The 50,288-nt window shown below is 64.5% G+C and carries 48 protein-coding genes; 31 read left to right on the plus strand and 17 right to left on the minus strand.

Annotation, left to right across the window (positions count from 1 at the left end):
• Positions 1–247 precede the first annotated feature (247 nt).
• Positions 248–1,024: an enoyl-CoA hydratase gene (locus QCE62_RS13255; RefSeq protein WP_309918617.1), complete on the minus strand. Its 777-nt coding sequence runs from the start codon at positions 1,022–1,024 to the stop codon at positions 248–250.
• Between the two features lie 136 nt (positions 1,025–1,160).
• On the opposite strand from QCE62_RS13255, the gene paaN reads away from it, so the two are divergent.
• From paaN to paaK, 4 genes are all read left to right on the plus strand, one after another.
• A complete protein-coding gene (gene paaN, locus QCE62_RS13260) occupies positions 1,161–2,870 on the plus strand; it encodes a phenylacetic acid degradation protein PaaN (RefSeq protein ID WP_309918620.1) in 1,710 nt (569 codons plus the stop codon).
• A 169-nt stretch (positions 2,871–3,039) separates the two neighbouring features.
• Positions 3,040–3,831 (plus strand): 2-(1,2-epoxy-1,2-dihydrophenyl)acetyl-CoA isomerase PaaG, encoded by a 792-nt coding sequence (paaG, locus tag QCE62_RS13265; RefSeq protein WP_309918623.1) that lies wholly within the window; start codon positions 3,040–3,042, stop codon positions 3,829–3,831.
• Between the two features lie 69 nt (positions 3,832–3,900).
• Positions 3,901–4,287 carry a hydroxyphenylacetyl-CoA thioesterase PaaI gene (gene paaI / locus QCE62_RS13270; protein WP_309919837.1) on the plus strand — a complete coding sequence of 129 codons (387 nt, stop codon included), beginning with the start codon at positions 3,901–3,903 and terminating at the stop codon, positions 4,285–4,287.
• A 69-nt stretch (positions 4,288–4,356) separates the two neighbouring features.
• Positions 4,357–5,658 carry a phenylacetate--CoA ligase PaaK gene (gene paaK / locus QCE62_RS13275; protein ID WP_309918627.1) on the plus strand — a complete coding sequence of 434 codons (1,302 nt, stop codon included), beginning with the start codon at positions 4,357–4,359 and terminating at the stop codon, positions 5,656–5,658.
• 68 nt (positions 5,659–5,726) lie between these two features.
• On the opposite strand, the gene QCE62_RS13280 is transcribed toward paaK, so the two are convergent.
• Both QCE62_RS13280 and apaG read right to left on the minus strand, forming a co-directional pair.
• Positions 5,727–6,980 carry a murein transglycosylase A gene (locus tag QCE62_RS13280; protein ID WP_409017837.1) on the minus strand — a complete coding sequence of 418 codons (1,254 nt, stop codon included), beginning with the start codon at positions 6,978–6,980 and terminating at the stop codon, positions 5,727–5,729.
• Positions 6,981–7,081: 101 nt separating this feature from the next.
• Positions 7,082–7,456, minus strand: coding sequence for a Co2+/Mg2+ efflux protein ApaG (gene apaG / locus QCE62_RS13290; protein WP_309810061.1), 375 nt, complete (start codon positions 7,454–7,456; stop codon positions 7,082–7,084).
• Positions 7,457–7,717: 261 nt separating this feature from the next.
• Here apaG and rpe point away from each other — a divergent pair, with 261 nt between their 5' ends.
• The 8 genes from rpe (at position 7,718) to QCE62_RS13330 (ending at position 14,961) form a co-directional block, all read left to right on the plus strand.
• Positions 7,718–8,407: a ribulose-phosphate 3-epimerase gene (gene rpe / locus QCE62_RS13295; RefSeq protein ID WP_309810063.1), complete on the plus strand. Its 690-nt coding sequence runs from the start codon at positions 7,718–7,720 to the stop codon at positions 8,405–8,407.
• The gene (locus tag QCE62_RS13300) at positions 8,404–9,144 is read left to right on the plus strand and encodes a phosphoglycolate phosphatase (RefSeq protein WP_309918636.1); all 741 of its coding nucleotides are present in this window, start codon (positions 8,404–8,406) and stop codon (positions 9,142–9,144) included. The genes rpe and QCE62_RS13300 overlap by 4 nt, the downstream gene beginning before the upstream one ends.
• Before the next feature lie 392 nt (positions 9,145–9,536).
• Positions 9,537–11,033, plus strand: a complete 1,497-nt coding sequence (gene trpE, locus QCE62_RS13305; RefSeq protein ID WP_309918639.1) for an anthranilate synthase component I — start codon at positions 9,537–9,539, stop codon at positions 11,031–11,033.
• Positions 11,034–11,045: 12 nt separating this feature from the next.
• Positions 11,046–11,633 carry an aminodeoxychorismate/anthranilate synthase component II gene (locus QCE62_RS13310; protein WP_309810071.1) on the plus strand — a complete coding sequence of 196 codons (588 nt, stop codon included), beginning with the start codon at positions 11,046–11,048 and terminating at the stop codon, positions 11,631–11,633.
• Between the two features lie 14 nt (positions 11,634–11,647).
• Positions 11,648–12,679 (plus strand): anthranilate phosphoribosyltransferase, encoded by a 1,032-nt coding sequence (gene trpD / locus QCE62_RS13315; protein WP_309918641.1) that lies wholly within the window; start codon positions 11,648–11,650, stop codon positions 12,677–12,679.
• Positions 12,680–12,693: 14 nt separating this feature from the next.
• Positions 12,694–13,479 carry an indole-3-glycerol phosphate synthase TrpC gene (trpC, locus tag QCE62_RS13320; RefSeq protein WP_309810076.1) on the plus strand — a complete coding sequence of 262 codons (786 nt, stop codon included), beginning with the start codon at positions 12,694–12,696 and terminating at the stop codon, positions 13,477–13,479.
• A 21-nt stretch (positions 13,480–13,500) separates the two neighbouring features.
• Positions 13,501–14,172 (plus strand): CYTH domain-containing protein, encoded by a 672-nt coding sequence (locus QCE62_RS13325; RefSeq protein ID WP_309918644.1) that lies wholly within the window; start codon positions 13,501–13,503, stop codon positions 14,170–14,172.
• A 9-nt stretch (positions 14,173–14,181) separates the two neighbouring features.
• Entirely contained in the window at positions 14,182–14,961 is a 780-nt protein-coding gene (locus tag QCE62_RS13330) for a uracil-DNA glycosylase (RefSeq protein ID WP_309918647.1), read from the plus strand.
• Positions 14,962–15,060: 99 nt separating this feature from the next.
• On the opposite strand, the gene QCE62_RS13335 is transcribed toward QCE62_RS13330, so the two are convergent.
• The 4 genes from QCE62_RS13335 to QCE62_RS13350 all read right to left on the minus strand — a co-directional run bounded on the left by QCE62_RS13335 (position 15,061) and on the right by QCE62_RS13350 (position 19,783).
• Positions 15,061–15,657, minus strand: coding sequence for an NAD(P)H-dependent oxidoreductase (locus QCE62_RS13335; protein ID WP_309918650.1), 597 nt, complete (start codon positions 15,655–15,657; stop codon positions 15,061–15,063).
• A 196-nt stretch (positions 15,658–15,853) separates the two neighbouring features.
• The gene (locus QCE62_RS13340) at positions 15,854–17,653 is read right to left on the minus strand and encodes a PDZ domain-containing protein (protein WP_309919841.1); all 1,800 of its coding nucleotides are present in this window, start codon (positions 17,651–17,653) and stop codon (positions 15,854–15,856) included.
• Positions 17,654–17,810: 157 nt separating this feature from the next.
• Positions 17,811–18,542: a DsbC family protein gene (locus QCE62_RS13345; protein ID WP_309918653.1), complete on the minus strand. Its 732-nt coding sequence runs from the start codon at positions 18,540–18,542 to the stop codon at positions 17,811–17,813.
• 68 nt (positions 18,543–18,610) lie between these two features.
• The gene (locus QCE62_RS13350) at positions 18,611–19,783 is read right to left on the minus strand and encodes a UbiH/UbiF family hydroxylase (RefSeq protein WP_309918654.1); all 1,173 of its coding nucleotides are present in this window, start codon (positions 19,781–19,783) and stop codon (positions 18,611–18,613) included.
• Positions 19,784–20,015: 232 nt separating this feature from the next.
• Here QCE62_RS13350 and ychF point away from each other — a divergent pair, with 232 nt between their 5' ends.
• The 4 genes from ychF to QCE62_RS13370 all read left to right on the plus strand — a co-directional run bounded on the left by ychF (position 20,016) and on the right by QCE62_RS13370 (position 24,699).
• Positions 20,016–21,110: a redox-regulated ATPase YchF gene (gene ychF, locus QCE62_RS13355; protein WP_309918657.1), complete on the plus strand. Its 1,095-nt coding sequence runs from the start codon at positions 20,016–20,018 to the stop codon at positions 21,108–21,110.
• Between the two features lie 175 nt (positions 21,111–21,285).
• Positions 21,286–21,591: a DUF3761 domain-containing protein gene (locus QCE62_RS13360; RefSeq protein WP_309918660.1), complete on the plus strand. Its 306-nt coding sequence runs from the start codon at positions 21,286–21,288 to the stop codon at positions 21,589–21,591.
• 158 nt (positions 21,592–21,749) lie between these two features.
• Positions 21,750–23,417, plus strand: coding sequence for an energy-dependent translational throttle protein EttA (gene ettA / locus QCE62_RS13365; protein ID WP_309810097.1), 1,668 nt, complete (start codon positions 21,750–21,752; stop codon positions 23,415–23,417).
• A gap of 154 nt (positions 23,418–23,571) precedes the next feature.
• Complete coding sequence (locus tag QCE62_RS13370; RefSeq protein ID WP_309918663.1) at positions 23,572–24,699, plus strand: DUF748 domain-containing protein; 1,128 nt, start codon at positions 23,572–23,574, stop codon at positions 24,697–24,699.
• Between the two features lie 19 nt (positions 24,700–24,718).
• On the opposite strand, the gene QCE62_RS13375 is transcribed toward QCE62_RS13370, so the two are convergent.
• The 3 genes from QCE62_RS13375 to QCE62_RS13385 form a co-directional block, all read right to left on the minus strand.
• Positions 24,719–25,342 carry an HAD family phosphatase gene (locus QCE62_RS13375; RefSeq protein ID WP_309918666.1) on the minus strand — a complete coding sequence of 208 codons (624 nt, stop codon included), beginning with the start codon at positions 25,340–25,342 and terminating at the stop codon, positions 24,719–24,721.
• A 19-nt stretch (positions 25,343–25,361) separates the two neighbouring features.
• Entirely contained in the window at positions 25,362–27,191 is a 1,830-nt protein-coding gene (locus tag QCE62_RS13380; RefSeq protein WP_309918668.1) for an aminopeptidase P family protein, read from the minus strand.
• 95 nt (positions 27,192–27,286) lie between these two features.
• Positions 27,287–27,559, minus strand: a complete 273-nt coding sequence (locus QCE62_RS13385; RefSeq protein WP_309918669.1) for a hypothetical protein — start codon at positions 27,557–27,559, stop codon at positions 27,287–27,289.
• 351 nt (positions 27,560–27,910) lie between these two features.
• Between QCE62_RS13385 and hemA the strand changes: the two genes are divergently transcribed.
• The 6 genes from hemA to QCE62_RS13415 all read left to right on the plus strand — a co-directional run bounded on the left by hemA (position 27,911) and on the right by QCE62_RS13415 (position 33,125).
• A complete protein-coding gene (gene hemA / locus QCE62_RS13390) occupies positions 27,911–29,206 on the plus strand; it encodes a glutamyl-tRNA reductase (protein WP_309918672.1) in 1,296 nt (431 codons plus the stop codon).
• Positions 29,207–29,301: 95 nt separating this feature from the next.
• Positions 29,302–30,384, plus strand: coding sequence for a peptide chain release factor 1 (gene prfA, locus QCE62_RS13395; RefSeq protein WP_309918675.1), 1,083 nt, complete (start codon positions 29,302–29,304; stop codon positions 30,382–30,384).
• A complete protein-coding gene (prmC, locus tag QCE62_RS13400) occupies positions 30,381–31,217 on the plus strand; it encodes a peptide chain release factor N(5)-glutamine methyltransferase (protein ID WP_309918678.1) in 837 nt (278 codons plus the stop codon). The genes prfA and prmC overlap by 4 nt, the downstream gene beginning before the upstream one ends.
• Before the next feature lie 84 nt (positions 31,218–31,301).
• Positions 31,302–31,613, plus strand: a complete 312-nt coding sequence (gene grxD / locus QCE62_RS13405) for a Grx4 family monothiol glutaredoxin (RefSeq protein ID WP_309810121.1) — start codon at positions 31,302–31,304, stop codon at positions 31,611–31,613.
• A gap of 17 nt (positions 31,614–31,630) precedes the next feature.
• Entirely contained in the window at positions 31,631–32,233 is a 603-nt protein-coding gene (locus QCE62_RS13410; RefSeq protein ID WP_309918681.1) for a UbiX family flavin prenyltransferase, read from the plus strand.
• A 106-nt stretch (positions 32,234–32,339) separates the two neighbouring features.
• Entirely contained in the window at positions 32,340–33,125 is a 786-nt protein-coding gene (locus QCE62_RS13415) for a class III extradiol ring-cleavage dioxygenase (protein WP_309918684.1), read from the plus strand.
• A 64-nt stretch (positions 33,126–33,189) separates the two neighbouring features.
• Here the strand turns inward: QCE62_RS13415 and QCE62_RS13420 are convergent, their stop codons facing one another.
• On the minus strand, positions 33,190–34,782 hold the full coding sequence (locus tag QCE62_RS13420; protein ID WP_309918687.1) for an APC family permease: 1,593 nt from the start codon (positions 34,780–34,782) through the stop codon (positions 33,190–33,192).
• 469 nt (positions 34,783–35,251) lie between these two features.
• Between QCE62_RS13420 and QCE62_RS13425 the strand changes: the two genes are divergently transcribed.
• On the plus strand, positions 35,252–35,455 hold the full coding sequence (locus QCE62_RS13425) for a cold-shock protein (protein ID WP_309810134.1): 204 nt from the start codon (positions 35,252–35,254) through the stop codon (positions 35,453–35,455).
• Positions 35,456–35,524: 69 nt separating this feature from the next.
• Here the strand turns inward: QCE62_RS13425 and QCE62_RS13430 are convergent, their stop codons facing one another.
• Complete coding sequence (locus QCE62_RS13430; RefSeq protein WP_309918690.1) at positions 35,525–36,775, minus strand: Hsp70 family protein; 1,251 nt, start codon at positions 36,773–36,775, stop codon at positions 35,525–35,527.
• Between QCE62_RS13430 and QCE62_RS13435 the strand changes: the two genes are divergently transcribed.
• A complete protein-coding gene (locus QCE62_RS13435) occupies positions 36,666–36,905 on the plus strand; it encodes a hypothetical protein (RefSeq protein ID WP_309919897.1) in 240 nt (79 codons plus the stop codon). The two genes, QCE62_RS13430 and QCE62_RS13435, sit on opposite strands and share 110 nt — an antisense overlap.
• An 88-nt stretch (positions 36,906–36,993) precedes the next feature.
• Complete coding sequence (locus QCE62_RS13440) at positions 36,994–38,457, plus strand: MFS transporter (RefSeq protein ID WP_309918693.1); 1,464 nt, start codon at positions 36,994–36,996, stop codon at positions 38,455–38,457.
• Positions 38,458–38,470: 13 nt separating this feature from the next.
• Here the strand turns inward: QCE62_RS13440 and QCE62_RS13445 are convergent, their stop codons facing one another.
• Positions 38,471–39,067 carry a nitroreductase family protein gene (locus QCE62_RS13445; RefSeq protein ID WP_309918696.1) on the minus strand — a complete coding sequence of 199 codons (597 nt, stop codon included), beginning with the start codon at positions 39,065–39,067 and terminating at the stop codon, positions 38,471–38,473.
• An 80-nt stretch (positions 39,068–39,147) separates the two neighbouring features.
• Positions 39,148–40,431: an MFS transporter gene (locus QCE62_RS13450; protein WP_309918699.1), complete on the minus strand. Its 1,284-nt coding sequence runs from the start codon at positions 40,429–40,431 to the stop codon at positions 39,148–39,150.
• A 138-nt stretch (positions 40,432–40,569) separates the two neighbouring features.
• Between QCE62_RS13450 and QCE62_RS13455 the strand changes: the two genes are divergently transcribed.
• Positions 40,570–41,217, plus strand: a complete 648-nt coding sequence (locus QCE62_RS13455) for a TetR/AcrR family transcriptional regulator (RefSeq protein ID WP_309918702.1) — start codon at positions 40,570–40,572, stop codon at positions 41,215–41,217.
• Positions 41,214–41,771 (plus strand): DUF1415 domain-containing protein, encoded by a 558-nt coding sequence (locus QCE62_RS13460; protein ID WP_309918705.1) that lies wholly within the window; start codon positions 41,214–41,216, stop codon positions 41,769–41,771. The genes QCE62_RS13455 and QCE62_RS13460 overlap by 4 nt, the downstream gene beginning before the upstream one ends.
• On the opposite strand, the gene QCE62_RS13465 is transcribed toward QCE62_RS13460, so the two are convergent.
• Positions 41,772–42,647 carry an SAM-dependent methyltransferase gene (locus tag QCE62_RS13465; protein WP_309919844.1) on the minus strand — a complete coding sequence of 292 codons (876 nt, stop codon included), beginning with the start codon at positions 42,645–42,647 and terminating at the stop codon, positions 41,772–41,774.
• Positions 42,648–43,034: 387 nt separating this feature from the next.
• Here QCE62_RS13465 and QCE62_RS13470 point away from each other — a divergent pair, with 387 nt between their 5' ends.
• Positions 43,035–43,355, plus strand: coding sequence for a DNA-binding protein (locus QCE62_RS13470; protein WP_309810154.1), 321 nt, complete (start codon positions 43,035–43,037; stop codon positions 43,353–43,355).
• A 60-nt stretch (positions 43,356–43,415) separates the two neighbouring features.
• Here QCE62_RS13470 and QCE62_RS13475 read toward each other — a convergent pair whose 3' ends face one another.
• Complete coding sequence (locus QCE62_RS13475) at positions 43,416–44,114, minus strand: FadR/GntR family transcriptional regulator (RefSeq protein ID WP_309810157.1); 699 nt, start codon at positions 44,112–44,114, stop codon at positions 43,416–43,418.
• Between the two features lie 253 nt (positions 44,115–44,367).
• Here QCE62_RS13475 and QCE62_RS13480 point away from each other — a divergent pair, with 253 nt between their 5' ends.
• The 3 genes from QCE62_RS13480 to QCE62_RS13490 all read left to right on the plus strand — a co-directional run bounded on the left by QCE62_RS13480 (position 44,368) and on the right by QCE62_RS13490 (position 48,429).
• Positions 44,368–45,492, plus strand: coding sequence for a mannitol dehydrogenase family protein (locus QCE62_RS13480; protein ID WP_309918708.1), 1,125 nt, complete (start codon positions 44,368–44,370; stop codon positions 45,490–45,492).
• A 100-nt stretch (positions 45,493–45,592) separates the two neighbouring features.
• The gene (locus QCE62_RS13485) at positions 45,593–46,876 is read left to right on the plus strand and encodes an MFS transporter (RefSeq protein WP_309810161.1); all 1,284 of its coding nucleotides are present in this window, start codon (positions 45,593–45,595) and stop codon (positions 46,874–46,876) included.
• 11 nt (positions 46,877–46,887) lie between these two features.
• A complete protein-coding gene (locus QCE62_RS13490) occupies positions 46,888–48,429 on the plus strand; it encodes an altronate dehydratase family protein (protein ID WP_309918711.1) in 1,542 nt (513 codons plus the stop codon).
• 5 nt (positions 48,430–48,434) lie between these two features.
• Here QCE62_RS13490 and QCE62_RS13495 read toward each other — a convergent pair whose 3' ends face one another.
• Positions 48,435–50,069: an NAD(P)/FAD-dependent oxidoreductase gene (locus QCE62_RS13495; protein ID WP_309918714.1), complete on the minus strand. Its 1,635-nt coding sequence runs from the start codon at positions 50,067–50,069 to the stop codon at positions 48,435–48,437.
• Between the last annotated feature and the right edge of the window lie 219 nt (positions 50,070–50,288).

A 50,288-nucleotide genomic window follows, 5' to 3' on the forward strand; every position in this document is an offset into this window, starting at 1 on the left:
AACCACTGCACTTCCGTCTTGCGTCGCTGCATCAGCAGCAGAGAAACGAGATTATGAACAACGTTTTGAAGTCTGTCAACAAGAAATTCGAACTTCCTTTCTCGCTGAGCGCGCGGTGCATTCAACCACTTGCCCCATAGCGCGACGTCCAACCCGTCTTTCCCGCTCCCTTCGCGTTCATCGAATCGCGAAGGAACGGAATTCTAGTGACCCGGATCGAGAAGCGCAAGCACTTTTCGATGCACCATCACCGATGCTTGAACACAGGTTTCCGCTTCTCGACGAACGCCGCCATGCCCTCTTTCTGGTCTTCAGTCGCGAACAGCGAATGGAACAGGCGCCGCTCGAAATGCACGCCTTCGGAGAGTGTCGTCTCATAGGCGCGATTGACAGCCTCCTTGGCCATCATCACGGCAGGCAGGGAGAAGCCGGCAATGATCGTCGCGGCCTCGATGGCCTCGTCGAGAAGTCGATCAGCACCGACGACGCGCGACACCAGACCTGCACGCTCAGCTTCGGCTGCGTCCATCATGCGCGCGGTGAGGCACATGTCCATCGCCTTGGCCTTCGACACGGCACGCGGCAGACGCTGCGTCCCGCCCGCCCCCGGAATCACGCCGAGCTTGATTTCCGGCTGACCGAACTTCGCGGTGTCCGCAGCGATGACGATGTCGCACATCATCGCGAGTTCGCAACCGCCTCCCAGCGCGAATCCCGCCACCGCCGCAATCACCGGCTTGCGAACGGAGCGGATGGCCTCCCAGTTGCGCGTGATGTAGTCGCCCTTGTAGACGTCCATATACGAATAACTGGCCATCATGCCGATATCCGCGCCCGCAGCGAACGCCTTCTCGCTGCCGGTCAGAACGATCGCGCCAATGTTCTCGTCGGCATCGAATGCCTTCAACGCACTTCCCAACTCGTTCATCAGCGCGTCGTTCAACGCGTTCAGCGCCTTCGGACGGTGCAGCGTAATAAGTCCGACGCGATCGCGCGTCTCGACCAGCAGATTCTCGTATGCCATTCGCTCCTCCTTGCGATCCTCAGGTAAGCCCTAATGAAAACAGTTCGTCACCCCAACCCGATGATGCTAACATTACCAACCAACCGGTCGGTTAATTATTTAACCCGGCGCCTTCCTCCGTTCTCCTCAAGCGACCATGACACATCCGCTATTCACGAAGCACGAAGCGACCCTCGATCGGGCGCTCGCCGCCATTGAAACGCGCGGCTACTGGAGCCCGTTTGCCGAAATGCCGAGCCCCAAAGTGTACGGGGAAACGGCCAATGCCGATGGCGAAGCCGCGTTCAAAGCGTATCTCGGAAAGACGTTCGAACTGGATCAGCCTTCGACGGGTGAAACCGTCGGTAGCGAGCGTTCGCCGTTCGGCATTGATCTCGATGTCCGCTATCCGCAGTCCTTTCCCGACACCCTCATCCAGGCAGCCTCGAAGGCGCAGGCCGCCTGGCGCGCCGCCGGACCGCGTGCATGGGTTGGCGTGAGTCTCGAAATTCTCGCGCGCGTGAATCGCGCGAGCTTCGAGATCGGCTACAGCGTCATGCATACCACCGGCCAGGCATTCATGATGGCCTTCCAGGCAGGCGGCCCGCACGCCCAGGATCGCGCGCTCGAAGCCGTGGTCTATGCCTGGGACCAATTGCGCCGCATTCCGGCCGAAGCACACTGGGAAAAGCCTCAAGGCAAGAACCCGCCGCTGGCGATGCAAAAGCGCTTCGCTATCGTTCCGCGCGGCACCGGTCTCGTGCTCGGCTGCTGCACGTTCCCGACCTGGAACGGCTATCCGGGCATGTTCGCCGATCTCGCAACCGGCAACACCGTCATTGTCAAACCGCATCCGGGTGCGATCCTGCCGCTGGCGATCACCGTGCGCATCGCTCGTGACGTGCTGCGCGAAGCGGGCTTTGATCCGAACGTCGTGACCCTGCTCGCCACCGAACCGAACGACGGTGCGCTGGTCCAGGAACTCGCCGTGCGCCCCGAAATCAAGCTCATCGACTTCACCGGCAGCACGCAGAACGGCACCTGGCTCGAACGCCATGCGCATCAGGCCCAGGTTTATACCGAGAAGGCGGGCGTGAACCAGATCGTCATCGACTCGGTTGACGACATGAAGGCCGCCGCCCGCAATATCGCGTTCTCGCTTGCGCTCTACTCGGGCCAGATGTGCACGGCGCCCCAGAACATCTACGTGCCGCGTGACGGCATTCGCACCGCCGAAGGCCAACTGAGCTTCGACGACGTCGCCCGCACGCTCGCAGGCGCCGTCGAAAAGCTGACTTCCGACCCGGCCCGCGCCGTCGAACTCACGGGCGCGATCCAGAACGAGGGTGTCGTGGAGCGTATTGCCGAGGCACGCAAACTCGGCGACGTGCTGTTCGACAGCCAGTCGCTCACGCACCCGAACTTCCCGCAAGCGCGCGTGCACACACCGCTGATGCTCACGCTCGACGCCCGGACGGACAACGCCAGGTTCACCCGTGAATGGTTCGGTCCGATCTCGTTTGTCGTCGCCACCGATTCGACCGCGCAGTCGCTCGAACTGGCCGGCGCCATCGCGCACGAACACGGCGCGCTAACGCTCTCGGTTTACAGCACCGACGACAAGGTGATCGACGCTGCTCACGAAGCGGCCATCCAGGGCGGCGTGGCGCTCTCGATCAACCTGACCGGCGGAGTGTTCGTCAACCAGACCGCCGCGTTTTCCGACTTTCACGGCACGGGTGCGAACCCGGCAGCCAACGCCGCGCTCTCGGACGCCGCTTTCGTGGCGAACCGCTTCCGCGTGGTGCAAAGCCGGGTCCATGTTGCGCCGAAGGCCGCGCCAGCGGAAGTCGTCCAGACGGCCTAAGCCGCGCGACACAAAACGTGCAATGCCGACTGCACCCGCTGCCGGGTGCAAGCGGCCTATGCCATTCGGCCTAATGGAAAGCGGCGCGGCGCGCGGCTAGTATCGGAACGGTAACGAAACGAACCCGCCACGCGCCGCTGCGGCAAGCATCGGCGACAGAGGAGAATTCATGTCCGAAAAATCCGTGTTGTTCCATGTCGATGGCGAAACGCGCGTCGCAACCGTGACGCTCAATCGTCCCGACAAGCTGAACAGCTTCACGCGCGAGATGCATCGCGAACTGAATCAGGCGCTCACCGAAATCGAAGCAAGCCCTGCGCGCGCGCTCATCATCACCGGCGCGGGCCGGGGATTTTGCGCGGGTCAGGACCTGGCCGACCTCGACTTCACGCCAGGCGCCATGTCCGATCTCGGCGACCTGATCGAGGCTCACTTCAACCCGTTGGTGCGTCGCCTCCAGGCATCGCCGCTGCCGATCATCGCCGCGGTGAACGGCACGGCGGCCGGTGCGGGCGCCAATCTCGCCATGGCTTGCGACCTCGTGATCGCGGCCCGTTCGGCGAGCTTCATCCAGGCGTTCGTGAAGATCGGGCTCGTGCCCGATTCGGGCGGCACCTGGCTCCTGCCGCGCCGCGTCGGCGAAGCCCGTGCGCTCGGCCTCGCGCTCACCGGCGAAAAGCTCGGCGCGGGGAAGGCGGAAGCGTGGGGAATCGTCTGGCGCGTGGTGGAAGACGGCGAGTTGCAGCAGGCGGCCGCCGGCCTCGCCGCTCAGCTCGCCCAGCAGCCTGCCCGCGCCGTGACCGCGATCAAGCAAGCCATGCGGGCCAGCGCCACCCGGACATTCGACCAGCAACTCGACCTCGAACGCGATCTGCAACGCACGCTCGGCGCATCGCACGACTACATCGAAGGCGTCGCCGCATTCAAGGAGAAGCGCTCGCCGCGCTTCGAAGGGCTGTAAGCGCACGCATCCGCAAACACGGAGAACCCTGTGACACCTCAAGAACTCGCCGAAGCCACGGCCGCCGCCATGTACGAAGCCGACGCCTGCTCGCGCGCGCTCGGCATCGAATTGATCGAAGTGCGGCCGGGCTATGCGCGTCTGCAAATGGATGTGCGGACCGACTTCCTCAACGGCCACGCCATCTGCCACGGCGGCCTGATGTTCACGCTGGCGGATTCCGCGTTCGCCTTCGCGTGCAACTCGTACAACCTCAGCACCGTCGCGGCAGGTTGTTCGATCGAGTTCCTGCGTCCCGTCCGAGGCGGCGATCGTCTCACTGCCGAAGCCGTCGAGCAGACGCTGAGCGGGCGCACCGGCATCTACGACATCCGCGTGACGAACCGCGAGGGCGAGCCGGTGGCGTTGTTCCGCGGCAAGTCCGCGCAGATCAAGGGCACCGTCATACCCGTCTGACCGAACTCATTCATGAAAGCGGACGGGGATATCAAGCCGCGCCGCACAGTCAGCTTCAAGGAGACAGCAATGAACGCACCGCTGCCGCTCGAGCCGATCGAGAAGGCGAGCCGCGACGAACTCGTCGCGCTGCAGCTCGAGCGCCTCAAATGGACGCTCAAGCACGCCTACGAGAATTCGCCGGTGTACCGGCGCAAGTTCGATGAAGCCGGAGTGCATCCCGACGAAGTCACGTCGCTGGCTGATCTCGCGCGCTTCCCGTTCACCACGAAGAAAGACCTGCGCGACAACTATCCCTTCGGCATGTTTGCGGTGCCGCAGGAACGCGTGTCGCGCATTCACGCTTCCTCGGGCACGACAGGCAAGCCGACCGTGGTCGGCTACACGGCGCAGGATCTCGACAACTGGGCGAATCTCGTCGCGCGTTCCATTCGCGCGGCCGGCGCGCGGCGCGGCGACAAGGTCCACGTGAGCTACGGCTACGGGCTCTTCACCGGCGGTCTCGGCGCGCACTACGGCGCGGAACGCGCGGGTCTCACCGTCATACCGTTCGGCGGCGGCCAGACCGAAAAGCAGGTCCAGCTGATCCAGGACTTTCGCCCCGACATCATCATGGTCACGCCGAGCTACATGCTGTCGATCGCGGACGAACTCGAACGCCAGGGCATCGAGCCGGCGAACTGCTCGCTGCGCATCGGCATCTTCGGCGCGGAGCCGTGGACGAACGACATGCGCCGCGCCATCGAGACGCGCATGGGCATCGATGCCGTGGATATCTACGGTCTTTCCGAAGTGATGGGACCGGGCGTGGCGTCGGAGTGCGCCGAGACGAAAGATGGCCCGACCATCTGGGAGGACCACTTCTACCCCGAGATCATCGATCCCGATACGGGCGAAGTGCTGCCTGACGGCGAATTCGGCGAACTCGTCTTCACGTCGCTCACGAAGGAAGCGCTGCCGATCATCCGCTATCGCACGCGCGACCTGACGCGGCTGCTGCCCGGCACGGCGCGCACGATGCGCCGCATGGAAAAGATCACCGGCCGCTCGGACGACATGATGATCGTGCGTGGCGTCAACGTCTTCCCCACGCAGATCGAGGAATTGCTGCTGAAGCGTCCCGTGCTCGCGCCCCACTACCAGATCGTGCTGACCAAGGAAGGGCCGCTCGACGTGCTGACCCTGAACGTCGAACCCTGTCCCGAATCGGCGCCGGACCTGGGCGCGCTCGACACGGCAAAAGCCGCGCTCGCCTACGACATCAAGGCGATGATCGGCGTCAGCGCCGTGATCAACGTGCTCGGCGTGAACGGCATCGAACGGTCGGTCGGCAAGGCGCGGCGCGTGGTCGATCGCAGGAACCTGTCTTAAACGCACGAAAAAAAGCTCGCGAACCCAAAGGCCGCGAGCTTTTCATCAACCGCTGCGCCAGGCCGCGATCAGGAGTTCGGCATCAGCAGCCACATGCGGCCGCCCTGCTTCATGCGTCCCGCGAGATCGCCGGCGTCGTCGCCCAGACCCCAGAAGTAGTCAGCGCGCACGCCGCCCTTGATCGCCGAGCCTGTGTCCTGCGCGAATACGAGACGGTTCATCGGCTGATTGCTGAGCGGACGCGTCGTCTGCAGGAACACCGGCGTGCCGAGCGGAATCGCCGAAGGATCCACCGCGATCGAACGTTCCGGCGTCAACGGCACACCCAGCGCGCCGATCGGACCGTCGCCAAGGCTTGCGGCCATTGCCTCGTTCGAAGGCATTTCGCGGAAGAAGACGAAGCGCGGATTCACGTCGAGGAGGGCATCGACCCGCGCCGGATTGGCTTTGGCCCACGCCTTGATGCCCTGCATGGTGGCCTGCGCGGGCGTCAGTTCGCCGCGATCGAGCAACTCCCTGCCGATCGACCGGTACGGCTGATTGTTGGTGCCGCCGAAGCCGACGCGCATCACGCTGCCGTCTTCCATCGTCACACGCCCCGAACCCTGCACTTGCAGGAAGAACGCTTCGATCGGATCGTCGACCCATACCAGTTCGTTGCCGGTCAACACGCCCGAACGTTCGAGCTGCGCGCGCGGCGGCAGCGCCGAGCCCGCCTTGTAGCGATACGGCCAGCGATACAGCGCGTACTGATACGGCCCGTGACGCGTGCGCGAGCCGCGCAGCAAGGGCTCGTAGTAGCCCGTCACGAGGCCGTCGAGCGTGCCGTCGTTATTGGCGAGCTGGAAGGGCGTGAAATAGGCCTCGAAGAAACTGCGCGCCGCCGACATGTCGAGGTCGTCGAGCTGCTGCGCCGCCGCGCAAGCCTTCTGCCAGCCAGCCTGACGCGCAAGCCGGCTGCAGTTCTGACGCAGTGCCGCTGTGGCGCCGATCAGTGAATCGTCCTGCCAGCCTGGCACCTGCTGCCAGCTCACCGGCGTGAGACGCGACGCGGCGCGCTGGCCCGGAACGATGGGCGTGCCCGTCGCCGTGGTGGGACCGGGCTTCACATAACTGCCGCCGCCGCACGAGGCAAGCAGGACGGCGGTTGCGATCGACGCGGCCCAGGCCGCAGCCCATGTGGCTGACTGCGCGGCTGTCCGCGAGAAACCCCTACAATGCTCGTTCTTGATGGGAACCACCATGTCTGATCTGTTCGACGAATACCCAATGCTTATTTTCGCGCTCGAGTCGCTCGTGGCGCTTGGCTTGCTGATCTTCATCGTCGTATGGACGGCGTCAGGCAAGAAAAAGCAGCAGAACCGCAGCAACGATCCGGCAAAACGGCGTTGAACATGCCGCAATGCGACGTCGCGGGCAGTGCTCAATGAAGCGTGCGCGGCATGTGCAGCGCGAATTCCGCCACCGGCGCCTCGAAGCGCTCACCGTCTTCCGCCACGCAGAAATACTCACCGCGCATCGTGCCGACCGGCGTGGCGATCACCGCCCAGCTCGTGTATTCGAACTGCTCGCCCGGCGGCAGCAAGGGCTGGTGTCCGACCACACCGAGCCCCTTCACTTCCTGCACGTGATCGTTGCTGTCGGTGATGATCCAGTGACGCGAGATCAACTGCGCCGCGACCTCGCCGGTATTGCGAATCGTCAGCGTGTAGGCAAAAGCGTACTGCCGGCTATCAGGGTCCGACTGCTCCGGCAGATACCGCGTTTCCACGGATACGCTGAATTCGTACTGAGCCATCGTAATTCCAGTGACAGGTCGATGAAGACATCGACCAAGCGACCGGCCGCAGCGCCGCGGCCAGATCCGGGAAACGGCGCGCAGCCGCGCCGCCATTGGTCTGGCATTCTGCTTGATGCGCGGCGTGCCCGCAACACGCGCGGCGCCGCGACGCCACATCCGTGCATTCCGCGCATTCGTCCTAAGCCGTTCGGACGAAGGACTCGTTTGATCAACGCGAGTTAAAATCACGCTTCCAAGTCGCTACCTCTCTCTACGTCCATGGCGCCATTCCATATCGCTCCCAGCATCCTGTCGGCGGATTTCTCCCGCCTCGGCGAGGAAGTCCGCAACGTCGTCGCCGCCGGCGCCGACTGGATTCACTTCGACGTCATGGATAACCACTTCGTCCCGAACCTGACCATCGGCCCGATGGTGTGCGAGGCCATCCGCCCGCACGTGGACGTGCCCATCGACGTGCATCTGATGGTCGAACCGGTCGACCGCATCGTGCCCGATTTCGCCAAGGCCGGCGCCAACGTCATCAGCTTCCATCCGGAAGGGTCGGTTCACATCGACCGGACGCTCTCGCTGATCCGCGATCACGGCTGCAAGGCCGGCCTCGTGTTCAATCCGGCCACGCCGCTCAACTATCTCGACTACGTGATGGACAAGCTCGACCTCGTGCTCATCATGTCGGTCAACCCGGGCTTCGGCGGCCAGTCGTTCATTCCCGAGGCACTCGTCAAGCTGCGTGAAGCACGCAAGCGCATCGACGCCTATCGCGAACGCACAGGCCGCACGATCCATCTGGAAATCGACGGTGGCGTGAAGATCGACAACATCGCGGAAATCGCCGCGGCCGGCGCGGATACGTTCGTCGCGGGCTCGGCCATCTTCGGCAAGCACGACTACAAGCAGGTCATCGACGCCATGCGCGCCGAACTCGCCAAGGCGGGAGCACAGGCATGAGCGACACAGCAGCGGCGCAGGCGCCCTTCGTGAACCGGCCCATCCGCGCCGCCATCATCGATCTCGACGGCACCATGGTCGACACCGCGGACGACTTCGTCGCCGCGCTGAACGCGATGCTCGCGCGCATCGCGGTGGATCAGCCGGTCACGCGTGCCGAAGTCACGGACTACGTCGGCAAGGGTTCGGAGAACCTGATTCGCAGTGTGCTCGCGGCGCGGCTGCCGCACTCGCAGGCGGTTGCCCAGTTCGACGACGCCCTCGCCATTTATCAGAGCGAATACGCGAAGGTCAACGGCAAGCATTCGACGCTGTTCCCCGAAGTGCGGGAAGGGCTCGATGCCATGCGCGAGCTCGGCATTGCGCTTGCCTGCGTGACCAACAAGCCGCATCGCTTCGCGGTGGAACTGCTCGCGCACTTCGGCATCGCGGATTATTTCAGGGTGATTCTCGGCGGCGACTCGCTGCCCGCGAAGAAGCCCGATCCCCTGCCGATGATCACCGCGTGCGAACGTCTCGACGTGCTGACGCGCGAAACCGTGGCCGTCGGCGACTCCGAGAACGATGCCCTCGCGGGCCGTGCGGCAGGCCTCGCAACCTTGACGGTTCCGTACGGTTACAATCATGGGAAGCCTGTGCAATCGGTGAAGTCCGATGGTATAGTCTCCTCGCTGCGCACGGCAGCACTGGCGATAGCCGCCACCTTGGCGCCGCCGGATACCACCCTGACTGAATAAGTCCATCAATCATGTTTCTCAACAGAAAACGGAGTCTGAGCAGCATCGACCGGGGAGCCTGGCCCTGGCGTCGCTGGTCGCGCTAACCTCGCCCGAGGTACGCTGAAGCCATGTCGCTCTCTGCCGCATCCGCTTCAGCATCCGTTTTTTGTTTCGCTGCGCACTTCCGCGCCGTTTCTGTCGAACCGTATTACGTGCATCTTGCGCACACCGCGCATCGAGCCGAACTTCGTTCGCGCGTCCCGCGTGAATGATTCGCCCGGAGCCGCTTTGCCTCGTCGAAGCGGCAAGGTCGCCGTATGCGATGATCACGGGAACCGACCGCCCGCAGCGCCCGCTTTTCCCCGATGCCGCGCCTCCCGAACCCCGCCCGGCACGCAAAGGATCGCAACATGACCGAACTCGAATTCCAATCGCTGGCGAACGAAGGCTATAACCGCATTCCGCTGATCGCCGAAGCCCTCGCCGACCTCGAAACCCCGCTCTCTCTTTATCTCAAACTCGCGCAGCCCGAGCGCAATGGCGCGAACTCGTTCCTGCTCGAATCCGTCGTGGGCGGCGAGCGCTTCGGACGTTACTCGTTCATCGGCCTGCCGGCGCGCACCATCCTGACCGTACAGAACGGCAAGTCGCAAGTGCTCACGGATGGCAAGGTCGTCGAGACGGATGAAGGCGATCCGCTGGCGTTCATCGAGACCTATCAGAAGCGTTTCAAGGTGGCGACCCGTCCGGGCCTGCCGCGCTTCTGCGGCGGCCTGGCCGGCTATTTCGGTTATGACGCGGTACGCTACATCGAGAAGAAGCTCGCCGACACCGCGCCCCCCGACGATCTCAATCTCCCCGACATCCAGTTGCTGCTGACCGAGGAAGTCGCGGTCATCGACAATCTCGCGGGCAAGCTCTACCTCATCGTCTACGCGGACCCGACCCGCCCCGAAGCCTACGCGCGCGCGAAGCAGCGCCTGCGCGAACTGCGTGCGCGTCTGCGTGCGACGGTGCAGCCGCCGGTGACGTCGGCGAGCGTGCGCACCGAAACCTTCCGCGAGTTCAAGAAGGACGATTACCTGAACGCCGTGCGGCGCGCGAAGGAGTACATCGCGGCGGGCGAACTGATGCAGGTGCAGGTCGGCCAGCGTCTGACCAAGCCGTTCCGGGACAATCCGCTGTCGCTGTATCGCGCGTTGCGCTCGCTGAATCCGTCGCCGTACATGTACTACTACAACTTCGGCGGCGAAGTGCACGTGGTGGGCGCGTCGCCGGAAATCCTGGTGCGCCAGGAAAAGCGCGCCGACGATCACATCGTCACCATCCGCCCGCTCGCCGGCACGCGTCCGCGCGGCAACACGCCCGAGCGCGACGCCGAACTCGCGACCGAACTGCTGAACGATCCGAAAGAAGTCGCCGAGCACGTGATGCTGATCGACCTCGCCCGCAACGACGTCGGCCGGATCGCGCAGACGGGCTCGGTCACGGTGACGGACAAGCTGGTCATCGAAAAGTACTCGCACGTGCAGCACATCGTGAGTTCGGTCGAAGGCAAGCTCAAGCACGGCATGAACAACTTCGACGTGCTGCGCGCCACCTTCCCCGCCGGCACGCTGTCCGGCGCCCCGAAGGTCCGCGCGATGCAACTGATCGACGAACTCGAACCGATCAAGCGCGGGCTGTATGGCGGCGCGGTCGGTTACCTGTCGTTCAGCGGCGAAATGGATCTGGCCATCGCGATCCGCACCGGCGTCATCCACAAGGGCAACCTGTATGTGCAGGCGGCAGCGGGCGTCGTCGCCGATTCGGTGCCCGAATCCGAATGGCAAGAAACGGAGAACAAGGCGCGCGCCGTGCTCCGCGCCGCCGAGCAAGTGCAAGACGGCCTCGACAGCGACTTCTGAGGAGACAAGACCATGCTGCTGATGATCGACAACTACGATTCCTTCACCTACAACCTGGTCCAGTACTTCGGCGAACTCGGCGAAGACGTGCGCACGTTCCGCAACGACGAGATCACGCTCGATGAAATCGCGAAGCTCGCGCCCGAGCGCATCTGCCTCTCGCCGGGACCGAGCAATCCGCAACACGCGGGCATCACGCTCGACGTGCTGCGCGAATTCTCCGGCAAGCTGCCCATTCTCGGCGTCTGCCTCGGTCATCAGGCGATCGGCGAGGCATTCGGCGGACGCGTCGTGCGCGCGCAGACCATCATGCACGGCAAGGTGAGCCAGATCGAGACGGACTGTAAAGGCGTGTTCGCCGACCTGCCCAAACACTTCAACGTGACGCGCTATCACTCGCTGGCGATTGAACGCGAATCCCTGCCCGACTGTCTGGAAGTGTCCGCGTGGACGCCGGACGGCGAGATCATGGGCGTGCGCCACCGTGAACTCGAAGTGGAAGGTGTGCAATTCCATCCGGAATCGATCCTGTCAGAACATGGCCACGCGCTGCTCGAAAATTTCGTAAAGCACACGGCCGTATCCGGACAACGCGCTTGAACAGGCTCGACAACATGACCATTACTGCACAGGAAGCGCTGCAGCGCACGATCGAGCACCGCGAGATCTTTCACGACGAAATGCTGCATCTGATGCGCCAGATCATGCGCGGCGAGATGTCGCCCGTCATGTCCGCCGCCATCATCACCGGCTTGCGCGTGAAGAAGGAAACCATCGGCGAGATTGCCGCGGCCGCCACCGTGATGCGCGAATTCGCGAATCACGTCGAGGTCGAGGACAACTCGAATTTTGTCGACATCGTCGGCACCGGCGGCGACGGTTCGCACACGTTCAACATTTCCACTGCGTCGATGTTCGTGGCCGCGGCCGCCGGCGCGAAGGTCGCGAAGCACGGCAATCGCGGCGTGTCGAGCAAGTCCGGCAGCGCCGACGTGCTCGAGGCGCTGGGCGTGAATATCGACCTGTCGCCGGAACAGGTGGCGGCATCGATTGCCGAGACTGGCATGGGCTTCATGTTCGCGCCGAACCATCATCCGGCGATGAAGAACATCGCGCCGGTGCGGCGCGAACTCGGCGTGCGCACCATCTTCAACATTCTCGGTCCGCTGACCAATCCGGCCGGCGCGCCGAACCAGCTCCAGGGCGTGTTCCATGAAGACCTCGTCGGCATCCAGGTGCGCGTGATGCAGCGCCTGGGCGCGAAGCACGTGCTCGTCGTGTACGGCAAGGACGGCATGGACGAAGTCTCGCTCGGTGCCGCCACGCGCGTCGGCGAGCTGAAGAACGGCGAAGTGACCGAGTACGAGATCCATCCCGAGGACTTCGGCCTGCAGATGGTGTCGAACCGTTCGCTGAAGGTGCAGGACGCGCAGGAATCGAAAGCCATGCTGCTCGGCGCGCTCAACAACAAGGCCGGCGTCGCGCGCGAGATCGTCACGCTGAATGCCGGCACGGCGCTTTATGCGGCCGATGTCGTCGAGTCGATCGAAGCCGGCATGGCCGCCGCGCGCGAGGCCATCGAGAGCGGCGCGGCGCGCGAGAAGATCGACACGCTCGTCAAGTTCACGCAGCAGTTTGCGAAGTAGTAAAGGAAGCCAACATGAGTGACATCCTGGACCGCATCATCGCGGTCAAGCGCGAGGAAGTGCGCGCGGCGGAACTCAGCGCGCCGCTCGAAGAGCTGCGGCTCGAAGCCACGTCGCGTGATCTGCGCGACTTCGTCGGCGCATTGCGCGCGAAGCATGCGGCCAATCAGGCCGCGGTCATCGCCGAAGTGAAGAAGGCGAGTCCGTCGAAAGGCGTGCTGCGCGAGCATTTCGTGCCCGCGGAGATCGCGCGTTCCTACGAGCAAGGCGGCGCCGCGTGCCTCTCCGTGCTCACCGACGTGCAGTTCTTCAAGGGCAGCGTCGCCTACCTGCAGGAAGCGCGCGCCGCGTGCAGCCTGCCGGTGCTGCGCAAGGACTTCATCGTCGACCCGTATCAGGTCATGGAAGCGCGCGCGATGGGCGCCGACTGCATCCTGCTGATCGCCGCCGCGCTCGAACTCTCGCACATGCAGGACCTCGAGGCCTACGCGCACTCGCTCGGTCTCGCCGTGCTGGTCGAAGTGCACGACGCCGACGAACTGCGCGACGCGCTCACGCTGAAGACACCGCTCATCGGCATCAACAACCGCAACCTGCGCACCTTCGAAACGAGCATCGAGACGACCATCGGCATGCTGGAGATGGTGCCGGAGGATCGCATCGTCGTGACGGAGTCGGGCATTCTGTCGCGTGTCGATGTCGACCGCCTGCGCGCGATGCACGTGCATACCTTCCTGGTCGGCGAAGCGTTCATGCGCGCCGACGATCCTGGCGCGGAACTCGCGCGCATGTTTTTTTGAACTCATCGACGGGACCGGACCTTGGGCATCGAACGGGAACTGAAACTCGCGCTTGCGCCGTCGCAGCATGATGACGTCGCACGCTTCTTCGACGAACACACCGGCCCGGGGCGGCCGATCCAACTGACCAACGTCTACTTCGACACCTCCGCCTGCGCGCTGGCGAAAGCCAAGTCCGCGCTGCGCCTGCGCCGCACGCCGGAACAATGGCTGCAGACCTACAAGACGCTGGGCAAGAGCGTCGCGGGCCTGAGCAACCGTCAGGAGTGGGAGCTGCCGGTCGAGCGCGATGCGCTGCAGATCGACGCGCTGCTCGACGCCTGCGACGACGAAGCCGCGCGCGAGACGCTGGAGCGCGCCGCGCCCGAACTGATCGCGCTGTTCAAGACCGATTTCCGGCGCATCGTGTGGGACCTCGAACGCGAGGGCTCGCAGATCGAAGTGGCGCTGGACCTGGGCGACATCACCGCCGATGTCGACGGCGAGACGCGTCGCGCGAAAATCAGCGAACTGGAACTGGAACTGAAATCCGGCGAGGAAAGCGCGCTGTCCTTGCTCGCCGCCGAACTGCGCGGCGCATTTCCGGAACTGACGCCGGAAGATCTCAGCAAGGCGCAGCGTGGCTATCTGTTGCGCAAGCAGCCGGATGAAAAGCATCGCGATGAAAAGCACGAGAAGCATCCCGACGCCTGATTGCCCAGCATGAGCCAACAGTCTTCTCTCTTCGAGGATGCCGGCAACGCGCCGGCGTCGCCCGGCACGACGCTGGAAAGCCAGTTCGAAGCGCTGCCCGCCGACTGGCGCCGCCATCTGCAACCGTTCATCGACAGCAAGCACTATGCAGCGCTGTGCGCGTTCGTCGATGCCGAGCGCACCGCCGGCAAGACCGTCTATCCCGCCGATGTCTTCCGCGCGCTCCGTCTCACGCGCCCCGCCGACGTGAAGGTCGTGATTCTCGGCCAGGATCCGTATCACGGCGAGGACAAGGGCGCGCCGCAGGCCCACGGGCTGGCGTTCTCGGTACCCGCGCCGGTGCGTCCGCCGCCGTCGCTGCGCAACATCTTCAAGGAAATCCACGCGAGCCTGGGCTTCCCCGCGCCCGCGCACGGCTGCCTGGATTCGTGGGCGAAGCAAGGCGTGCTGCTGCTCAACACGTCGCTGACGGTGGAACGCGACCGCGCCGGCAGTCACGCGAAACGCGGCTGGGAGCAATGCACCGACACGCTGATCCACGAAATGGCGCTGCGCCATGACGGACTCGTGTTCATGTTGTGGGGCGCGCACGCGCAGGCGAAGCGCGGCTTGATCGAAGGCACGGGCAAGGCGCATTGCGTGCTGGAGTCGGCGCATCCGTCGCCGTTGTCGGCGTATCGCGGCTTTTTCGGCTGCGGGCATTTCGTGCTCGCCAATGAATACCTGACGAAGCATGGCCGTCCGGCGATCGACTGGCGGCTGCCCGCCGAGCCTGAACTGCTGGCCTGACGCTTCCGTGCAAGCCATGAGACGCAAAACGCCCCGCTGACAAATATCAGCGGGGCGTTTTACTTGATGCCTTGATGCCTTGCTGCCGGAGCGAGACGCTTACAGCGCCGCGATCGCCTCGCGTGCCGACGCCAGCGCCGCGCCCGCCACTTCCGGACCCATGTTCAGGCCTTCGGCGTAGATGAAGTTCACGTCGGTCAGGCCGAGGAAGCCGAGGAAAGTCTTCAGGTAAGGCGTTTGCGAATCGTTCGGCGTGCCCGCGTACTTGCCGCCACGCGCCGACACCACGAACACCTTCTTGCCCGTGACCAGGCCTTCCGGACCGTTCGCGCCGTAGCGGAACGTCATGCCCGAACGGGCGATCCAGTCGAAATAGGTCTTCAGTTGCGACGAGATGCCGAAGTTGTACAGCGGCGCCGCGATCACGACGATGTCCGCTGCCAGCAGTTCGTTGATCAGCGCTTCGCTCTTGGCGTTGATGGCCGCCTGTTCCGCGCTGCGCTGGTCGGCCGGCGTGAAGAAGGCGCCGAGCGTGGCGTCGTCGAGATGCGGCAGCGACGCGCCGAGCAGGTCGCGCACGACAACCTTCGCGCCCGGGTTGCTTTGTTGCAGTTTTGCCGTGAGTTCGTCGGCGAGCAGCGTCGATTGGGCGCCTTGCGAACGAGCGGCGGAATTGATTTGCAGAATCGTCGTCATGATGGCTTCCTGTTCCTTGTCGGGGCACTGCGCGCGCTTGATCGCTCACGGTGTCCCATGCAGAGCTTTCGGGATTCGGGCGCTGTCTGCGCCCGGCTTAGGAAGCATTCTCCCCTTTCGACGATCGATTAAAAGCCATTCGCCCGTGACGGATTGTTGCAGGGGTAGAACAATCCGCCCGCCGGCTTCGGACGCCTCAGCCTTTCAGCCAGCGCTCGCGCCATTGCTTCGACGGGCCGCGTCCGTCGATGGCCGTCAGCAGGTAACGCACGACCTCGGGCCCGTCGAGCTTGAGTTCCGTGCGGCGCAATTCATCGCGGCGAAACGCATGGATCTCCACCTTCGCGCCCGGCAGATAGCGCGACAGCAGGCTGTCGAGATTGGAGCCGGTGACGCGCAGACCGTCGATCGCGACCAGCACGTCGCCCGCCGACAATCCGGCCTTCTGCGCCGCGCCGCCCTCGTGGACGACCGCGAGCGCGCACTCCGCGCCGCCGCGCACGCGCACGCCGAGCGTGGGCTTGCGCGCCGCGCCATTGCCGGGCAGATCCGGCGCGAGCGCGATGCCGAACGGCTCCAGCAAGGCATCCAGCGGCAGGTCGCGGGTGCCGCGCACGCCGTCACGGAACAGCGCGCGCAGGTCCGCGCCGGTGGCTTCGGCGAACAGCGCCTCGACGTCTTCCTCGCGAATGCCGCGCGCCTTGCCGTGATAGAAGTCGCGTCCGTAGCGCTGCCACAGCAGGCGCATGACATCGTCGAGCGACTTGCCGTTGTCGGTCTGCGCGCGGATCGACAGATCAAACGCCAGCGCGACCAGCGAACCTTTCTGGTAATAGCTGACGATCGCGTTCGGCGCGTTTTCATCGGCGCGGTAGTACTTCACCCACGCGTCGAACGAGCTTTGCGCGACCGACTGCTTGAAACGTCCCGCGCCGCGCAGCACGCCGCCGATCGTCTTGCCGAGCAGGCTGAAGTAGTCGCCGGCGGTGATGAGGCCGCTGCGCACGAGCATCAGGTCGTCGTAGTACGACGTGAAGCCTTCGAAGAGCCACAGCAGCGTCGTGTAATTCTCCTGCGACAGATCGTACGGTGCGAAGGTCGCGGGCTTGATGCGCTTCACGTTCCACGTATGGAAGTATTCGTGGCTGCACAGGCCGAGATAGGTGCGATAGCCGTCGCTCAGGTCCGGCCGGCCCTGCACCGGCAGATCCGTGCGATTGCAGATCAACGCTGTCGATGCGCGATGCTCGAGCCCGCCATACCCATCGCCGACGGCCAGCGTCATGAACACGTAGCGGTCCATCGGCGCGCGCTTCGTGCGCGGCTCGAACAGCGCGATCTGCGCTTCGCAGACGCGCTTGAGATCGGCCTGGAGCCGGTTCATGTCGAGATTGACGACGCGCCCCGAGATCACGATGTCGTGCTTCACGCCATGCGCGGTGAAACTGCCGAGCGCGAATTCGCCGAGCGTGACGGGATGGTCGGCGAGTTCGTCGTAGTTGTCGGCCTCGTAGGCCCCGAAGCCGTAGCGCTTCGTGCCGCGCGCTTCGCGCAGCGCCGTGGCGACGCGCCAGTTGCGATACGCCCCGCCCTCGGGCGACTGGATGTCGACCACGCACGGCGCGCCCGACTGCCCTTCCACCGCGAGGAACACGCTCGTCGCGTTGAAGAAGCCGATGCTGTCGTCGAGATGCGCGGCGCGCACCGACAGATCCCACGCGTAGACCTCATAGCGCAGCGTGAGCGGGCCTTCGACGGGCGCCGCCTGCCACGCGTGCTTGTCGATCTTGTCGATCGCGACCTTGCGGCCCGCCGCGTTGAAGGCCTGCAAGGTCACGATGTTGCGCGCGAACTCGCGGATCATGTAGCTGCCCGGAATCCACACCGGCAGCATGAAGCGCTGGCCGGCCGGATCGGTGTCGGCGACGGTCAGCGTGACTTCGAAAAGATGCGCGGCGGGTTTTTTCGGAACGATGCTGTAATGCACCGGTTGCAGGGAAGGTGTCATCGCGTGGTCCTTGTTCTTGTGCCGGGCGCGCCGCTTGTGCCGCTTGCGCGCTTTGCGCCCGTTATGCCCGCGGCCCCGGCCGGCGAACCGGAGCCCGTAAAACAAAGGAGGCGCCAGGCGCCTCCGTGCTCGTGCCGCATCGCGCTCACTGCGCGGCCGACAGTTCCTTCTCCAGCCGGTCGGCGGGCACGGCGCCCGGCAGACGACGGCCATCGGCGAGGAAGACGGTCGGCGTGCCGGTCACGTTCATCGTGCGGCCGAGCTTCAGGTTCTTGTCGATCGCGGTGGTGTCGCAGTTCGCGGCCGTGGCCGGCGCCTTGTGATCCAGCATCCAGCTTTCCCATGAATTGCCGCGATCCTTCGCGCACCAGATCGACTTCGACTTGGCCGTGGAATCCGGCGACAGCACCGGGTACAGGAAGGTGTAGACCGTGACGTTGTCGATGGACTTGAGGGTGGTTTCGAGCTGCTTGCAGTACGGACAGTTCGGATCCGAGAACACGGCGATCTTGCGGCTGCCGTTGCCCTTCACCACCTTCACCGCGTTCTCGAACGGCAGCTTCGCGAAGTCGATCTTGTTGGTTTCCGAGAGCCGCGCCTCGGTCAGGTTCTTGCTGCTGCGGGTGTCGACGAGATCGCCGATCAGCACGTAGTTGCCGGTGGCGTCGCTGTAGATGATCTGCGAGCCGAGATTCACTTCGTAGAGACCGGGAATCGCGGTCTTGTCGATGCTCTTGATGCTGGCGTCGCCCATGCGCGACTCGAGCGTCGACTTGAGTTTGTCGGTGGTGGCGTCGGCGTGGGCCGGACCGGTCACGCCGAGCGTGACGGCGAGCGCCGCAGCCGTCGCGAACGCAGAACGAAGAATGGTTTTCATGCGGTTTCCTGTGAGTCGGCCAGCGTCGCGCGAATGCCGCGCGTCGGAATATCAATCAATGTTTTGTTTCAACCGAGCGCCGCCGACACCAGCCAGCGCTTGACCAGCGGCAGCGCGCCGACGAACGCCATGCCGGTATTGCGCACCGCGCGCGCGAACGTGCCGGGCACGGCGAAGAGCCGCTGCAGGCCGTCCGTGGCGAACATGAGCTTCTGGATGTCTTCGCGGCGCGCGCGTTCGTAGCGGCGCAACAGGGTCGGGTCGCCGAGGTCGCGGAACGACTCCTTGTTGGCGATGACATCCGCGAGCGCGGCGACGTCGCGCAACCCGAGGTTCATGCCCTGGCCGGCGAGCGGGTGAATCAGGTGCGCCGCATCGCCGACGAGCGCCACGCGCGGCGCGATCAGCCGGTCGACGGTCTGCAGCCCGAGCGGAAAACCTTGCGCCGGCGTCACGCAGTCGAGCGTGCCGAGTTGGTTTTGCGTCGCGGTTTCGACCTGGGCGGCGAGTTGCGCGGGATCGAGTGCGAGCAGGTCGTCGGCGTGCTCGGTGCGCGCCGACCAGACGAGCGACACGTGATCGCCCGGCAGCGGCAGCAGCGCGATGATTTCGGAATCGCGGAACCACTGGTAGGCGGTCTCGCCGTGCGGCCGCTCGGCCTTGAAATTGGCGACGACGCCGGTCTGGCGATAATCGCGACGGGTCATCTTCGCGCCCATTTGCGCACGGACCCAGGAATGCGCGCCATCGGCGCCGACGATCAGATCCGCTTCGAGGGACTCGCCGCTTGCGAGCGCGATGTGGGCCGCGTCGGCCTCGACGGTCATGCCTTGCGCGCGCGATTCAAACCAGGACAGGCTCGGCTGGAAGCGCAAGGCGGCGTCGAGCGACTGCTCGATCAGCAACGATTCGACGATCCACGCCAGCTGCGGCACCGATGCCTGGAAGGCGGAGAAGTGCAATTCGGCGTGGGCATCGCCGAACACGCGCATGTCGAACACCGGCCCCAGGCGCGAGCGGTCGAGCGCCTGCCAGACGCGCAGCCGTTCGAGCAGCGCCTGCGAGCTGGACGACAGCGCGTAGATGCGCGAATCGAACGCGGCGCCCGGCGGCAGGCCGGCGGCGCGCGACGCGACGAGCGCGGTGCGCAGCCCGGATTGCGCGAGTGCCAGCGCGGCCGTCTTGCCGACGAGCCCGCCGCCGACGACGATCGCGTGGAATTTCAGTGGGTGCGAAGTCATCCGGGCATTATAGCTGTGGGGGTCGGAGGGGTTTGGGGGCTTGCAGATGCGAGCGCAGGCTCAGGCCCGCCGACCTTCGAGGTCCGGCGCAACGGTACGCAACGGTACAATAGCGGCTTGCCTGGCCGCGGCACGCGGCCGCCGGTCGGAGCGGGCGTCATCGCCCGTCCATCGCGCACCATTTTTGACGAAAACGCGCGACTCGCGCCGTCTCACCAGTTCGAAGGATCCCATGAGCCTCCAATGCGGCATCGTCGGCTTGCCCAACGTCGGCAAGTCCACCCTCTTCAATGCGTTGACCAAGGCGGGCATTGCCGCCGAGAACTATCCGTTCTGCACCATCGAGCCGAACGTCGGCGTGGTCGAAGTGCCGGATGCGCGTCTCCAGGCGCTCGCCGACATCGTCAAGCCCGAGCGCATCCTGCCGGCCGTGGTCGAATTCGTCGATATCGCCGGACTGGTCGCAGGGGCGTCGAAGGGCGAAGGTCTCGGCAACCAGTTTCTCGCCAACATCCGCGAAACCGACGCCATCACGCACGTCGTGCGCTGCTTCGACGATGAGAACGTGATCCACGTCGCGGGCAAGATCGATCCGATCGCGGACATCGAAGTCATCAACACGGAACTCGCGCTCGCGGACCTGTCGACCGTGGAGAAGGCGCAGTCGCGTTATTCGAAGGCCGCCAAATCGGGCAACGACAAGGAAGCGATCAAGCTCGTCGCCGTGCTCGAAAAGGTGCGCGCGCAACTCGACCAGGCGAAGCCCGTGCGCGGCCTCTCGCTGAGCGACGAAGAGTTGCTGCTCATCAAGCCGTTCTGCCTGATCACGTCGAAGCCGACCATGTACGTCGCCAACGTGAAGGACGACGGCTTCGAGAACAACCCGTATCTCGACGCAGTGCGCAAGCACGCCGAGGCCGAGCATGCGCCGGTGGTCGCGGTGTGCGCGGCGATCGAGGCGGAAATCGCCGATCTCGACGACGCCGACAAGACCGACTTCCTCGCCGACATGGGCATGACCGAGCCGGGCCTGAACCGCGTGATCCGCGCCGGCTTCAAGCTGCTCGGCTTGCAGACGTACTTCACGGCAGGCGTGAAGGAAGTGCGCGCGTGGACCATCCATATCGGCGACACGGCGCCGCAGGCGGCGGGCGCGATCCATACGGATTTCGAACGCGGCTTCATCCGCGCCCAGACCATTTCCTTCGATGACTACGTCGCCTTCAAGGGCGAGCAAGGCGCCAAGGAAGCCGGCAAGATGCGCGCGGAAGGCAAGGAATATGTCGTGCATGACGGGGATGTCATGAATTTCCTGTTCAACGTGTAAATCGTCAAAAAGCGTCAAACTACCTTGCTTCACGAAGCGGAGTCCCCGATAAAAGGGACTCCGTTTTTTTTCGACCGCGACGAAGCACGACAGCGAAAAAACGAAGAAACGAACGAGGCAGCCCCAGCCTGCGCCACGCATCTGCGCCACCCACAACAACAAGCAGAGAAAAACAATGAAGAAGAGACACTTCCCCGCCCGCATCTACGCCGCCTGGCTCATCGCCGCCAGCCTCATCTGGACGCCGGCCGCCTTCGCCTACCAGAATCTCCCCTACCCGCAGCAACCCGACGAATCCGATCTCGACAGCCACGGCCACTACACCAACCGCGACGGCGACACCGTTCACGCGCCCGCGCGCTCCCGTTCCGGCAACGTGCCCGCCGGCGCCACCGCCCAGTGCCGCGACGGTTCCGACAGTTTCAGCCGGCATCACAGCGGCACCTGCTCGCGTCACGGCGGCGTCGCGCGCTGGCAATAGCGGATCGCCTCGCGAAGTACAATGACGCTTCAGCCCGCCGCGCACCGCGCGCGGGCGGCGCCACCTTCCCGCGCCGCCGGACAGCAACAGCATCGGCTGCCGCACCGCACGCGCGCGGCAGCCGCACTTCTCACCAGACGACCACCCAAGACATCCACATGGCCCAATACGTCTTCACCATGAACCGCGTCGGCAAGATCGTGCCGCCGAAGCGTCAGATCCTGAAAGACATTTCCCTGTCGTTCTTCCCGGGCGCGAAGATCGGCCTGCTCGGCCTGAACGGTTCCGGCAAGTCCACGCTGATCCGGATCATGGCGGGCGTCGATCGCGACATCGAAGGCGAAGCCACGCCGATGCCCAACCTCAACATCGGCTATCTGCCGCAGGAGCCGCAACTGGATCCGCAGCAGACCGTGCGCGAAGCGGTCGAGGAAGGTCTCGGCGACGTCTTCCAGGCGCAGAAGAAGCTCGATGAAATCTACGCCGCCTACGCCGAACCCGACGCCGACTTCGACCAGCTCGCCGCCGAACAGGCGAAGTACGAAGCCATCCTCTCGACCAGCGACGGCGGCAGCCCCGAGCAGCAGCTCGAAGTCGCCGCCGACGCACTGCGCCTGCCGGCCTGGGACGCGAAGATCGAACATCTGTCGGGCGGCGAGAAGCGCCGCGTCGCGCTCTGCAAGCTGCTGCTGCAAAAGCCCGACATGCTGCTGCTCGACGAACCGACCAACCACCTCGACGCCGAATCCGTCGAATGGCTCGAGCAGTTCCTGACGCGCTATCCCGGCACCGTCGTCGCGGTGACCCACGACCGCTACTTCCTCGACAACGCCGCCGAGTGGATTCTCGAACTCGACCGCGGCCACGGCATCCCGTGGAAGGGCAACTATTCGAGCTGGCTCGACCAGAAGGAAGACCGCCTGAAGCAGGAAGAATCCAGCGAATCCGCGCGTCAGAAGGCCATCAAGAAAGAACTCGAATGGGTGCGCCAGAACCCGAAAGGCCGTCAGGCGAAGTCGAAGGCGCGTATCGCCCGCTTCGAGGAACTCAATAGCCAGGAATACCAGAAGCGCAACGAAACGCAGGAAATCTTCATTCCGGTCGGCGACCGTCTCGGCAATGAAGTCATCGAGTTCAAGAACGTCAGCAAGTCCTATGGCGACCGCCTGCTGATCGACGACCTGAGCATGAAGATTCCGGCGGGCGCGATCGTCGGCATCATCGGGCCGAACGGCGCCGGCAAGTCCACGCTGTTCCGCATGCTGACCGGCAAGGAGCAGCCGGATTCGGGCGAAATCGTCAAGGGTCCGACCGTCAGGCTCGCCTACGTCGACCAGAGCCGCGACGCGCTCGGCGGCGACAAGACCGTGTTCGAGGAAATCTCGGGCGGCGCGGATGTCCTGACCGTCGGCAAGTACGAAACGCCGTCGCGCGCGTATATCGGCCGCTTCAACTTCAAGGGCAGCGACCAGCAGAAGATCGTCGGCAACCTGTCGGGCGGCGAACGCGGACGCCTGCATCTGGCGAAGACGCTGATCGCCGGCGGCAACGTGCTGCTGCTCGACGAACCGTCCAACGATCTCGACGTCGAAACGCTGCGCGCGCTCGAAGACGCGCTGCTCGAATTCGCCGGCTCCGTGATGGTGATCTCGCACGATCGCTGGTTCCTCGACCGCATCGCGACGCATATCCTGGCGTTCGAAGGCGACTCGCACGTCGAGTTCTTCGACGGCAACTATCAGGAATACGAGGCCGACAAGCGCAAGCGTCTCGGCGAGGAAGCCGCCAAGCCGAAACGCCTGCGCTACAAGCCGATCACGCGCTAATCCCGCAGCGCCGCCCGCGCGCTTGTGCGGGCGCGCGCACCGACATCCGGCGCGAAAGTGGCGACTGTGGGGGACGCGGTCGCCAGTCTTTTTTGTCAGACAAGACTACACAGCGCGGCGACTTTTCAGCAGGACTTCCGGGAGACACACGCAGATGGCGGGATCGGGCGCGCGGCGGGGAGCGCTTTGGGCAGTCGGGATCATCGTGGCGCTCGTCGTCGTGGCGATCGGCGGATGGCTGTTCGTCGTGCATCAGATGAAAGAGCGGATTCTCGAGACGCTCGGTCCAAACGGGTCGGTCGAGGAGATCGACGTGGATTTCGGCCACGTGACGCTGTCACGCGTGCGCCTGCGCGGCCCGAAAGACTGGCCCACCGGCGACGCGATGCGCGCCGAACGCATCGTGCTCGACGTCGACATGCGCTCGCTCATCACGCGCCCCATCCACCTGCGCAGTGTGAGCGTCGACAACTACTATCTGTCGATCGTCCGTTCCGCCAATGGCCGCGTGCGCATCCTGCCCGGTCTGAAGGAAACCGCACGTGCCGCCGACGCAAAGTCGGACAACAGTCAGGCCGACGAGCACGCGCAAGAGGAAAAAGTCATCGACCGGGTCTCGTTCGAGCGCGGCTCGATGGAGTTCTTCGACAGCTCCGTGCAGAACCCGCCGTATCGCGTGCTGATCGGCGATGCGCGCGCGACCATCGATCGTCTTCACCTGCCTGCGCTCAACGAGCGCACCGACCTGTCCATGTCCGGCTCGATCAAGGGTCCGCAGCATACCGGCACGGTGTCGTGGGGCGGCTGGATGGTCATTGCGAGCAAGGATTCGCAGACGCGCGCGACACTGCGTTCCGTCGATGTCCAGACGCTCGATCCGTATCTCTTGAAGAAGGCGGGCGCGCGCGCGGCGGTGACGGGCGGCACCATCGACATGACCGTGGACGCCACCGTGAAGGACAACCGCATTCACGCACCCGGCTCGCTGGTGTTGAATCATCTGCAGATCAGCGACTCGGGCAATCCGCTCGACACCTTTCTCTCGATCCCGACCAAGGCCGCCATCGCCGCGCTGAAAGACCGCAAGGAGCAGATCAAGCTCGATTTCGTGCTCGACGGCGATCTGCGCGATCCGAAGTTCTCGCTGAGCGAAAGCCTCTCGAAGAAGCTGACGGCGGGTTTCGCGAAGGCGCTCGGCGTGAGCGTGGAAGGCGTCGCGAAGGGCACGGGTGATACCGTGCGGGGAATCGGCAACGCGCTGAAGAACCTCTTGGGGCAGTAGCGCGCTTCGCTTCGTTCGATCAGAACGCCAGCTTCAACGCCCGCAATTGCGCTTCCGTGCTTGATGCGTCCGTATGGTGAACGCCATGCCAGCCAAGCGCGGTCGCGGCCTGCGCGTTGTGGAGGTTGTCGTCGATGAAGACGAGTTCGGACGGCTGCACGCCCGGCAGATGCTTTTCGATTTCGTCGAACATCAGCGCGAAGATGCGCGGATCGGGCTTCACCAGCCCGACGCGCCCTGACACGACCACTTCGCGAAACCGGCGCAGCACGTCGAAACGCTCCCATGCATAAGGAAAGGTTTCCGCCGACCAGTTGGTGAGCCCGAACAGCGGCACGTCCGCGCGCTCCAGCCGCTCCATCAGCGCGACGCCCTCGTCCAGCACGCCCGCCACCATCTCGGGCCAACGCGCGTAAAAGGCGCGAATCAACGCTTCATGTCCGGGATGAAGCGCGATCAGCTCGGCCGTGCCCGCTTCAATGGTCTGGCCGCCGTCCTGCTGCACGACCCATTCCATCTTGCAGACGTTGTCGAGAAACCAGCGGCGCTCACTTTCGTCGGGGATCAGCTGCTGGTACAGATAATCCCGATCCCAGTCGATCAGCACGCCGCCGAAATCGAACACGACTGCCTGGATGGCCATGGTCCGACGCTCCCTTTGGTCATATGGCTTGAGTGCGGGCCTCGAGCCACGCCAGCGCCGCGCCCGACACATGCGGCGACACGCGCCTGCGCACCGTCTCGTGATAGGCATTGAGCCACGCGCGTTCATCCTCGCGCAGCAAGGACAGGTCGATACAGCGCGTATCGATCGGACACAGGGTCAGCGTCTCGAACTCGAGGAAATCGCCGAACTCGGTCCTCCCGGCGGCGCGGTTCATCGCGAGATTCTCGATGCGGATGCCCCACTTGCCCGGCCGGTAAAGCCCCGGCTCGATCGAGGTGATCATGCCCTCTTCCATCGCCGTCCACGGTTCGGCGGGCGCGTAGTGGGAAATGACCTGCGGACCTTCGTGCACGTTCAGGAAGTAGCCGACGCCGTGGCCCGTCCCATGGCCGTAGTCCGCGCCCGCTTCCCAGATCGGCGCGCGCGCGATCGAATCGAGCATCGGCGAGCGGATGCCGCGCGGAAAGCGTGCGCGCGAAAGCGCCATCGTGCCCTTCAGCACGACCGTGAAGTCGCGCTTGTGTTCCGCCGTGATCTCGCCGACCGGCACGACCCGCGTGATATCGGTCGTGCCGCTCAGGTACTGGCCGCCCGAATCGATCAGCAACAGCCCGTTGCCCTCGATCACCGCGTGCGAGGCCTCGGTTGCGCGGTAATGCGGCATGGCGCCGTTGGCATTGAAGCCCGCGATCGTGCCGAACGACAGCGTGACGAAGCCCGGCCGGCGCGCGCGCGCCGCCGTCAGCTTTTCGTCGATGGTGAGTTCCGTGATGCGCTCGCGGCCCAGCGCGCCCTCGAACCATGCGAAGAATTCGGCGAGTGCGGCGCCGTCCTGCTCCATCGTCGCGCGGACGTGCTCGGCTTCGGCCGCGGTCTTGCGCGACTTCGCGAAGGTCGACGGATTCACCGCCTCGACAATCGTGACCGTCGACGGCGCCTTCTCCAGCAAGCCATGCGTGATGCGGCGCGGATCGATCAGCAGCGTCGCGCCCGCGGGCAACGCGCCCAGCGCGCCGGGCGCGTCCGCATACGGCGCGACGCGCACGTGGTCGCGCGCGAGCGATTGCTGCAACGCTTCCGGCACTTTGCCGTCGGCGACGAAGAGCGTCGCGTCATCGGCGCCGATCAGCGCATGCGCGACGAACACCGGGTTGTAGCTCACATCGCCGCCGCGCAGGTTGAAGATCCAGGCGAGATCGTCGAGCGTGGACACGAAATGCCACTGAGCGCCTTTCGCGCGCATCGACTCGCGCAATTGCGCCAGCTTGTCGGCGCGCGCGACGCTCGCATGCGGCGCCGCGTGTTCGTAGACGGGTGCATCGGGCAGGCCCGGACGCGCGGGCCAGACGGCCTCGAGCAGATCGAGATCCGTGTGCAGCACGATGCCGCGTGCGTCGAGCGCATCGGCCAGCGCGCGCGCCGCCGCGACGCCGAGCACGGTTCCGTCCACCGCCACGGTCTCGCCCTCCGGCACGTGCTCCGCGAGCCATTCGACATGCGGCGCGCTCTGCTGACCGGCCATCATCTTCATCAGCACGATGCCGGTTCCGGCCAGTTGGGCTTCGGCCTGCGTCCAGTAGCGGCTGTCGACCCAGACGCCCGCGAAATCCGCGGTCACGACCAGCGTGCCGACCGAACCCGTAAAGCCGGAAAGCCACTGACGTCCCTGCCAGCGTTCCGGCAGATATTCGGAGAGATGCGGATCGGCGGACGGAATGAGTACGGCGGCGAGATGGTCGAGCGCCATCTGGCGGCGCAGCGCGTCGATGCGGCGCGCAAACGTGGACGGCTCGGGAATGGCGGAATCTGCAATGCGATCGTTCATGGGGTCACCTGCTTCGAAACGTGCTTGAAAGCCCTTTGGCGCTTCAGAGGGCGCGACGGGCAGCGAGGATCGCCCGCTGTCCGCCGGGAAAGAAATCAGCGGCGCGCCGCCAGTCCGACGGTGAACGTCACGACGAGCAACGCGAAGACCGCGCACGCGAGCCATTCGAGCGTGTCGCCGTCGTGATAAAGATCGACGATGTTGCCGAGCATGCGCGCCACGATGCTCGCCAGTATGCCAGCCGCAACCGCCGTCCAGATCCGTCCCGCCGGTCCGCGGCCGACGCGTCCCGCGCGCCGCAGCGGATGCAGCCACCAGCTCGCGGCGCCGATCACCGCACCCAGGAAGATCAGTCCGAGCCAGCCCATCAGCGGCCGTGCTCCATTGCAAGCGCCGGGCGGCCGCGTGAGACAGGGGGAGAGTCGAACATGCGCGATCCGGGGTCTTCGAAAGTGGAAGGCTGAGTTTAGGGGCCGGATTTGGCGAAGGCAAGACTACGGACTGACGGGCAAAAAGCGGGAAAAGACCGTTCGTGCGTCGATCAGCCGCGTCGGGCCGCACATGCCTCTCAGACCGCGCCAGCCAATACCCGCAAGGCTTTCAGCCGGTTTGGACCGCGTGCGCGTCAAATAGCCCCTATAAATGAAGATTCACGCGAAACGCTATAATATTGGGCTATTGAAAGGCCATCGGCTTAGGCCAAGAGCATCGTTAAAACAATGCATCTCCTCACGATCGGAATCAATCATCACACTGCGCCAGTCGCCTTGCGCGAACGCGTGGCGTTTCCGCTCGAACAGCTCAAGCCCGCGCTGGGCGCGCTGAAAGACATCTGGCTCGGTCCGCTCGCGAAGGTTTCGCCCGAAGCGGCCATCCTGTCGACCTGCAATCGCACCGAACTCTACTGCGCCACCGACGACTCCGCCGCCCGCGAAGCCGCCATCGAATGGCTGTCGAAGTATCACGCCATCCCGGTTCCCGAACTCGCGCCGCACGTGTACGCGCTGCCGCAATCGGAAGCCGTGCGCCACGCCTTCCGCGTCGCCTCGGGCCTCGACTCGATGGTGCTCGGCGAAACCCAGATCGTCGGACAGATGAAGGATGCGGTGCGCACGGCCTCGGAAGCCGGCGCGCTCGGCACTTATCTCAACCAGCTGTTCCAGCGCACCTTCGCGGTCGCGAAGGAAGTGCGCACGACCACGGAAATCGGCGCGCAGTCGGTGTCCATGGCCGCCGCCGCCGTGCGCCTCGCGCAGCGCATCTTCGAGAACATCTCCGGCCAGCGCGTGCTGTTCATCGGCGCGGGCGAGATGATCGAGCTGTGCGCCACCCATTTCGCCGCGCAGAATCCGCGTGAACTCGTGGTCGCGAACCGCACCGCCGAACGCGGCGAGAAGCTCGCCGGCCGCTTCAACGGCCGCGCCATTCCGCTGTCCGACCTGCCCGCGCGCATGCACGAGTTCGACATCATCGTGTCGTGCACGGCGTCGACGCTGCCCATCATCGGACTGGGCGCGGTCGAGCGCGCCGTGCGCGCGCGCCGTCACCGGCCCATTTTCATGGTCGACCTGGCCGTGCCGCGCGACATCGAACCGGAAATCGGCAACCTGCACGACGTATTCCTCTACACCGTCGACGACCTCGGCGCCATCGTGCGCGAAGGCAATGCATCGCGTCAGGCGGCGGTGGCGCAGGCGGAATCGATCATCGAAACGCGGGTGCAGAATTTCATGCAATGGCTGGATGCGCGCAGCATCGTGCCGGTCATCCGCCACATGCACACGCAGGCCGACGCATTGCGCCGCGCCGAAGTGGAACGCGCCCGCAAGATGCTGTCGCGCGGCGACGACCCCGCGGCCGTGCTCGAAGCGCTGTCGCAGGCGCTCACCAACAAGCTGATCCACGGTCCCACGCACGCGCTCAATCGCGCGAGCAGCGAGGAACGCAGCCAGCTCATCGACCTGATGAGCGGCTTCTACCGCCACGGCGACAAGGCCGATTCGTCGGACCGTTAGCGGCTCCATCTTTGCTATTCTCCAAGGCCGCGCGCCGCCAGCGCCGGCTTCCTGATCGCAGTCATTCCCGGCGCCCGCCGCGCCAACTCCGCACGATGAAAACGAGCATGCAAAGCAAGCTCGACCAGCTCGCCAGACGCCAGGTCGATCTCAATGAACTGTTGAGCCGTGAGGACGTCACGTCCGACATGGACCAATATCGCAAGCTCACGCGCGAGCACGCGGAAATCAGCCCGATCGTCGATCAATACGCGCTCTGGCGGCAGGCGCTCACCGATGAAGCCACGGCGCAGGAACTGCTCGCCGATCCGTCGATGCGCGATTTCGCCGAGGAGGAGATCGGCGAGGCGCGCGAGCGCATGGCAACCATCGAAGGCGATCTGCAGACCATGCTGCTGCCGAAGGACCCCAACGACGAGCGCAACATCTTCATCGAAATCCGTGCGGGCGCGGGTGGCGACGAATCGGCGCTGTTCGCGGGCGACCTGTTGCGCATGTATCTGCGTTACGCCGAGCGCAACCGCTGGAGCGCCGAGACGATGTCGGAGAGCGTGTCTGATCTCGGCGGCTACAAGGAAGTGATCGTGCGCATCGCCGGACAGGGCGCGTATTCGCGGCTCAAGTTCGAATCGGGCGGGCATCGCGTGCAGCGCGTGCCGGCGACCGAAACGCAAGGCCGCATCCACACTTCGGCGTGTACCGTCGCCGTGATGCCGGAAGCCGATGAAATCAGCGAAGTCGTGATCAATCCGGCCGATCTGCGCATCGATACGTTCCGCGCGTCGGGCGCGGGCGGGCAGCACATCAACAAGACCGATTCGGCCGTGCGCGTCACGCACTTGCCGACCGGCATCGTCGTCGAATGCCAGGACGACCGCTCGCAGCACAAGAACAAGGACCGCGCGCTGAAGGTGCTGGCCGCGCGCATCAAGGACAAGCAGTATCACGAGCAGCACGCCAAGGAAGCGGCGACGCGCAAGAGTTTGATCGGCTCCGGCGACCGCTCGGAACGCATCCGCACCTACAACTTCCCGCAAGGACGCATGACGGATCACCGGATCAACCTGACGCTCTACAAGCTCGAATACATCATGGACGGCGATATCGACGAGCTGATCGGCGCGCTCGTCTCCGAGCATCAGGCGGAATTGCTGGCGGCGCTCGGGGAAGCGGAGTGAGCACTGCGGCCGACGTGCTGCGTGCGTCCGGACTGCCGCCGCTCGACGCGCGCGTGCTGCTGATGCACGTGCTCGGCTGGCGCCGCACGGAACTCATCACGCGCGATCAGGAACCGCTCGATGACGCGTCCGTCGCGCGCTTCGAGGCGCTCGTCGCGCGCCGTCTGAATGGCGAGCCCATCGCGCAGCTGGTCGGCAGGCGCGAATTCTTCGGCCTCGACTTCGAGGTCACGCCCGACGTGCTGATTCCGCGTCCGGAAACCGAATTGCTGGTGGAAACCGTGCTCGGCATCATTGCCGGCACGCCGAACCCGCGCGTGCTCGATCTGGGCACGGGCAGCGGCGCGATCGCGGTGTCGCTGGCACACGCGCGGCCCGATGCGAAGATGTGGGCCGTGGATCGCTCGCCGGCCGCGCTCGACGTCGCGCGCTCAAATGCCGTGCGTTTGCTCGACGCCGCGCGCGCGGGCGGTCCGGTTACCTTCGTCGCAAGCGACTGGACGGCGAACCTCGAACCGTCGCTGCTGTTCGAGGCGATCGTCAGCAATCCGCCCTATATCGCGAGCAGCGATCCGCATCTCGAACAAGGCGACCTGCGCTTTGAACCGCGCGGCGCGCTGACCGACGAATCCGACGGTTTGTCGGCGATTCGCGAGATTGTCGAAAAAGCGCCGTTCCTGCTCGCGGTGAACGGCACGCTGTGGCTCGAGCATGGCTACGATCAGGCTGACGCCGTGCGGCGTCTCCTGCAGGCGCGCGGCTTCAGTGACGTGCATTCGCTGCGCGATCTCGCCGGCATCGAGCGCTGCACGGGCGGCGTTTTCACGGCCTGAAGCGCCGGACGTCGTCAGCTCTCAAAAGCGAAATCCGCTATCATTTCAACCATCAGTCCCCCGACTTTCACGCGCAGGAACGCCATGGATACGCAAGAACATATCAAGCAGATCGTCGAATCGAATCCCGTCGTGCTTTTCATGAAGGGCACGGCGCAATTCCCGATGTGCGGCTTCTCAGGCCGCGCCATCCAGGTCCTGAAGGCCTGCGGCGTCGACAAGATCACCACCGTCAACGTGCTCGAAGACGACGCCGTCCGTCAGGGCATCAAGCAGTTCTCCAACTGGCCGACCATTCCGCAGCTGTACGTGAACGGCGAGTTCATCGGCGGCTCGGACATCATGATGGAGATGTATCAGTCGGGCGAACTGCAGCAGCTCTTCGCCGCCGCCTGAGTCCCACTCGCCCGCCGATGCCAACCAGCCTGCCCGCCCCGCAGCGACGCCTGATCGTCGCAATCACCGGGGCGACAGGCGCCATCTACGGCGTGCGTTTGCTCGACATGCTGCGCCGCCTGGGCGGCGTCGAGACGCATCTGCTCGTCTCCAGCGCCGGCTGGCTCAATATCCAGCACGAACTCGATCTCGACCGCGCCGCCGTCCACGCGCGGGCGGATGTCGTACACAGCGTGCGCGATGTCGGCGCGAGCATCGCTTCCGGCTCCTTCGCCACCGACGGCATGGTGGTCGCGCCCTGCTCGATGCGCACACTCGGCAGCATCGCGCACGGTCTCTCTGACAATCTGATTACCCGCGCCGCCGATGTCGTCCTCAAGGAACGGCGCCGACTCGTACTGCTTGTGCGGGAAACGCCGTTCAACCTCGCGCACCTGCGCAACATGACGTCGGTCACGGAAATGGGCGGCGTGATCTTTCCGCCGTTGCCGGCGTTCTATCAGAAGCCCGCGACGATCGACGAAATGGTGGACCACACCGTGGCGCGCGTCATCGATCTGTTTGGCTTCGGGCAGCCGGTTGCGTCGGCGTGGCAGGGATTGCGCGCAACGCTCGACTAGTGCGTTATTAGCAACAATGGCGACATAATCCGTTGCCTTGCAGAAGGTTTATTAACGCCCCGAGCGGCCCTACATTGACGACATAGTCCATAGGAACCTTGCCGTCATGAGCCCGACACCCACCGTCTTCATTTCCCACGGCGCGCCGACGCTGCCGATCGACCCGTCGATGCCTTCCGCCGAATTCGCCTCGCTGAGCGCGACGTTGCCGCGCCCGCGTGCGATCCTGATGCTGTCGGCGCACTGGGGCACCGCGCAGCCGGTTGCGAGCATCGCCGAGCGGCCGGAAACCATCCACGACTTCTACGGATTTCCGCGTGCGCTGTACGACCTGCGCTACCCGGCGCCCGGCGCACCCGATCTGGCGAAGCGCGCCGCCGCCTTGCTCGGCGCGCAGGGCATTCCCGCCGCGACGACCGAACATGGTCTGGATCACGGCGCATGGGTGCCCCTGCTGCTGATGTTCCCGGACGCCGACGTACCGGTCGCACAGCTGTCGATACAGCCGCACCTGGACGCCGCGCATCATTTCGGCATGGGCCGGGCGCTGCGGGATCTGCGCGATGAGGGCGTGATGATCGTCGGTTCCGGCCAGATCACGCACAACCTGCGCATGGCCGATTTCAGCGCGCGTCCCGAAGATGCCGATCCGCGCGTCACCGAATTCACCGACTGGTTCGAGGACCGCATGGCGGCACGCGACATCGACGCGCTGCTCGACTATCGTGCGCGCGCGCCCCATGCGGCGCTGATGCACCCGACGGACGAACATCTGCTGCCGGTGTTCAGCGCGCTCGGTGCCGCCGCGGATGACTACACGCTCGGCATTCAGTCGCTCGGAACCTTCCAGCGCGCACTGGCGATGACGAACTACGTCTTCTCGGACGCATGATGAAAAAAACCGCCTGAGCAGTTACTCAGGCGGTTTTCTGTCTCGCTACAAGATGCCGGAACGCTCAGGCGCCGACTTCGTGAAGGACGTCGTCGCGGCTTTCGCGCTCGTCGAGATACGCGGTGCGATATCCGGTGTGCACGCCCCAGTAGTAGAACACCAGCGCCAGCACAGCGACTGCGGCCATATCCCAGCCGTACGGCAGCAATCCACTACCCCCAAAATCCCTGCTGCCGATCAGCGACATCACCGCCATGCACGGCAGATACGCCACCAGCCACCACGCAGCCTTGAGATCGCGTCCCCAGCCGGCGAAGCCCGCCTTGGCCTGGAAGTAGAAGTACACCGGCAGCGCGACGACCATCAGCAGAATGATTTCGCCGGTGAGCGGCCACTTCGCCCAGAACAGCACCAGCGACGCGCACACGAACGCGAACGGCGCGACCACGCCCATCATCGGCAGCTTGAGCGGACGCTCGAGGTCCGGAGCCGCGCGGCGCAGCGCCATCAGGCTCACCGGGCCCGTCAGATACGAGATCACCGTCGCCACCGAAATCACCGCGGCCAGCGAGCTCCACCCACGGAAAAAGAACATGAAGATGAACGCGACGAACAGGTTGAACCACATCGCCGGACGCGGCACGCCGTAAAACGGATGCACGTTGCCGAAGATCTTCGGCATCGTGCCGTTGCGCTCCATCGCGTAGATCATGCGGGTGGTCGTCGCCATGTAGGTCGTGCCGGTGCCGCTCGGGCTGACGAAGGCGTCCACATACAGGAGGATGGCAAGCCAGTTCAGGTTGAGCGCCAGCGCCAGTTCCGCAAACGGCGACGCGAAGTTGAAATGCGCCCAGCCCTTCGCGGCATCAGCGGGATTCACCGCGCCGATATACGCGATCTGCAGCAGCACGTAGATCACGAGCGCGAGCAGGATCGAGCCGATCACCGCGAACGGCACGCTGCGCGCCGGGTTGCGTGCCTCGCCGGCGAGGTTCACCGGGCTCTGGAAACCGTTGAAGCTGAACACGATGCCGCTGGTCGCGACGGCGGTCAGCACCGCGGGCCAGCCATAAGGCGCGAAAGTCGACGACGTGCCGAAGTTCTCCGGGTGGAATCCGGCGAAGATCAGCCCCGCGATGGTCGCGCCCGGGATGAGGAACTTGAAGACCGTGATCAGCGAGTTCGCACGGGCGAACACCTTCACGCCCCAGTAGTTCAGCATGAAGTAGATGATCACGAGCAACGCCGAGAGACCAATGCCGGTCGGCGTCAGCGACTCGTTGACGAACAGTGCATGCGCCCATTCGTAGGGCCAGGTGCTCATGTACTGGATGGAGGCTTCGGCTTCGATCGGAATCACCGAAACGATCGCGATCCAGTTCGCCCACGCGCTGACGAAACCCACCAGCGCGCCATGCGAATAGCGGGCGTAGCGCACCATGCCGCCGGACTCGGGAAACATGGCGCCCAGTTCGGCATACGTCAGCGCGATCGCCAGGATGACGACCGCGCCGATCACCCAGGCGGCGATCGCGGCAGGTCCGGCGATCTTGGCGGCCTTCCATGCCCCGAAGAGCCATCCCGACCCGATGATGGATCCCAGACCGGTCAGCATCAGGGCCATCGGGCCGATGTTTCTCTGTATCGAACTTTTCACTTCTTTTCTCCGTTGTCTCGCGCCGCTCATGCTGCTTGCGGCTTGGCCGGTTTTCGATCGGCGCCAGGCCGCGGCCGCACCAGTTGCCAGAATCATTCCCGCCAACCCGGCATGTCCGGTGCAACCCTTCGAAAATGGTCGCGTAGTTTAACGGTTGCACCTTTCGAATGCAGTGCGGAGGGCGAGCAGTTTCACCTTTTTTTGCCTCTTTTTCGTGCAATGCGGCACAAGATTTCGCTCATCGCGGCTGAAATCCGTATGGCGTTAAAAAATCCCTTGGAGTTGTCGGATATTAATTGACCGCGAAATGGTTTCGCCGTATAAAGCTTCTTGCAGGATTTCAAGTGGCGAGTGAATTGGTTCTTTCGAGTTCGCCATCACGGTACTCCGGTTGGCCCCATTGCCCCTTCCTTGATCTTTTGCACCCCTGGGCTTCGGCCTTATTCATCATTTTTTTGGAACAAGTAACATGGAAACCGGTACCGTCAAGTGGTTCAATGACGCAAAGGGCTTTGGCTTCATCACTCCGGATGGCGGCGGCGAAGATCTGTTCGCGCACTTCTCGGAAGTCCGTGTCGAAGGCTTCAAGACGCTTCAGGAAAACCAGAAGGTTACCTACGAAGTGAAGACTGGCCCGAAGGGCAAGCAAGCCGCGAACATCAAGCCGGCCTAAGTTCCGCCTGATTCGTAAAAAACCCCGCCTGCGCGGGGTTTTTTATTTGCGGCGCGCGTTCAGGCGGAATCACGCGAAAACGCGCTGTGCGTAGATGCCGAGGCCCTTCGCCACGCTGGCGAGGCGATCGCCGAACACCGGCTGCGCAGCAGGAAACGCCGCCGCCAAAGCCTGCGACAGGAACCGCAGCCCGGTCGTCCCGCCTGTGAAATACACGGCGCCGACGTCCGTATCCGCGACGCCCGCACGCCGGATGGTCTCGCGCGCGGCGTCCACGATGCGCCGCGTTTCCTCCGCGCCCGCCTCGATCAAGCGCGTTTCGTCGAAGGCGACGCGCAACGCTTCCTCCACCTCTTCCATGTCGATTTCCGTCGCCCCGCCCGCGGCGACTTCGATCTTCGCCTCCTCCGCATGCGCGGTGAGCGCGTGCCCCAGCCGGCGATCCACAACGCGCATCAAGCGGTCATGATGACGCACCTCCGGGTAGAGATGGCGCATCAGCTGCAGCTCGCTGACACGCTTGGGCGTGTAGACGGTGTTGATCAGATGCCACGTGGAGAGATCGAAATAGATGCGGCTCGGCACTTCCCGTCCTTGCGGATCGAGCGATTGATAGCCGAGCTCGCGCAGCACGGTCGCGAGTTCGACGCGGCGGTCGAAATCCGTGCCGGCGACATGCACGCCGTGATGCGCGAGCACGTCGCTCTTGCGGTCGAGTTCGCGAGCGCGCTCCGGACCAACGCGCACCAGCGAAAAGTCCGACGTACCGCCACCGATATCCGCGACCAGCACGAGCCCTTCCTGCGTCAGGCCGGCTTCGTAATCGAAGGCGGCGGCAATTGGTTCGTACTGGAAGTGGATCTCGCGCAAACCGACGGCATGCGCGCACGCCTCGAGCTGCTTCTGCGCCAGGTTGTCGGCGCGCGGATCGTCGTCGACGAAGAACACCGGGCGGCCGAGCACCGCGCGCGACAGCGGCTCGCCGGCGATCGCCTGGGCCTTCTGCTTCAGGTGCTGCAAGAACAGCGTGATGACGTCGGCGTACTTGATGGCCGATCCGTCGCCGAGATCCGTCGTGCTGTCGGCGAGCGCCGAGCCGAGAATGCTCTTCATCGAGCGCATCAGGCGGCCGTCGAAACCGTCGATGTACGCCTCCAGCGCGGCGCGTCCGTAGGCCTGGTTATTTTCGTCGGTGTTGAAGAAGACGGCGGTGGGCAACGTGGTCGCCTCTCCTTCGACGGGCGCCAGTCGAATGGCGGGGCCGTCCGGAAGGGCGACGGCGGAATTCGACGTGCCGAAATCGATCGCGCAAAAATTCATGATGCTGAGCCACGTCCGCCAGGACGCCGCGTTGGACATGGACGGCGTTTTTAACACGTTCCCAGGTAGGCATCAACCGCGGCCGGAGATTTTTAAACCGTTGACTTCATTCGACAAAAGCGGAATGTAACTTGCTCGTTCGAAAGCCGCCTGCGTTTTTCCGCGCTTTCGCGGCGTACGACAGGCGACATGAGCAAAACAATGACGAGGAGAACCGTTTGAACGATCGACCGACGGAGCACGCCACGCAGCCAGGCATCATCGAAACCGATCTGCCCGGGCGCCTCGACCGCCTGCCCTGGGGACGCTTCCACACGCTGATCGTGCTCGCGCTCGGCATCACCTGGCTGCTGGACGGACTCGAGGTAACGCTCGCGGGCGCCGTCGCCAGCGCGCTGAAGACGAGTCCGGCGCTGCAATTTTCGAACGCCGACGTCGGCATTGCGGGCAGTGCGTATATCGCGGGCGCGGTGCTCGGCGCGCTGGGTTTCGGCTGGCTGACGGACCGGCTCGGCCGCCGCAAGCTGTTCTTCATCACGCTGTTCCTTTATGCGGCAGCGACCGCCGCCACCGCGTTCTCATGGGATCTCGCGAGTTTCGTGCTGTTTCGCTTCCTCACGGGCGCCGGCATCGGCGGCGAGTACACCGCGATCAATTCGACGATCCAGGAGTTCACGCCCGCCCGGTTGCGCGGCTGGACCGATCTGGCGATCAACGGCACGTTCTGGATCGGCGCGGGCATCGGCGCGGCGGGATCGCTGGTCCTGCTCGACCCCGGCCTGCTGCCGCCCGACTGGGGCTGGCGCGCGTGCTTCCTGATCGGCGCGGTGCTCGGGCTCACGATCCTCTTCATGCGGATGTGGGTGCCGGAGAGCCCGCGCTGGCTCATCACGCACAATCGCGCGGACGAAGCGAAGCAGGTGGTCGAGGAAATCGAGGCCCATTTCCGGCAGCATGGCGTGACGATTCCCGACACGCCCGTCAAGCCGCTGCGCCTGCGCGCGCGCGAGGGCACGCCGCTCAGCGAGGTCGTGCATACGCTCTTCAAGGCGCATCGCAGCCGCTCGCTCGTGGGTCTCACGCTGATGACCGCCCAGGCGTTCTTCTACAACGCCATATTCTTCACCTACGCGCTGGTGCTGACGGACTTCTATCACGTGCCCGGCGATCACATCGGCTGGTACGTGCTGCCGTTCGCCGCCGGCAATTTCCTGGGGCCGGTGCTGCTCGGCAAGCTCTTCGACGTGCTCGGCCGCCGCCGCATGATCGCGTTCACGTATGCGACGTCCGGCGTGCTGCTGACCATCAGCGGCTGGATGTTCATGCACGGCATGCTGAACGTGACGACGCAGACCATCGCGTGGATGGTGATCTTCTTCTTTGCCTCGGCGGCGGCGAGTTCGGCGTACCTGACAGTCAGCGAAACCTTCCCGCTCGAAATCCGGGCGCTCGCCATTGCCGTGTTCTATGCGTTCGGCACGGCGCTGGGCGGCATCATCGGGCCGGCGCTGTTCGGGCATCTGATCGACACGCACGAGCGCGGCGCCGTGTTCGCGGGCTATCTGATCGGCTCGGTGCTGATGATCGCGGCTGCGGTCGTCGCCGGCATCTGGGGCGTCGCGGCGGAGCGCAAGTCGCTGGAAGACGTGGCTCGTCCGCTGTCGGCAGCGGACGAGCAGTAAGGCACGGCGAGATTTATTCGAACGCGCGGCTCCACGCGCCTTCGTACACCGTCTCGCCGAGCGCCTTGCGCACGCGCGGTGCGGCTTCACGCTCCTGCAACGCCTCGTCGAGCTGGCTGGCATCGCCGTGATGACCGACCGCCACCATCGCGATGATCTGCACATCCTCGGGAATCGAGAACGCCTGGCGGAACGCGTCGCGGTCGAAGCCGCCCATCTGATGCGCCGCCAGGCCGAGCGCGTGCGCCTGCAGGACCAGCGCCATCGCGGCCGCGCCCGTGTCGTAGGCGGCCGTGCGGTTGGGCTCGCCCTTCGCCGTGAGCGTCGCGGCCGTCACGCAGACCAGCACCGGCACGTTGCCGTTCCACTTCTGGTTGCCGGGCATGAGCGTGTCGAATGCGCGCTGAAAGGCGGCTTCGTCGCGCTGACGGTCGAACGCGATCAGACGCCACGGCTGCTGATTGCTCGACGAAGGCGCCCAGCGCGCCGCTTCGAACACCTGATGCAGCTGCGCACGACCGACCGGCTCCGTGGAATAGGCGCGCGGACTCCAGCGGCCGGCGATCAGTTCGTGGATGTCGATATCGGTCGGAGCGGGTTTTGCGTTCATGGTTCGAGTCCTAGACGGTTGGATAAACAAGCAGGCCGTCAAGGATAGCAAGTCAAGCGCAGCCGCTTCATTTCACCACTTCAAGTCGCCGCCACGCCCATCGCACGTCCCGCGCGATTGATGCGCAGCACGATCACCGCCGCGACGAGGCACAGCCCGCCCGAAATCATCGTGGCGACCGTATAGCTGCCGAGACTCGAACGCAGCATCCCGCCGCCGAGCGCCGCGAACGCCGCGCCCAGCTGATGTCCCGCCACGACCCAGCCGAACACGATCGGCGCGCTTTCCTTGCCGTAGACATCGGTGGCGAGGCGCACGGTCGGCGGCACGGTGGCGATCCAGTCGAGACCGTAGAACACGGCGAACAGCGGCAGGCCGAAGAAGTCGATGCCGAACGCATACGGCAAGTAGATCAGCGACAGCCCGCGCAGCCCGTAGTACCAGAACAGCAGCACGCGGGCATTGAAGCGATCGGAGAGCCAACCGGACAGCGTCGTGCCGAACAGGTCGAAGATGCCCATTGCCGCGAGCAGGCTGGCGCCCTGCACCGGCGTCATGCCGTAGTCCGAGCACATGGCGATCAGATGCGTGCCGACATAGCCGTTCGTGCTCGCACCGCAGACGAAGAAGCTGAAGAACAGCAGCCAGAAATCACGCGTCTTGCTGGCCATGCCGAGCGTGCTGAACGCGACCTTGATCGGGTTCTTCGGGGCGGAAATGGCGGCGGGCGGCAGATCGGCCTTCTCGCCGACCGGACGCAGCGACAGATCCGCCGGCCGTTCAGGCAGGAGCCACGCGACGAACGGCAGCACGATCACCGCCGCGCCCGCGACGACGAACACGACAGGACGCCAGCCGTAGTGCTCGGAAATCGACGCGAGGAACGGCAGGAACACGAGCTGGCCGGTGGCCGAGCTGGCGGTGAGAATGCCCATCGCCAGACCGCGATGCGTGGTGAACCAGCGGTTGACGATGGTCGCCGAGAGCGTCAGCGCGGCGACGCCCGTCGCGCTGCCCACCATCACGCCCCAGACCAGCACCATTTGCCAGGGCGCGGTCATCATCGACGAGAGCGCGACGCCCGCCGCCAGCGTGGTCAACGCGGTCAATACTGTGCGGCGCACGCCGAAGCGCTGCATCGCCGCCGCGGCGAACGGCCCGGCGAGGCCGTACAGCGCCAGATTGATCGAGATCGCCAGCGAAATCGTGCCGCGCGACCAGCCAAACTGCTTTTCGAGCGGCAGCATCATGACGCTCGGCGTCGCCCGCGTGCCCGCCGCGGCGAGCAGCACGAAAAACACCACGCCCACCGCGATCCATCCGTAATGCATCCGGCCGTTCAGCCGCCTCGCTACCCAATTCATCGCCGCTCCAATCCGTGGTTCCGTTGATTTTTGCCCCGGACGACATCACTCGTTACCGGTCTGTCACATCAGAGTTGCGAGCTTAGTGACCGATCTGTAACATGTCAAGCATGCAGTTCGCATGACGAGGAAGCGACTTTGACACGAACATCCGCGGAACAACCCAAAGGCCCTGCCCGCCGCAGTGTCCGCACGGACGGCGCGACGGCGCAGGAACAGTTGCTGGATGCCGCGCAGGAGCTGTTTTATCGCGACGGTATTCGCGCCATCGGCGTCGATGCGGTCGTGGAGCGCGCCGGCGTCAACAAGATGAGCCTGTACCGGCGCTTCGCATCGAAGGACGAGCTGGTGGTGGCGTATCTCGACCGCATGGACGAGCGCTTTCGGGGACGCTTCGAAGCGAGCGTCGAAAAGCATCCGGGCGAGCCGGTCAAGCAGCTGATCCAGGCGTTCGACGATCTGGTGAAGCGCGCGTCCGCACCCGACTATCGCGGCTGTCCGTTCCTGAACGTCGCATGCGAATTCGGCGATCCGGAGTACGCGGCGCGCGAGCCGGTCGAGCGCAATAAAAAATATCTGATGAATCGGCTTATCGAAATCTCGACGGCGGCGGGGGCTGCCCAGCCGCATGAACTCGCCGATTCCCTCGCGCTGCTGGTCGAGGGCGTCTATGCGAGCAGTCAGACTTACGGCCCGGGCTCCGGTCCGCTGGTCGCGGCGCCGCGCATCGCGCGCATATTGATCAACGCGGCCTGCAAGGCCCAACCCGGACAGGAAAACGCATGAAGCCAGGCAGTTCCTCCGAAGACGTCGTCGCGGCAACGCAGCACTGGCTCACGCGCGCAGTGATCGGACTGAATCTCTGTCCGTTCGCGAAGAGCGTGCATGTCAAGCAACAGATCCGCTACGTGGTGAGCGAGGCGCGCGCGGTGGACGACCTCGTCGTGGAACTGGCCGAAGAGCTTCGCTTGCTGAAGGAGACGGATCCGGATGTCGTCGACACGACGTTGTTCATCACGCCCCACGCTTTCGCTGATTTCGCCGAGTACAACGACGCCCTGTTCTTTGCCGACCGTCTGCTCGGCGACATGGGACTCGCGGGCGAAGTGCAGATCGCGAGTTTCCATCCGCACTATCAGTTCGAAGGCAGCGAGCCGGACGACATCGACAACTACACGAACCGCGCGCCCTATCCGATCTTTCACTTGCTGCGCGAGGCCAGCATCGACCGCGCGGTGGCGGCCTTTCCCGATGCCTCGGATATCTACGAACGCAACATCGACACCCTGCGCCGCCTCGGCCCCGACGGCCTCAATGCGTGGATGAACGATAAAAGCTGATCAATGCGCGGGCGTGAAAAAACGCTCGCGCAACTCATCCAGTCCGAGCGTTTCGAGCACTTCCGACAGCCGTTGCGCCGGCCGCCCGCGCGGCAAGTCCTTGAACTGCGCGACGATCAACTCGTTCTTCATCGAGTGCTCCCAGCCGACGAGTTCCGTCACGCTCACCTGATAACCGTGCGATTCGAGTTGCAGGCAGCGCAGAACGTTGGTGATCTGACTCCCGAATTCGCGCGTGTGCAGCGGATGCCGCCACATTTCCGTCAGCACGTTCTTCGCGAGTGAGTGCCCCTTGTTCTTGCGCAGCACCGAGGCCACTTCCGCCTGACAGCACGGCACGACCACGATGTACTTCGCCTTCCTCTGCAGAGCGAACTGGATGGCGTCGTCGGTGGCGGTATTGCATGCGTGCAGCGCGGTGACGACATCAACCGAAGCCGGCAAGCGGTCGGAATGCATTGATTCGGCCACCGACAGATTCAGGAACGACATCCCGGTAAACCCGAGTCGGGCCGCCAATTCCTCTGACTTTTTCACCAGTTCTTCACGCGTCTCGATTCCAAAGATGTGTGACCGATCGCGCAGAGTCTTGAAGAACAGATCGTAGAGAATGAACCCGAGATAAGACTTGCCCGCGCCGTGATCCACGAGCGATACCGCTCCCTGGCGCGCATGCACGTCGGCGAGCAGCGGTTCGATGAACTGATAGAGGTGGTAGACCTGCTTCAGTTTGCGGCGGCTGTCCTGATTCATCTTGCCGTCGCGCGTGAGGATATGGAGTTCCTTCAGCAGTTCGATCGACTGTCCGGGACGGATCTCGTGTTTGGCGGAGGGATCGGGGCTCTCCGAACCCGGCGCGGGGGACTTCCTGGTCATCGTGAAGGTCTGTCGAAAAAAATAAGGCGGAGCGTGTTTGCGCTGAATGTGCGCTAACCGCTGGTACTCACGCCTGAAAAGGGGAAGTTTACCCAAAAGCGCAAAGACGCTCTGTGTTCCAGCCATCGGCTGATTGGCTGATTGGCTAATGCGTAGCGGCAGAACGCATGGAACAGATTGTGCACCGTCCGACAATGAGGCCATTGGAAGAGACGACACACAGCGCGGCGCCGCATCGCGTACCGGTGCGGCACGCAGGAGCAGCAAGCTGGCAGGCCACGCTTCGACACGCGCCGCGATGTCACCGCACCCGGCTTTGTTACGTAACACCTAAACGCACAGCGCGGCGATGCGACTCGCCGGCGCCACGAACATGAGAGGACGGCGATGGACGCGATCCCCGACAAGAAAGCAGAGAAGCAGTTCCAGGACATGCTCGCAGCATTGACGGCGATGCCCGCGTGGAGCGAGAAGCAGCAACTCGAACTGGAGATGGCCCGAGAGATTTCCGTGGAGATGTTGCGCCTGGCCGAATCGATGCGCGACGGCTCCACTGATATCGAAAGCTGCCTGACCATGCTGAAGTACGCGAAGGTCATGGACTTTGTCCTGACGACGCTGGCCTCGCGCCGCGAAATCGCGCCGCAGACGCTGCGCGTCATCTTCAAGCTGGCTGGTCTGAAAGTCGATGAAGCCTATCCGGGTTGAACGGCGAGCCGGGCATCACGGCTCGCTGAATCCGGTGCGCGTCGCGGACCCGTACCGGCTTCAGCCCTTGCGTCTCGTCATCAGCCGCGCCGCCGACTGACGCATGTGCCGCTGCATCGCGGCCTGCGCCTGTACGGCGTCGCGCGCTTCAAGCGCTTCCAGAATCTCCCGATGCTCGCCCAGTGCGGCGAGCCACGTTTCCTCCCCTTCGAAGTGCCCACGCAAGGTCGATGACAACGGACTATGTCGTTCGTCGTACAGACTGCCGACCGTGCGCACCAGCACGTCGTTGCCGGCCATCTGCGCGATCGCAATGTGGAACGCGCGATCGGCGGCCATCGGCACCTGGCCGTTCGCGACTTCGCGCGCCATCGATTCGTACAGCGCGCGCAGCGCCTTCAACGCCTTCGGCTTGACGAACGGCGCCACGCTCGCGGCAATCGCGCCTTCGATCACGCTGCGCGCGTTCATGATCTCGATCGGGCTTTCGCCGAGCTCCGTCTCGGTGGCCGGAGGCTTGGCGACCGGCGCGGCGACGATATACACCCCCGATCCCATGCGGATCTCGACACGCCCTTCCAGTTCGAGCGCGACCAGCGCCTCGCGCACCGATGGCCGCGATACGCCGAGCCGCTGCGCGAGCTCGCGCTCGGATGGCAGGCGGCCATTCGGCGCGAAATCCTGCTGCTCGATCAACCCGCGCAACTTGTCGGCGATCTGGAGATAAAGGCGGCGCGTCTCGGGAGGTTTCACGCTCACGTACTGGGCTCCTGCTTTCGAGTCGGGGAAAACGTGGATTGTAATCAGCCGAAGGGGACGAGCACCGTAAAACCGCGCTCACCCTCGAACCGGCCGCCTTCAAGTGGCTTGACCAATTCCATTTCGAGCCACTAGTATGCAATCCGGTAAGGCCAGGTTGGCCACTTTTTTTTCCGGCGATCTGGAACCGTTCCCACCTCGATAAACGACCGACGAGCGCTCGCGCCGACGGTCAGAACGGCCCCGCATATTCATGAGCCACCCCATTCTCCAGTTCGGCACGAGCCGATTCTTGCAGGCGCACGTGGATTTCTTCGTCGCCGAAGCGGCGCGGCGCGATCCGGCAAAAGCGCTCGGCAAGATCACGGTCGTGCAGACGACCTCCAGCGCGGACAGCCGTGCCCGCATCGAGGCGCTGAAAAAAACGGGCCGCTATCCGGTGCGGATTCGCGGCCGCCGGCGGGACGAGACCATCGACGCAACCATCGAGTGCGATGCCATCGGCGAAGCGCTGCATGCGGACGAGGACTGGCCGCTGCTCAGGACGCGCATTGAGCGAGAGGTGAAGGTCATCGTCTCGAACACGGCGGATGCCGGCTACGCCCTCTTCGACGAGGACACGCGCGACCTGCTCGACAGCCCGCGCGCGCCGCGCGGTTTCGCGGCGAAGCTCGCGGTGCTGCTGCACGCGCGCTTCGCCGCCGGAGCCGCGCCGATCACGCTGCTGCCCTGCGAACTGGTGTCCCGCAATGGCGACACGCTGCGCGATCTGGTGATCGGCGTGGCGCGCGGCTGGGACTTGAGTGCGGCCTACATCGACTATCTGACGAACGACTGCGTGTGGGTGAATTCGCTCGTGGACCGCATCGTGTCGGAGCCGATCCCGCCGGTGGGCGCGATCGCCGAGCCGTACGCGCTGTGGGCGATCGAGCGCCGGGCGGGCATGGTGCTGCCGTGCGAGCACGAGGACATCGTGATCACCGACGACCTCGCCCACTACGAGCGCCTCAAGCTCTTCCTGCTGAATCTCGGCCACACGATGCTCGCGCAAATCTGGCGCACGCGCGACGCCGCAGCCGACATGACCGTCCTCGACGCCATGCGCGACGCCGCCTTCCGCGATCCGCTCGAAGCGACCTGGCGCGATGAAGTGCTGCCGGTTTTCGCGGCGCTCGGACAACGCGACGTCGCCACGGACTATGTGGCGAGCGTGCGCGACCGTTTCGAGAACCCGTTCCTGGTACACCGGCTCGCCGACATCGCGCGGAACCACGGCGAAAAGAAGCAACGCCGCTTTCAGCCGGTGATCGATCTGGCGCGCGAACTCAAGCTCGATCTCGCGCAGAAGCGTCTGCGCGACGCCCTCGAATCCGCCTGAAGAGCGGAACGACCCTTTTCGAATCACGACGCGCCGCGCCGGCATTGCGGCGACGTCATCAGACATTAAAAGTGCCGCCCCATCACGGAGGAGACAAGCAATGCGCAAAATGCGTTGGGTAGTGATTTTTCTCGCCTTTCTGGCCATCGCGATCAATTACATCGATCGCGCCAACCTCGCCGTCGCGGCGCCGCAGATCGAGAAGGCGCTCAACATCGGTCCCGCCGAAATGGGCTTCATCCTGAGCGGCTTCTTCTGGAGCTACGCGCTGATGCAGATGCCCTTCGGCTGGTTCGTCGATCGCGTCGGCGCGCGCATCGCGCTGCCGCTGGCGGTCGGGTGGTGGTCGGTCTTCACGGCATTGACGGCCGTCGCGACGAGCGTCGCCGGCATGTTCGGCTGCCGCCTGATGCTCGGCATCGGCGAGGCGGGCGCGTATCCGTCGTGCGCGAAACTCGTGTCGCAATGGTTCAGGAAGGAACAGCGCGCGTTCGCCACCAGCATCTTCGACAGCGGCTCGCGCGTCGGCTCCGCGCTGTCGATTCCGGTCGTCGCGCTGATCATCAGCACGTTCGGCTGGGAAGCGTCGTTTGTCATTACCGGCGTGATCGGTTTCGCGTGGATTCTCGGCTGGTTCGTGATCTACCGGAACAAGTCGCGCGGCGACCTGACCGGTGAAACCGATGTCGCGCCGGTGCCGGTCGCGCCGCGCAACAAGGTGTCGTGGGCGTCGCTGTTCAAGTACCGCACGCTGTGGGGCATGATGCTGGGCTTCTTCTGCCTGAACTTCGTGATCTACTTCTTCATCACCTGGTTTCCGAGCTATCTCGTCCAGGCACACGGCTTCTCGCTCAAGTCGCTCGGCACGCTCGGCACCATTCCCGCGCTGATGTCGATTCCGGGCGGCTGGTTCGGCGGCTGGGTCTCCGACGCGCTGTTCAAGCGCGGCTGGAGCCTCACCGCCGCGCGCAAGACCTGCATGGTCGGCGGCATGCTGCTGTCCTCGGTCATCACGCTCTGCGCGTTCGTCGAGAACATCTACCTGATGCTCGCGTTCTTCGGCATCGCCTACGCCAGCCTCGCGTTCGCCGCGGCCAGCATCTGGTCGTTGCCGAGCGACGTCGCACCGACGCCGGATCACGTCGCGTCCATCGGCGGCATCCAGAATTTCGCGTCGAATCTGGCGGGCATCGTCATCACGACCTTCACCGGCGTGATGCTCGCCATCACCAAGGGCTCGTTCGTGATTCCGCTGTGCGTCGCGGGCGGCTTCTGCTTCCTGGGCGCATTCAGCTATCTTGTGATTGTCGGCAAGATCGAACCGCTCAATCGCGCCGAAGAAGAACAGGCGCGGCGCGACAGCCACGCCCCCTCCACGGTCTGAGAACATAAACCATGTCCACCCCACTCAACGACCATGCCGTCATCCGGCTGCATCCGAAAGACGACGTCGTGATCGCGACGCGTCAGCTGGTTTCAGGCGCGCGCATCGCATCTGAAGATCTCGTCGTCGCCGGGCTGATTCCGCCGGGACACAAGATCGCCACCCGCGACATCGCCGCCGGCGAGCCGGTCAAGCGCTACAACCAGATCATTGGCGTGGCGCGTGAAGCGATTGCGCGCGGTCAGCATGTCCACACCCAGAATCTCTCGATGGCCGATTTCACGCGCGAACACGAATTCGGCGTCGATCTCCATCCGACGCCCTTCGTCGACGCGCCCGCCACATTCATGGGCATCCGCCGCGACGACGGCCGGGTGGCGACGCGCAATTTCGTCGGCGTGCTGACGAGCGTGAATTGTTCGGCGACGGTCGCGCGGGCCATCGCCGATCATTTCCGGCGCGACGTTCATCCGGAAGCGCTGGCGGATTATCCGAACGTGGACGGCGTGATTGCGCTGACGCACGGGCTGGGATGCGGCATCGACATGAAAGGCGACGGGCTCGGCATCCTGCGCCGCACGCTCGCGGGTTACGCGGTGCATCCGAATTTCTACTCGGTATTGTTCGTCGGCCTGGGCTGTGAGACGAACCAGATTTCGGGCGTGCTCGAATCGAGCGGGCTCAAGGACGGCGAGAAACTGCGCAGCTTCACCATTCAGGACAGCGGCGGCACGCGGAAGACGATCGAGCGCGGCATCGCGATGGTGAAGGACATGCTGGCGGAGGCAAATCGTGTCACGCGCGAGCCGGTTCCGGCGGCGCATCTGATCGTTGGCCTGCAGTGCGGCGGATCGGACGGCTATTCGGGCATTTCGGCGAATCCGGCGCTGGGCGCGGCAGTGGACAAGCTCGTCGCGCACGGCGGCACCGCAATTCTCTCGGAAACGCCGGAAGTGTATGGCGCCGAGCACCTGTTGACGCGACGGGCCGTCACGCGTGAGGTCGGCGAAAAGCTGCTCGCGCGCATCAAATGGTGGGAGGATTACTGTGCCCGTAACGGCGCCGCGATGGACAACAATCCTTCGGCCGGCAACAAGGTCGGCGGATTGACGACCATTCTCGAAAAATCGCTGGGCGCGGTCGCGAAGGGCGGCACGACGAATCTCGTCGAGGTCTACGAGTATGCGCAGCGCATCGACGCGAAGGGCTTCGTGTTCATGGATTCGCCCGGCTACGATCCGATGTCGGCCACTGGTCAGGTCGCGTCCGGCGCGAATCTGATCTGCTTCACGACCGGGCGCGGCTCCGCCTACGGCTGCGCGCCCTCGCCCTCGCTCAAGCTCGCGACCAATACCGCGCTGTGGGAGCGGCAGGAGGAGGACATGGACATCAACTGCGGCGGCGTGATCGACGGCAGCGCGACCATCGATCAACTCGGCGAACAGATTTTCCAGATGATGCTCGACTGCGCGTCAGGCGTGGCGTCGAAGAGTGAACTGCACGGCTATGGGCAAAGCGAGTTCGTGCCCTGGCAGGTGGGTGTGGTGACTTGATTGCCTCAAGCGGTCGCGGCGTGCTCAGCCATCATCTTCAGGGCGAGCGCTTCCGCGACCTCGATGCCATCGATCGCCGCGGAATAGATGCCGCCCGCATAACCGGCGCCCTCGCCCGCCGGATACAGTCCTTCGACGTTGACGCTCTGATAATCATCCTTCCGACGCAGCCGCAACGGCGACGACGTGCGCGTCTCAACGCCCGTCAGCACGGCATCGTGCATGGCGAAACCTTTGATCTTCTTGTCGAGTTCGGGCAGGGCTTCGCGGATCGCTTCGATCACGTAGTCGGGAAGCGCGGTGCTCAGGTCGGTCGGCTTGACGCCCGGCTTGTATGACGGCGTCACCGAACCGAGCGACGTCGAGGGCCGCCCGGCGATGAAGTCGCCCACCAGCTGGCCTGGCGCGCAGTAATCGTGACCGCCCAGTTCGAAGGCGCGCTCTTCCCACTTGCGCTGGAAGTCGATGCCGGCGAGCGGCCCGCCCGGATAATCATCCGGCGTAATGCCGACGACGATGCCCGCATTGGCGTTGCGTTCGGCGCGCGAGTACTGGCTCATGCCGTTCGTCACGACGCGCCCAGGCTCCGACGTCGCCGCGACCACCGTTCCGCCCGGGCACATGCAGAAGCTGTAGACCGCGCGGCCGTTGCTGGCGTGGTGGACGACCTTGTAGTCGGCGGCGCCCAGTTTCTCGTGTCCGGCGAACTTGCCGAAGCGGCTGCGATCGATCACACCTTGCGGATGCTCGATACGGAACCCGAGTGAAAACGGCTTCGCTTCCATGTAGACGCCGCGGTCATGCAGCATCTGGAAGGTATCGCGGGCGCTGTGGCCGATCGCGAGCACGACGTGATCGCATCGCAGCGTCTCGCCGGACGAGAGACGCAGACCGCGTACCTTGCCGCCTTCGATCTCGATATCCTCGACGCGCTGCTGGAATCGGACTTCTCCGCCTAGTTGATGAATCTCCGCGCGCATCTTTTCGACCATGCTGACGAGCCTGAACGTGCCGATGTGCGGCCGGCTCAAATACAGGATGTCTTCGGGCGCGCCGGCTTTGACGAATTCGTCGAGCACCTTGCGGCCGTAGTGTTTCGGATCCTTGATCTGGCTGTAGAGCTTGCCGTCGGAGAACGTGCCGGCGCCGCCTTCGCCGAATTGCACATTCGACTCGGGATTGAGCTCGTTACGCCGCCACAGACCCCATGTGTCCTTGGTGCGCTCGCGAACGGCTTTGCCACGCTCGAGGATGATTGGACGAAAACCCATTTGGGCCAGGATCAAGCCGGCAAACAATCCACAAGGACCCATGCCGATCACGACGGGCCTAAGTTGCGTCGATTCCGCCGGTGCTTTCGCGACGAAGTGATAGGCCATGTCTGGCGTAGCACCGCAGTGCGGAAGCGGCCGCATTTCGAGACGCTTCAGGACGGGCGCTTCGTCCTGCAATTCGACATCGATGATGTACGTGAGCTTGATGTCTGCACGCTTGCGCGCGTCGTGCGCCCGGCGATACACGTGGAAATGCACGAGTCCTTTGGCCGATACGCCGATCTCGTCGAGACGAGCGACGACCGCAGCTTCAATCGCAGACTCGGGATGATCGAGCGGGAGCTTGATTTCGCTTAGACGTAGCATGGGAACTCGGTAGGCATTTGCCTTGGCGGATACAAAAGAGAAATTCTAGCGCGCGGGGGTTTTGATTTGTTTCCGATCGGCGCGTTATGGTCGAAGCCACGGAGCTGCGCGCGCTGTGGCGCCCTGAAACGCAAAAACCCCACCTTTGTGGGGTGGGGTTTTTGTTTGGAGCATGAGGAGCCTGACGATTACCTACTTTCACACGGGTGATCCGCACTA

It is taken from the genome of Caballeronia sp. LZ033 (assembly GCF_031451265.1).
GTDB lineage: Bacteria > Pseudomonadota > Gammaproteobacteria > Burkholderiales > Burkholderiaceae > Caballeronia.

Bases quoted from the DNA above. Each gene is read 5' to 3' on its own strand.
- QCE62_RS13255 (WP_309918617.1), bottom strand. From the start codon at position 1,024: ATGGCATACGAGAATCTGCTGGTCGAGACGCGCGATCGCGTCGGACTT.
- paaN (WP_309918620.1), top strand. From the start codon at position 1,161: ATGACACATCCGCTATTCACGAAGCACGAAGCGACCCTCGATCGGGCG.
- paaG (WP_309918623.1), top strand. From the start codon at position 3,040: ATGTCCGAAAAATCCGTGTTGTTCCATGTCGATGGCGAAACGCGCGTC.
- paaI (WP_309919837.1), top strand. From the start codon at position 3,901: ATGTACGAAGCCGACGCCTGCTCGCGCGCGCTCGGCATCGAATTGATC.
- paaK (WP_309918627.1), top strand. From the start codon at position 4,357: ATGAACGCACCGCTGCCGCTCGAGCCGATCGAGAAGGCGAGCCGCGAC.
- QCE62_RS13280 (WP_409017837.1), bottom strand. From the start codon at position 6,980: ATGAAGATCAGCAAGCCAAGCGCCACGAGCGACTCGAGCGCGAAAATA.
- apaG (WP_309810061.1), bottom strand. From the start codon at position 7,456: ATGGCTCAGTACGAATTCAGCGTATCCGTGGAAACGCGGTATCTGCCG.
- rpe (WP_309810063.1), top strand. From the start codon at position 7,718: ATGGCGCCATTCCATATCGCTCCCAGCATCCTGTCGGCGGATTTCTCC.
- QCE62_RS13300 (WP_309918636.1), top strand. From the start codon at position 8,404: ATGAGCGACACAGCAGCGGCGCAGGCGCCCTTCGTGAACCGGCCCATC.
- trpE (WP_309918639.1), top strand. From the start codon at position 9,537: ATGACCGAACTCGAATTCCAATCGCTGGCGAACGAAGGCTATAACCGC.
- QCE62_RS13310 (WP_309810071.1), top strand. From the start codon at position 11,046: ATGCTGCTGATGATCGACAACTACGATTCCTTCACCTACAACCTGGTC.
- trpD (WP_309918641.1), top strand. From the start codon at position 11,648: ATGACCATTACTGCACAGGAAGCGCTGCAGCGCACGATCGAGCACCGC.
- trpC (WP_309810076.1), top strand. From the start codon at position 12,694: ATGAGTGACATCCTGGACCGCATCATCGCGGTCAAGCGCGAGGAAGTG.
- QCE62_RS13330 (WP_309918647.1), top strand. From the start codon at position 14,182: ATGAGCCAACAGTCTTCTCTCTTCGAGGATGCCGGCAACGCGCCGGCG.
- QCE62_RS13335 (WP_309918650.1), bottom strand. From the start codon at position 15,657: ATGACGACGATTCTGCAAATCAATTCCGCCGCTCGTTCGCAAGGCGCC.
- QCE62_RS13345 (WP_309918653.1), bottom strand. From the start codon at position 18,542: ATGAAAACCATTCTTCGTTCTGCGTTCGCGACGGCTGCGGCGCTCGCC.
- QCE62_RS13350 (WP_309918654.1), bottom strand. From the start codon at position 19,783: ATGACTTCGCACCCACTGAAATTCCACGCGATCGTCGTCGGCGGCGGG.
- ychF (WP_309918657.1), top strand. From the start codon at position 20,016: ATGAGCCTCCAATGCGGCATCGTCGGCTTGCCCAACGTCGGCAAGTCC.
- QCE62_RS13360 (WP_309918660.1), top strand. From the start codon at position 21,286: ATGAAGAAGAGACACTTCCCCGCCCGCATCTACGCCGCCTGGCTCATC.
- ettA (WP_309810097.1), top strand. From the start codon at position 21,750: ATGGCCCAATACGTCTTCACCATGAACCGCGTCGGCAAGATCGTGCCG.
- QCE62_RS13370 (WP_309918663.1), top strand. From the start codon at position 23,572: ATGGCGGGATCGGGCGCGCGGCGGGGAGCGCTTTGGGCAGTCGGGATC.
- QCE62_RS13375 (WP_309918666.1), bottom strand. From the start codon at position 25,342: ATGGCCATCCAGGCAGTCGTGTTCGATTTCGGCGGCGTGCTGATCGAC.
- QCE62_RS13380 (WP_309918668.1), bottom strand. From the start codon at position 27,191: ATGAACGATCGCATTGCAGATTCCGCCATTCCCGAGCCGTCCACGTTT.
- QCE62_RS13385 (WP_309918669.1), bottom strand. From the start codon at position 27,559: ATGGGCTGGCTCGGACTGATCTTCCTGGGTGCGGTGATCGGCGCCGCG.
- hemA (WP_309918672.1), top strand. From the start codon at position 27,911: ATGCATCTCCTCACGATCGGAATCAATCATCACACTGCGCCAGTCGCC.
- prfA (WP_309918675.1), top strand. From the start codon at position 29,302: ATGAAAACGAGCATGCAAAGCAAGCTCGACCAGCTCGCCAGACGCCAG.
- grxD (WP_309810121.1), top strand. From the start codon at position 31,302: ATGGATACGCAAGAACATATCAAGCAGATCGTCGAATCGAATCCCGTC.
- QCE62_RS13410 (WP_309918681.1), top strand. From the start codon at position 31,631: ATGCCAACCAGCCTGCCCGCCCCGCAGCGACGCCTGATCGTCGCAATC.
- QCE62_RS13415 (WP_309918684.1), top strand. From the start codon at position 32,340: ATGAGCCCGACACCCACCGTCTTCATTTCCCACGGCGCGCCGACGCTG.
- QCE62_RS13425 (WP_309810134.1), top strand. From the start codon at position 35,252: ATGGAAACCGGTACCGTCAAGTGGTTCAATGACGCAAAGGGCTTTGGC.
- QCE62_RS13430 (WP_309918690.1), bottom strand. From the start codon at position 36,775: ATGAATTTTTGCGCGATCGATTTCGGCACGTCGAATTCCGCCGTCGCC.
- QCE62_RS13445 (WP_309918696.1), bottom strand. From the start codon at position 39,067: ATGAACGCAAAACCCGCTCCGACCGATATCGACATCCACGAACTGATC.
- QCE62_RS13450 (WP_309918699.1), bottom strand. From the start codon at position 40,431: ATGAATTGGGTAGCGAGGCGGCTGAACGGCCGGATGCATTACGGATGG.
- QCE62_RS13460 (WP_309918705.1), top strand. From the start codon at position 41,214: ATGAAGCCAGGCAGTTCCTCCGAAGACGTCGTCGCGGCAACGCAGCAC.
- QCE62_RS13465 (WP_309919844.1), bottom strand. From the start codon at position 42,647: ATGACCAGGAAGTCCCCCGCGCCGGGTTCGGAGAGCCCCGATCCCTCC.
- QCE62_RS13470 (WP_309810154.1), top strand. From the start codon at position 43,035: ATGGACGCGATCCCCGACAAGAAAGCAGAGAAGCAGTTCCAGGACATG.
- QCE62_RS13480 (WP_309918708.1), top strand. From the start codon at position 44,368: ATGAGCCACCCCATTCTCCAGTTCGGCACGAGCCGATTCTTGCAGGCG.
- QCE62_RS13485 (WP_309810161.1), top strand. From the start codon at position 45,593: ATGCGCAAAATGCGTTGGGTAGTGATTTTTCTCGCCTTTCTGGCCATC.
- QCE62_RS13490 (WP_309918711.1), top strand. From the start codon at position 46,888: ATGTCCACCCCACTCAACGACCATGCCGTCATCCGGCTGCATCCGAAA.
- QCE62_RS13495 (WP_309918714.1), bottom strand. From the start codon at position 50,069: ATGCTACGTCTAAGCGAAATCAAGCTCCCGCTCGATCATCCCGAGTCT.